Source organism: Xanthomonas euvesicatoria, from assembly GCF_013112235.1.
In the GTDB taxonomy this organism is placed as follows: Bacteria; Pseudomonadota; Gammaproteobacteria; order Xanthomonadales; family Xanthomonadaceae; genus Xanthomonas; species Xanthomonas euvesicatoria.
The window spans coordinates 800,237-857,907 of record NZ_JABFFS010000001.1; the positions used below are offsets into that span (position 1 = coordinate 800,237).

The following is a 57,671-nucleotide window of genomic DNA, read 5'->3' on the forward strand; positions in this document are numbered from 1 at the left end:
GCCGCTGCCGTGTTCGGGCGCGGCCAGCGTGGTGTGCGCCGACAGCACCAGATATTCCTGATTGAGTTCGGCGCGCGGAAACCCGCGCAAGCGAAACAAGGCACCGACCATCAGGCCGCAGGCATTGGTGGTGGCTGCATGGCTGGCGCGCTGCACGTTGTGCGCCTCGGTGCGTACCTGCATGTAGCGACGACCGTCGGCCTGCACGGTATGCGCGCCGGGGTAGTCGAAGGCAATCAGACCATCGACGGTGTGCAACTGTTCGCCGCCGGCATCGGCATCGGCGGCCAGCGATGCACGCGGCTGCAGCGGGTCGTAGTCGGTGCTGCCATGCTGGCTGGAATGCACGCCGCGCGCACTGCGCCAATGGCTCACCACCGAGCGCATCAGGCGCCGGTCATCGGTTCCCGGCGGCACATAGGGCAGGCTGTCCACGCCGTTTTTCGTTGCATGCGCACCCAGTGCATCGGCCAGCACCAACGTATGCGCACTGCGGGTATGGGTGAAGTAGTAGTAGATGCCTTCGCGTTCCAGCAGCCGGCTGATGAAGCTGAAATCGTCCTCGCGGTATTGCACGCAGTAGGTGCGCTTGGCGTACTGCGCGCTCAACTGCTGCTGCACATCGCCGTAGCCGATCTCGCCCAGCACGCTGGTGACGATCTCCGGCACGCTCATGTCCTGATAGATGCGGCAATCGCGGCGCTGGGTCAGCAGCCAGGGTTTGGGCACCACCTGCAGTTCAAGCACGGCGTAATCGAGCGCATCGACCACGGCGTAGCCGTTGTGCGCGCAACTGGCCACCATGCCGTGATACCAGCGCTGTTCGCCCTCGCCATCGGCCAGTTGCACCGCCACTGGCGTGCCAAGCAGATCACGCAGGTTGGGCTGCAGTTCGGTGCACAACGCATCGATGCGGTAGTCGAACAGCTGCCCCAACGCTTCGCTGGCCTGCATGCGATGCAGCAGCAGGCGCTCGCCAAGGTCGGAGTGCAGCGTGATGGTGCGCGGCATCGAAGCATCCACAGGTGATGGGGCAACGCACGTTGCGCTGACCGACGGCGCCGCGTTGCGCCCGCGCGTGCAACGGCAGGCGGCTAAAGGCACGGCAACTGTCACGCGCATGCTCACATGCGTGCGTGCAGCAAAGCCGACATTTCGTCTCATGCTGGCCCAGGCGTGCGCGCGGTCACGACCCAGCCATGCACCGGCTGGCCGCGTTCGCTGCGCAGCACGTCCAATTCCAACCCAATCGGCTGCAAACCGGCGCCTTGCAATGCGGCGCGCACGTGCGCATGGCTGTGCCGATAGCGCCCGCTGGCATCGAGTTCCACCCGGTCGTCCGGCTCGTCCAGCGCTTCGACCGTGAAACCCAGCACGCCCCCTGGCGTGAGCGCGCCGGCAGCGGCAGCGAGCACCGGCTGCAGCGCGCCGAAGTACACCAAGGTGTCGGCCGAGCCAATCACATCCCACTGCGCGTGCTGCGCGTGCAGGTACGCGGTGAGTTCGGCCACGTCGAGCCGATCATAGCCACCGCGTTGGCGTGCCTTGGCGACCATGCCAGGCGACAGGTCCACGCCCACCAGTTGACGTGCATACGGGCGCCACAGCGGCGCACACAGCCCGGTCCCGCAGCCGGCATCGAGCATGCGCAGGCCCGCATGCGGCGGCGCAAGGCAGGCCGCCAGTGCCTCGGTCAGCCGTTGCGGCGCGCGGTACTCCAGGTGATGCAGCAACTGTTCGTCGAAACTGTCGGCAAAGCCATCGAACAGTTCACGCACATAGGTATCGCCGGCACGCGGCGGCGGTTCGGCGCCGCCACAGGCCGCCAGCATATGCGTTGCCACCGGGTTGCCCGGCTCAAGCGCCAGCCAGTCGCGATACACCGTTTGCGCCTGCGCATGCTCGCCCAACAGGTAGAGCCCGGTACCCAGCGCCTCGCGGGCGTGCAGGTGGTCCGGTGCCAGCGTGCAGGCCTGCTGCAGGCACTGCACCGATTGCTGCAGATGCTCGGCGGCCTGCGCGTTGTTGCGCAGGAACAGGCCGAGCAGGTAATGCGCATGCGCGGACTGCGGATAGGTGTGCAACAGCGCCGCGTAGGTGACGAAGGCTTCTTCGCTGCGCCGCTGCGCTTCCAGCACCGCTGCCAGATTCGCCAGTGCATCGGCATGTGCAGGCGCCAGCGCCAGTGCGCGGCGATAGCAGTGTTCGGCATCGCGCAGGCGGCCGCATTCGCGGTGCACGTTGCCCAGGTTGTTGCAGGCATCCGGTTGCGCGGGCGCCAGCGTCAACGCCTGGGTGATGGAGGCCACCGCCGCGGCGCTGTTGCCGCGCTGATGCAACAGGATGCCCTGGTAATGCAGCGCGTCGGCATGCGCGGGCTGATCGTCCAGCAGCTGCGTGTACAGCTGCGCGGCATGTTCGAGTTGGCCACTGCGGTGCGCGGCGATCGCCTGCTGCAGTGGCTCGGTATGTGGCTGGGGCGCAGTTTGCATGAGCTTCTCCAAGGACACGGCAACCGGTGGTGCGGGTACGAATGTGAGCGCGCAGGGGCAGGGCGTCATGTCTGCAACGAGCCGCCAACACCCCGACCGTGGTGCCGATGCGCCCGGGCGGCCACCGCCTGGCATCGCCGCGGGCGCCGGCAGGCTCGAGTACCGGCGCATGCGCGCCATGGGCAGACAACTGGCGGCGGCCTGCCACCGGCCACCAGCCGCCACGCAGTACTCACCCGATCAGCACGGTGAAGCAGCCCAGGGTGATCACCCCGCCATGCGCGGTGCTGTCGCCCAGTCGCGCGGCCGGCTGGCCTGCGATCAACACGGTCGGTGCGCCGGCCACGATGCTGTCCGGCGGGCCGACGCATACGGCCATGTCGCCCAGCCGCGCCGCCGGCAGGCCGCCGATCAATACCGTTGGCGCGCCGGGGCTGACGATCGGCCCGCCCACATGCGGCACCACCCCGGTCACCATGGGGCAGACATGCAAATCGGTCAGGCGCGCGGCAGGTTGCATCGGCACGCTTCGGTCGTGGCCATGCACGGCACTATCCCGCCAGGCCGCAGCGGTCACCCGACAATTCGTCTCAGCGCTGCGCCACCGAGGTGGTGGTCTGTGCCTCGCTGGTATCCACCGGCGGCGTCGCCAACGCCAGGGTCTGGCGCGCCGCGCGCAGGGGCTGGTCTGCATTGCCGAAAATGCCGGTAAGAATCTGCAAGGCCTGCTGCGCGTGGTCGCGCGCCGCCACGGTCTGGCCCAGCCTGCGCTCGGCTTCGGACATGCCGCGCAGGATCTCGGCCGTTTGCGGATGCGCGCGCCCCAGCACACGCTCCGAGGCAGCAAGCGCGGCGCGCTGTTCGGCCAGCGATGCTTCCACCTGGCCGTCGTCCAGCAGCCAGAACGCATGGTTGCTGCGATAGGCGATGGTGGCCGGTGCATCGTTGCCGAAGGCCGCGCGTGCGCGCTCCAGCGTCCTGCGGTAGTACGGCCCGGCTTCGGCCAGCTTGCCCTGCTGGCGCAACGCGCCGGCCAGGTTGCCTTCGACCATCAAGGTGTCGGCGGCACTCTCGCCATACAACGCGCGTGCGACCTGCAGCAGCGGGACGAGTTCGGCTTCGGCACCGGCAAAGTCGCGCTGCATCAGCAGGAACACTGCCAGGCTGTTGCGCATCGACACCACCAATGGATGCTCGGGCCCGTGCATGGCCATGCGCTCGCGCAACAGGCTGCGCTGCAAGGCGATCGCCGGTACCAGCTGGCCGTTATCGGCCAGCATGGCGGCGTAGCTGTTGCCGGCGTCGATACGCTGGTCCGCGCTGCTGGAGGCATTGGCCAGCGCGGCGACATAGGCATGCCGGCTCTCTGCCAACGCATCGCGCATGCGGCCCTGTTCGCGCAGGGCCCACGCCAACCAGGCACGCAGCTCGTTGCCCATGGCCTGCTGTTGCGCATCGCCGCGTGCTGCCTGCGCAATGCCCTGGCGCAAGACGCGCTCGGCGTCGCCTGGTTTGCCGTCGCCAGTGAGCGCCTGGCCCAGCATGGACGTGGCCTTCAAGGCCGGCAGGCTGCCCGCACCGGCAGTCTGCTGCGCCAGGGTCTGTGCGATGCGCAGATGCTCCACGGCCTGCGCAAAATTGGCCAGCGCAATGAGCGTGCGGCCCAGCGTCAGTTCCACCTGGGTGCGCGCATCGGGCTGGTCGGCCAATTCGCGCGCCGCACGCTGCGAGGCCTGCTGCAGCACGCGCAGCATCAGGGTCTTGTCCAGGTCGCGCGCCACGCCAGGGTCCACGCTGGACAACACCGAACTCATGAAATCGCCGGTGACCTGCGCACGTTGCGCATCGCGCGCGGCCTGCTGCAGCGACCACAGCGTGGCCCCCAGCCCGGCGACCACGGCAATCGCAGCGAGGCCGGCGGCGGCGACGCCGCTGCGATGGCGCTGGGTGAACTTGCGCAGCCGCAGCCAGCGGCTCGCCTGCAGGGCGCGCGGCGGGTAGCCGTCCAGCCAGCGATGCAGATCGTCCAGCAATGCGGACACCGATGCGTAGCGCGCGCCCGGCTGCGGCTCCAGCGCGCGCAATACGATCGCATCCAGCCCGTCGCGCAGGTGCTCGTGTAGTTTCTGGTAGGTGGTCGCGCGCGCCGCGCAGATGCGTGCACGCGCATCGGCCGGCACTGTTGCCAGCCGCTGCGACGGCGGCTGCGGCACCCCGTCGCGCCCGGCCACCGGCGCCAGCCCGCAACTCAATTCGTAGAACATCGCTCCCAAGGCATAGATATCGCTGCGTGCATCCACATCCGGCGCGCCGCGTGCCTGCTCCGGGCTCATGTAACCCGGCGTGCCGCGATCGTGCGCGTAGGTCATCCCCGGGTTGGTCGCATCGATGGCGATGCCGAAGTCGATCACCCCTGGCATCGGCCGCCCGTCGATCTCGCTGACCAGTACGTTGCTGGGTTTGAGGTCGCGATGGATCACGCCCTTCTGATGCGCGTGCTGGACCGCCTCGCTGACACGCAGCATCAGCAACACGCGCGCATGCAGCGACAGGCGGTGTTGGTCGCACCACCAGGTGATCGGCTCGCCGCGCAGGTATTCCATCACCAGGTACGGCTGGCCGTGGGCATCGGTGCCCACGTCGTGGATCTGCGCGATCGCCGGGTGCACCATCTGCGCCAGCAGCCGGCACTCGAATTCGAACAGTGCACGGCCCTGCGCATCCAGCGCATCGGCGGCCACCAGCTTGATCGCCACCTCGCGCTCGTACGCGCCATCGGCACGGTGGCCCAGATACACCTGGCCCATGCCGCCGGCGCCGATCAGGCGATCGATCGCCCAGGCACCGAAGCGCGTGCCGGCCGGCAGTTCCGGTAACGGCGCACGCAATGCGGCGGCGGCCTGTTTCAACGGCGCCCGCACGCGCAAGGTGGCCTGCGATTCCACTGCCAGCATCGCCAGCAATTGGTCGCGCACGCTGGCGTCGTCGCCGGCCTGCGCGCGCGCAAATGCCTCGCGCTCGGCGGCAGGCAACTGGCAGGCCTGATGAAACAAGGCTTCCAGACGTTGCCACGCGGTGGCGGCCAGGCTCACAGCTGCGCCGCCAGCCACACCCTGGCAAAGCGCAGATCGCGCTCCAGCGTCGGCACCGACACCTCCAGCTGTTCGGCGGCCTCGGCCACGCTGAAGCCCACCAGCTCGGTCAATGCGAATGCACGGGCCTTGCGCTCGTCCACCTGGGCCAGCTTGTCGAAGGCATCGGCCACCAGCGTCAATGCCTCCGGCCGTGCGGCGCCGTCGGACAGGCTGAGGGTCAGCGTCACCGCCTGCCCCAACCGCTTGGCGCTGGCCTGCTGGCGCGCCAGGTCCACCAACAGGTGGCGCATCTGCAGCGCAGCCACCGAATAGAAGTGCGCCCGCGAACGAAAACCCTGCTGGCCCTGTTCCAGCCGCATCCACGCCTCGTGCACCAGCTCGGTCGCCTGCAAGCCAGCGCGCCCGTCGCGACGCAGCTCGCGCATGGCGGTGGCGCGCAGCACGTCATAGACCTGACGCGCCAAGGCGTCGCCCGCGCCGGGTTCGTCGCGCTGCCAGGCCTGCAACAACTCGGTGATCGGCAGCTCGGACATCCAAGCCCATCTCGCCTGCGTGGACACGCAGTATCCCGCATTGGCACCGACGCGGAACACGCCGCCGATAATCAATCGGCCCCCGATCACCGTGCCCCGACAGCGCGGAGCAGCCCAGTCAGGTAGCGAGGGTGCCGCCGGCAGCCGGGTCCGCCTCAGGTACGCCCAGCCTGTCCCCGGCAGGGCGCGGTCCCAGGACGCGGCGGTCTCGGGTCGCGGCGGCTGCATGGGCAGGCATGGGCCTGGTGCCGGTCGTGCGTGCCCGCCGCCACGTCATCGGCAGCCAACGCGTCACCGCCACGTCATACGACGCCGCTAGCCTGCGCCCCTGCAATCGGCCGGAGGTCGGGGTGTCGGCACATCCAAAGCGCGCCTGGGCACGTCTGTTCACCGAACATGGCCCGGTGCTGCGCGGCTTCTTCGTGCGCCGCGGGGCCAACGAGGACGCCGAAGACCTGGTCCAGGAAACCTATCTGCGCCTGCTGCGTGCGCATCAGCAGCCGGGCCAGGCCATCGCCAACCCGGAAGCGTATCTGTACACGGTGGCGGTCAATCTGGCGCGCGAGCAGGCGGTGCGGCGCAAGCAGGCGCCGCTGCGTATCGAGGACATGGAACAGTTCGCGCAACGGCTGGTGGCCGGTGACGATGTCGAAGACAGCGCCCAACGGCAACAGCGCCAGCAACGCCTGCAGACCGTGCTGGCCGGGCTGCCCGAACGCGTGCGCGCGGTGCTGGTGATGCAGTATCGCGATGGCCTCAGCTACAAACAGATCGCCGAACGCCTGGGTGTGTCTTCGCACATGGTCAAGAAATACGTGGTGCGTGGCCTGTCGGCCTGTCGACAGGCCTTGGCCGACGAGGGAGCGCAATGGTGGTGAGCGTCGCGTCGCTGGCGGCGCGCCGCCTGACCGAGGAAGCGGCGCACTGGCATGCGCTGCAACGCATGCAGCCGCTGGATGCCGACCAGCAGGCGCGTTTCATGGATTGGCTGACCGCCTCGCCGGCGCATGTGCGCGAATACCTGGCAGTGACGCAGGTGGCCGGTGCGCTCGGTGAGGCGTTGGATGCGATGGCGCTGGATGTCGACGCGCTGCTGCAGGCCGACCGCCGACACGACACCGGGATGGCGCGCAACGTGATCGCACTGCCGTTGCCGCCACGGCATCCCGTCGCTGCAAGGGGAACCGCTCGCTCGCAGTCGGCGGCACGCCGGCCGCACTGGCATGTCGGTCTGGCCGCCATGCTCGGTCTGCTGACGGTGCTCGGCAGCTGGGCCTGGCCGCACACCTCGACCTATGCGACGGCGCATGGCGAACAACGCCGCGTGCAACTGTCCGACCGCAGCGTGGTGTTCCTCAATGCGGACACGCGCATCCAGGCCACCATGACGCCGTGGTCGCGCCGCCTGCAGTTGCTGCAGGGCCAGGCCAGCTTCGCTGTCGCAGCGGACCGGCGCCCGCTGCAGGTCCGGGCACTGGACCTGCGCGTGGAAGACATCGGCACCGCGTTCGACATTGCGCTGCATGGGCAGCAGGCACGCATCGACGTGTCTGCCGGTCGCGTGCATGTCTGGCGTGCCGACCGCCCGGCGCAGCCGATGCTGGCCAATCTTGGCGCAGGACAAAGCGCGCGCATCGACGAGGCCGGCCAGCTCGCATTGAGCAATGAAGATGTCGCCACCATGCATGCATGGCAGCAGCAGCGCATCGTGTTTCGCGACGAGCCGTTGCGCAACGTGGCCGAAGACTTCAATCGCCTCAATCGCATCCAGCTGCACATCGACGATGCGCGCGCCGGCGCAATGCGCCTGACCGGCAATCTGCGTAGCGACGATCTCGCCGGCCTGCGCGCGTTTCTTGCACGGCAGCCCGGCCTGCGGCTCGAACAACACGCCGATGCGCTGCACATCGTCGGCGGTGCACCACCGGCGACTACCGACCGGTAGCGCACGCGGCCGACGCGACCGACACGCTGGCGCTAACGTGCGCGCAGAAATCGCACGGCAGGCACCACGGCATTGCCCGGCGTGTGCTTGCCATTGGCCGACACGCCGCGGTGTCGCACGGCCATGCCTGTTTGCATCGGGTATTGGCACCGACGCATCTGCGCAGCGAATGGCTGGCATCCGGATCGGCGTATTCGATCTAGGCGCACGCGTTACGCCGCATGGTGCCGCGTAACGCAACGATCGACGCGATCGGCGATCGGAGGGGCAACGTGCTTTTTCCCGCGCACCACCGGTCTGCGCGCAGCCACGGCACGCGCACGCCATCGCCCTTGCACGTGTCACAGAAAATTCATCGAAAAACGGTGCCCGACTCGGATCGTCGCACCTCGTAGAGGGGGTAGTCGCCGCAGCGATCCGCGTGGATCGGTGCGACGCCCCTCTCCCTCTGCCTGGAAGTGATGATGCGCTGCTGCCTGTTCCTGTCCGTTGCCCTCGCCCTGCATGCCGGCGCTGCCGGCGCCCAGACGCCACCCGTCGCAGTCGACGCCATTCCCGCACAACCGCTGGCGCGCGCGCTCAATACGCTGTCGCGCCAGACCGGCCTGCAGTTCGTCTATGCGGCCAGCGTTGGCGCCGAGCAACAGAGTCGCGGCACCAGCGCCGGCGCCGCGCCAGAGCAGGCCTTGCAGCAACTGCTGCAAGGCACCGGATTGCGCTATCGCTACCTGACGCCGACCACGGTGACCATCGAGCCGGCCGAGACGGTGAGCGATGCGCCCGCGGCAACGCCGCCTGCCGCAGCCACCACCGCCACCCCGGCCGCCGCCGGCGCACCGGTGCGCGAACTGGACAGCATCCAGGTGCTAGGCAGCTATGCCGGCAGTCTCAGTGCCGCGCTGCGCGAGAAGCGCTATGCCGACAGCGTGGTGGACGTGATCGCCGCCGAAGACATCGGCAAGCTGCCGGCGCAGAACGTGGCCGAAGCCTTGCAGCGCGTGCCAGGCGTGTCGATCGTGCGCGACCGCGGCGAAGGCGTGTACGTGCGCGTGCGCGGCCTGGGCCCCAACTTCCAGGTGACCACGCTCAACGGCCAGACCATGGCGGTCAACGAGAACGTGCGCACTTCCGGCCAGACCGGCCGCCAGTTTCGCTACGACACCTTGCCGGCGGAACTGGTCTCCGGCCTGGACGTGATCAAGAGCCCCACCGCCGATCTGGATGAAGGCGCCATCGGCGGCATCGTCAATGTGCGCACCTTCCGCCCGCTGGAATTGGGCAAGACCTTGCTCAACACCTCGCTGGAATCCAGCCAGGCGCAACGCACGCATGCCAACGACCCGCGCGTGTCCGGCCTGTTCAACTGGGTCAATACCGAGGGCACCTTCGGCATGCTGGTGTCCGGTGCGTATGCCCAGCGCAGCCTGCGCCAGGACCGCGTCAACGAAGTGAGCTGGGATTACTACCCCAATGGCGTGCCGGGTGCGCCGGGTGCGTCCTACCTGCCCACCGGCCTGCGCCCGACGCTGGAACTGGAACAGCGCGAGCGCACCGGCGTGGCCGCCTCGCTGCAATGGCGCCCCAGTGCTGCCTGGGAAACCAATCTGGACCTGCTGTATGCCAAGCAGACGGTGCACTACGACGAATACAGCCTGGGCGTGGGCTTCGACGGTGTGTCCAAGATGAGCAACCTGCAGGTGGACCACGGCGGCGTGACCGGCTTCGACTATCGCAATGGCCAGGTGCAGGTGTCGCGCGAAACCTCCGGCATCACCGACGACAACCGCAGCGCACGCCTGTCCAGCACCTGGAATGGCGATCTGTGGACACTCGGTGCGGTGGCATTCCATTCGCAGGCACACAGCTACGACTCCGACCCGATCCGCCGCACGCGCCTGCGCAGCGCCAGCAACCTGTCGATGCGCGTGGAGATGCCGCAGGCCGACGACGACAACGTACCGAACTGGAGCTTCACCAATGGCTTTGATCCGACCAACCCGGCCAGCGTCAGCGGGCGCCGGCTGGAATGGCGGCAGATCGATGCGCGCGACAAGGAAGACGCACTGCAGCTGGACGCCAAGCGCACGCTCGGCGATGGCTGGCTGCGCGACATCAAGTTCGGCGCCAAGTATCGCGAGCGCTCGCGCACTTACGACCGTGCCGACCTGCTGCTCAACCGCATCGCCGGCGTACGTTTTCCGGGCAGCTATTTCACCGCGCTGCCCGTGAGCGACATGCTGGTCGACGGCAAGGGCACACTGCCGCGGCAGTGGCTGGCGCCGATCGAGGCGCCGTTCTGGGGCGACTGGCCCACCGCCACCGACCTCAGCGGCACGCCCAATAGTGCCGACCTGCAGAATTCCTACAAGGTGCGCGAGAAGATCGGCTCGGCATATGCGATGACCGACTTCGGCGGCGCGCTGGCCGGGCGCGATCTGCGCGGCAACCTGGGCGTGCGCTTGGTGCGCACCGAGCAGACCACCGATGGCCATGCCGATCTCGACGGCGCCGCCCAGCCAGTGCATTTCGAGCGCAGCTATACCAACGCGTTGCCCTCGTTCAACGCCGCCTGGGACGTGCGCGAGGACATGGTGCTGCGGACCTCCGCGGCCAAGGTGATCACTCGCCCGGATCTCACCGACCTCTCGTCCAAGCTCACCTTCAACTCCAGTGGCGAAGTGCTGACCGCCAGCGGCGGCAACCCGGCGCTACGGCCGTTCGAGGCCTGGCAGTACGATCTGACCTTCGAGTGGTACATCGACGGCACCTCGGCACTGACCGGCGGTGTGTTCTACAAGGACATCTCCAGTTTCATCCAGACCCAGCTGTCCTACCTGGATTACCAGGGCCAGACCTACCTGCTCTCGTCCAAGACCAACGGCAGCCAGGCCAGCGTCAAGGGCGTGGAGCTGGCCTACCAGCAGGTGTTCACCGGCCTGCCGGCGCCGCTGGACGGCTTGGGCATGCAGCTCAACTACACCTTCACCGACAGCCAGGCGACCTACCGCGACGGCACGCGCCGCTTCACCGACAGCCTGGAAGGCGTGGCCAGGAACACCTACAACGCCGTGCTGTTCTACGAGAAGGGCCCGCTGATGGCGCGCGCCAGCTACAGCTGGAGCGACAACATCGTCAACGCGGTGGGCACGGCCAATGTCGCCACGCTCAACAGCGATGCCTTCGGCAGCCTGGATGCGAACGTGGCCTGGAAGGTCAACGACACCCTGTCGGTGTTCGTCAACGCCATCAATCTCACCGGCCAGGTGCAGCGGCAATACGTCGGCGATCACCTGTTCGGCGGCTACACCGATTACGGCCGGACCTGGTCGCTGGGTCTGCGCGCGCGGTTCTAAGCGCGCCTGCATGCTTCGCTGGCGGTCGTCGCCCTCGCGCGCGGCCGTCACTGTGCTGCGCCGTTCTTTTCGCCCCACCGTTTCATTCGCACTGGATTTTCCGATGCTTCTGCGTTTCTGCCGCCGCGCCACCGCCCTGCTCGGGTTCGCGCTCGTACCGCTCTGCCCTGCCCACGCCACCGACGCGGCGCCCGACACGCTGGAAAAGGTGGTGATCCTCAAACGCCATGGCGTGCGTGCGGCGATGTCCAGCCCCGAACAGCTGGGCCGCTATTCGCTGCATCCATGGCCACATTTTGCCGTGCCGGCTGGTCATCTCACCGCCAACGGCGCGCAGCTGGAGCGCCTGTTCGGCGACTACTACCGCGCCCGCTACACCGCGCTTGGTCTGTTGAACGGTGATGGCTGCAACCAGGCCTATTACTGGGCAAACCGCACCCAACGCACCATTGCCTCGGCGCAAGCGTTGGCCAGCACGCTGACGCCTGGTTGTGCCAACCCGGTGCACGGCGTGCCGGCTGGCAGCTCCGATGTGTTGTTCGATGGCACCGCGGCGCTGCGTCGACCCGAAGCGCATGCGCGCATGCAGGCGGCCATCGCCGGCCGCATCGGCGGCGATGCGCAGGCCTGGAACACCGCCCAGGCCGATGCGATCGACACGCTTGAACACCTGCTGCTGCAATGCGCGCAACGCCCCTGCCCCGCCCAGGCCGCGCCTGGCAAGCTGCGCCTGACCACGGTACCGGCCGGGCTGGACGATGCCGGCCCGTCGATTCCCGGTATCGATGGACCTGCCGCAGCCGCCTCAGGCATCACCGAAAGCCTGCTGATGGGCTGGGCCGATGGACAGGACTTCGCTGCACTCGGTTGGCAAGGCCTGGACGAAGCAACGCTGCTGCGCGTGTTCGCCCCGCACCAGGCCGAATTCGCGCTGCGGTTGCGCACGCCCACTGTGGCCCGCCTGGCCAGCACGCCATTGGCCGCACGCTTGCTGGCAACCCTGCAGCAAGGTAGCGATGCAGCCTCCTCTGCCGACGCCATCGGCGGCGCTGCGCGCCTGGTGGTGGTGTCCGGCCACGACGGCACCCTGACCCTGCTGGCCGGCATGCTCGATCTGCACTGGCAGTTGCCCGGTTACCAACCGAACCAGACCGTACCCGGTGGCGCGCTGGTGTTCGAGCGCTGGCGGCGTGCCGACGGTGAGCGCGTCCTCCGCCTGCGCTACACCGCGCAGAGCCTGACGCAGCTGCGCGAACGCGTGCCATTGACGCTGCAGGCACCGCCGCCGAGCGCGGCCATCTTCATTCCCGGCTGCAGCACCGCCACGCCGGCGTACGACTGCCCACTGCCGCAGTTCGCCCGCATCGTCCAGGCCGCACTCGACCCGCTCGCCATGGACCACTGATCCCCCTCCACGCGACGCGCTGGGCCCAACGCGTCGCGTCCATCCGCTGTTCCCCAACCGCACGAGGTCATCATGCTTCAGCATCTGCGTTCTCTGCTCAGCGTCGGAATCGGTGTGACCCTGGCCTGCGCCGGTGTCGCCCACGCCCAATCCAGCGTCGGCGTCCTCGACGTGCTCACCTACAACGTCGCTGGCCTGCCGGAGGGCATCTCCAGCAGCAACCCCGCCACCAATACGCCGCTGCTGGCACCGAAACTGGCGCCGTATGCGCTGGTCCACGTGCAGGAAGACTTCAACTACCACGCGGCGCTCTACGCCGGCGACAACCATCCTTACCGCACGCCCACCAGTGGCGGCGCCGCCATCGGCGATGGCCTCAACACGCTGAGCAACTATCCCTTCAACGACTTCACCCGGGTCACATGGGACAAGTGCAACGGCACCGACTGCCTCACGCCGAAGGGCTTCAGCTACATGCAGCTGCGGCTGGACAACGGCGTGCTGCTGGACGTCTACAACGCCCATCCAAATGCCGGTACCGAAACTGCCGACCTGGCCGCCCGCCGCGCCAACATCAGCCAGTTGTCGCAATTCATCGGCACCTGGTCGGCCGGCAACGCGGTGTTGGTGATGATGGACTCCAACACCCGCTACACCCGCAGCGAAGACAACATCCGCGAACTGATCGCCAGCAACAACCTGATCGATCCGTGGGTGGAACTGATCAAGGGCACCGCCCCGGCCGCCGGCGCCGCGCCGCTGCTATGCGGCACGCCGCCGACCAACACCTGCGAGGTGGTGGACAAGATCCTGTACCGCGCCGCGCCGCAGCTGACCCTGGCCGCCAATCGCTACCAGCTCGACCCAGGCAATTTCTACGACAGCGCCGGCAAGCCGCTGTCGGATCATTATCCGCTGTACACGCAGTTCGGCTGGGCGGTGGGCACCGACGTGCGCACCAGCGACAGCTTCGGCGGACCGCATGGCGTACCGTTCAACGACGTGGCAGGCGGCGCGCACCAGCGCCAGCTGCGCAGTGTCACCCTGCGCGGTGCCGAACGCCTGGATGCAGTGGCCGCCAGCCTGGACAACGGCGCCACGCTCGCCCACGGCGGCAGCGGCGGCACCGCCACCACCCTGGCCCTGCGCAGCGGCGAAACGCTGACCGCGGCCACCGTCACGCTCGGTCAGTACAACGGCCGCACCCGGCTGTTCTCGCTCAGCCTGACCACCAACCAGGGCCGCAGCATCGCCGCCGGCACCCCGACCAGCGAGCGCTATACCCTCACCGCCCCCACCGGCTGGCATATCGCCGGCTTCACCGGCCGCGCCGGCGATGCCATCGACAAGCTTGGGGTGATCTACCGGAAGAATTGAGCGAACGGTTCTACCACTGCAACGGAGCGGCGTCGGTCTGGCGCCGCTTTTCTTGTCTGCGGCAATCACGACGAGGCTTCGGCCGGCATCCTCGCAGCGCGCGATGGCGTACTTCTGCAACGCTCCGCAATTGCGTACCGCCTAAAATCCCGTACTCCATGCGTGCACGGGCTTTCAACTTCGTGCAGTTCCGGCGCCACATCCAAGATCAAACAGCACCGCAGATGCCGGCGCTTTCGGGACAGATCCGCGCTGACGCTCGGCAGTAGTTACGCGGCAAGGTAACGGGTTTCAGCCGGTTGCGAAGATCGAGAATGGTGGTTCTGTCTGCAGCGGGCTCCAGGTCATCTCGCTAGGCAAGACGCTCTAGTGCGATCAGCCGCAGCGTTGCGGCGATGGACGATCGGGAACGGCATGACTGCGTATTGGCAAGAATCCAACGATGAACTCGATTGTCCATCCTTCGCGGGCTGAAGTGGCGATACTGTTATGAGTACCAGCGCGCGCGGCTGCAAGCGCCCACTCTCTTGCACATCACGTTGATCAACCACGAGCGACGCTCCGTGCGACGCCGCGCGCAAGGGCTTCCCTGCGTGCAGCAAGGCAAGCCATCTCCCATTCAACGCTTGGCCGCCTCGCAGAGCTTGCGATTGAACCAAGTGGACTTGGCGATGGGCAGGTACGCATCCCAGTCGCTTGGCGGTAGCATCGTGCTGTCCTTGTCCATCTCCGCCTGGAACGAGGCCTCGTCGCGGCTGCGACCGGCCATGGTCTGATCAAGCGCCTTCAGGCACTCCTGCGGACGGTTCAGGCGCAGCAGGGTGAGCGCGCGGTCGTTGGCGAAGCGGTCGCGATCGAGCCAGTTGAAAAACTCGCCGCACTCGCCCGCGAACGCCTGCATGCCGGCGAGTGCTTCGGCATAGCGCTTGCCGCGATAGTCGCGCAGGTACGCCTCACGTCGTCGGCTGCTGGCCGCGGAGGTGCAGCCGGCAGGCAACTTCAGATAGTCGCCTTCGAAGCTGGCGCGCATGCCGCAGTAGTCGCGGCAGCTGTCTTGCGTCAGTGCGGCGATGCTGAAGCCACCGGCCACCGGCTTGAACGCGAGCTTGCAAGGCGTGTCGCTGGCATCGCGCACTTCCGCCTTGTCGCCTTGCAGCGTGCCCTCCAGCGAACAGGTGTGGCCGTTGGCGCCCACGGCGAGAATCTCGAAGTGGCGCGCCCCACCCTTGTCGCTGACCTGCAGGCTGCCCCAACCTTGTTTGGTGCCGTATTCGCCGGGCATCGGGCCGGCCGCCATCGCGCCGAACGCCGCCAGCCACACCAGCATCCCGCTCCATCCATATCGCCGTGCCATTGCTTCGTCCTGTGTTCGGTTAAGCGTCAAGTGTGCGGCATCGCGGCTACGCCAGGCCACTCAGGTGTAGGCCATCAAGCCCAGCAAATCCAGCGCGCCATGCGCCAGGATCGCCGGCCACAGCCGCCCGCGTCGGGCCACCCACCAGCCCAGGATCAACCCGAACATCAAGATATTGATGGCACCAATCGGACCCTGATACAGGTGATACGAGGCGCGGACCGCCACGCTGACATTCACCGCAACTGCAGGGCCATAGCGCGGCTCCAGCGCGCGGATCACGTAACCGCACACAAATACTTCCTCGAAGATCGGATTGATCAGCGAGATCGCCAGCACAGCCGCGATCGACAGCCGCCCGGCGACCATCGCATCGAATGGATTCGTGTTGCTCCCCGAGCTCCAGTTCAACAGCGTCAGTGGATAGGTGAGCAACAGACACACCGCCAGCAAGCCGAGTCCCGCCGCCAAGTCGCGTAGTTGCCACTGCAGCCCCAGCGACTGCGGCCTCCATCCGCGGAACCACAGCACTGGCAGCAGGATCGCCAGAACGAGCAGTTCGTAGAACACCATGCCCCACAGGCTAGCGTCGGAGAAGACCGGCTCTATGGCATCGCGCGCCACCGCCGAAAGGCTGGACCAGATCAGCAGACCGAAGGCGATCGTCACCACGATCAGCAACTCGCACCATTTGGAAAAAGCCCCTTCACGTCCTTGCATCGATCTTCCTTGCCGTGCCTTGATTGCAGATGCGCGACTTGAACACCCTTGCTAGCGACAGGCCTGCACGACCGCTCGCTCAAGAGCCTGCATGAAATCCGGATCGCCACGCATCGTAGTATCGGCGCGGGCGCTGTCGCGCACATGGGTGGCGCGCGTACACGCCTCCGGGCTCGGCTGGCGCTTGTAGCTGATCAGGCGTAAGCCCAGGTTTGACTCCTGGCCCGTGGCAGACGCCGTGTTCGGGCCTGCCTGCGTCGCCGCAACCGTTGCGGTCGGAGCCGGCCCGGCTTGCTTGTTCCAACGCTTCTGCTCGGCGCCGTCGGCGCACGGCGTGGACTGGTAAACGGTCCCCAGCTTTGCATCGCTGCACTTGTAGGCCGACTGCGCCGCTGCCGGTAACGACAATACGCACATCACCAGCGCAAGACTTATTTTCATTTACGCCTCCCCCCAAACGGCATAGCTTACCGATAGCGGAGAACGAAGCGTTGTCTCTTGGAGCACGCGTTCTCTTCTTCAGTGACGAAGACGGGTAAAGCGCGCCTGGCGGCTTGTTACAGACCGGCTTGGACCGGCTTGGACCGCCATGAACCCGGCACATTGCCGATGGCAGCGCCAAGCAGACGCACAGTGCTCGCTGACCGATGTCGCATGCAGCCCTTTTTTTTTGCGCCGGACACAACTCTGGCCGGCGATGGAAGTGCAAAGAACTGCAGTTTCCGCCGACGCGCAAGCACAGCGGCCATAGACGCATCTTTTTGCGGGCATTCAGCGGCTCGTCGGCATCTCAAGTCGCTGTTGTCGACCGATAGGTTAGCCTGGCCCGGTTACCCCGGCTTTGTGATACCAGTTACCTATTTTGCACTTTCGTTCGTTCCGGCACATTGCTGACAAATGGCTTTCAGAACGTCACAATGATTGGACAGTGATCTGATATGTCGTCGAGCGGGTTGATGCTTTTAGAAAAGTTGGCCACTGCGGGAGCAATATTAAGCACTTCAACATTGGTCGCAACATTGCTTCCGGAGATTGCATAATCGTACGTCTTGGAAACTCCAATCTTGGCGTTATGCGTGTCTCCATTAAAAGCAACATTGAAATAATTAAGATCGGAACCACTCTCTTGCATGGCGAGGATGAGACCTGCGGGCTCACAATTCAGATCTCCCATTAACACAAACGAGCCGTTGTGCAGCTGATGCAGTGCCTCGGCTACCCACCCAACTAAAAAGGCCGCCTTCCCGCTAGCGTTGGCATGGTAAACATACAAACTTATCCCGTTCAAAGCCCCCAGACACGCAACATGACGCTTGCTTTGCTTCGTGAATTCACCTCCGCCTTTTTTCCAAGGCGAAGTCCCGAAAACGTCCCTGAAGCTTGGAGGATTAAAGCGCATCAATACACTTTCATCGAGGTCATCATCGATAGCTGCATAGCCAAGCTGAGCCTTGGTCCCCTTTGCGGTCCGCTTAGCAGTGACTACTTGCTTGTTGATGGCCACACCTCCAAGCTCAAGGTCGCTTGTAACTTCACATAGGACAGCAAATTCTGCGTTGTGCAGATGGAAAGCCTCAGCGACAACTTGCTCCATTATTTTTTGCTTGCTGCCTGGCGTTCCAGTACCAAGCCGCTGGACATTCCAGAATAGGATCCTCATTGCAGGCACCCTGTCTTTAAAAAATTCGACTGATAGCAAAGCCACCGCCTTCTGCCACTGGTGTCAATCATCACAGTTCTCCAATCCGATTAGGCGTCACCAAATCCCGAAAATCTGGGGAAACAAAGAATTCGACAAAATCGCATCGATCATTCGTTCCGTTTCACTACCGCGGCAAACCGAATCATCACTAGTTCCATCAGCGCATCGTCATGCTTGAAAATAATCCTGTAACGCTCCTGGACCGGGAGACGGGGTCAGATTCACTTCTAAACCGAACCTGATCCGATTTTTTATTAAAGTGTTCCTAACGCTGTTCCTGAGCACGCTCGCGCTTGTTGCCGATGGCTTGGATCGTCGAGGAAGTGGCGGCGATGAAGAATGCAGCTTCGCAGTTCTGCAGTCTTCGTTTTTGCCTGCACCGGTCTAGCTCGGAATTCATATGCTCTGCGCTCCTTTTAGTTCTTATCGGGCATTACGGAAATCTTGGCCGCGCACCCGACAATTCCAAAAGTTCAGTTCTTCCTCGCCTCAATGACAGACTTGTAATAGATGTTTTCGCGCAGCTGGGTATAGGCCCGAATTTCTTCCCCGTCGTTTTTCCAGACCGTCCTGTTGATGTGGGGTGGCTTCATGTTGATGGTCCGCCCATTCGTGTAGTGTGCGTCTACGTAGGGTTCCTCCCCATTTTTCAAGCCCTTGTGCCGGCGAGCGTAGAGGAATTCCCCCAACCACGATTGAGTCGGGAGCAGCGTCCGCAGGCGTTCGGTAGCGATCTGCGGGCACCTGAATGTCTTAGCGTAGATGTTCTGTCGATAGTCCTCCGCACCGTCGAAGCAGTCCACCAGGAAATTCCACATATAGGCTCGCTGTGGCCCGCCTTGTGCGAGAAACGTCCGGGTGGAACGGTACTGGACTGACTTGGCGTAGTAAACGGCCGCCACCTCGCCGAATCGCTGGACCAGCAGAAGCCACTGTATCGCGTGCGTGAACTCGCCATGGGCGCGGGTGAAAAGGTCGCGAAACATGATCTTCGCCCCCACTACATCGTTGAAATCAGCAGGGCTAATCTGGCCATTGAGAATGACCACTTTCCTACTGAACCCGTAATAGGATGCATATTTTCCAAGCGCACAGGAGAAGGCGCCGAGACGGCGATAATTGACGCCATCGCGCTGTACCTCACGGAACTTTGCGTATTCCGTGCCCAGCTCAAAGGACAGGTCCTTGACCGCCGACGCAAGCGCTTCGTTGTCGGAAAGGAAACTGGCCATGCGCGCGAAGACGAGCATGTCCCTCATCCGCTGCGTCGCTTCGATCTGGACACCATCGACAACCTGGAAATTCTCATCCAGGAACAACACCATTTCCAATTCCGATGCATCACTGATCTTCATCGAAGTCCTCTCTTTGGATTCTGTCCGTGCGCGCCTGCGCCTGTCAGTGGAACAGGTACGAGAAGCCGTCTGGATTCGTGCTCATTCCTACGCCTCCGATGGATGCCTGGTGTGCAAGCCGCCCCAGGAATTCCCTCGACATCGCCGGCAACATCGAATTCGTCAAAATCGCATCGATCATCCGCCCACCCGATTCGCTTTCGGTGCACCGCGATACCACTAGCTCCACCACCGCATCGTCGTACTCGAACGGAATCCTGTAGCGCTCCTCGATGCGCTTCTTGATGCGGTTCAACTGCAGTCGCACGATCTGCCCGAGCATGGCGTTGCTCAGCGGGTAGTACGGAATGGCCACCAACCTGCCGAGCAATGCCGGCGGAAACACCTTCAACAACGGCTCGCGGATGGCCTTGGCCATTCCGTCCGGATCCGGCATCAGTTTCGGGTCCTTGCACAGGCTGGCGATCAGGTCGGTGCCCGCGTTGCTGGTGAGGATGATCAAGGTATTGCGGAAGTCGATGCGGCGGCCTTCGCCGTCTTCCATCCAGCCCTTGTCGAAGACCTGGAAGAACAGTTCGTGCACGTCCGGGTGGGCTTTTTCCACTTCGTCCAGCAACACGACCGAGTACGGCTTGCGTCGCACCGCTTCGGTGAGCACGCCGCCTTCGCCGTAGCCCACATAGCCCGGCGGTGCACCCTTGAGCGAGGAGACGGTATGCGCTTCCTGGTACTCGCTCATGTTGATGGTGATCAGATTTTGTTCGCCGCCGTACAAGGTTTCGGCCAGCGCGAGTGCGGTTTCGGTCTTGCCCACGCCGGAGGTGCCGGCCAGCAGGAACACGCCGATCGGTTTGTCCGGGTTGTCCAGACCGGCGCGGCTGGTCTGGATACGCTTGGCGATCATCTCCATGGCATGGTCTTGGCCGATCACGCGCTTGGCCAGCAGGTCGGGCAGGCGCAGCACGGTGTCGATCTCGTTGCGCGCCATGCGCCCGACCGGGATGCCGGTCCAGTCGGCGACCACGGCGGCAACCGCTTGGTAATCGACGGTGGGCAGGATCAGCGGCGATTCGCCTTGTAATGCTGCCAGTTCGGCCTGCACCAACTGCAGGCGCGCTAACAGCGTGTCGCGATCAACTTGCACCGGTGCGTCGAGCACGGCAGTGTCGCCAGACGCCGACTGCGCCACAGCGGCATCTGCGTCGGTGTCGGCCTCTGCTTCCAACGCACTGCCGGTGCCTTCCACCGATGAATTACCGCTACGCAGTTGTGCGCGCAACGACAACAGCTCGTCCACCAATGCCTTCTCGGCAACCCACCGCTGCTCCAGATCACGCAGGCGGCCGTGTTCGCTTTCCAGCAAGCCGGCACACGCAGCGGCGCGCTCATCCACCACGATGCCAATCGCACGCTCGCGTTCGATGATGGCGTGCTCGGTCTCCAGCGACTCGATGCGGCGGCGACTGTCGTCCACTTCCGCAGGCGTAGCGTGCAGGCTCACCGCCACGCGCGCGCAGGCGGTGTCGAGCAGGCTCACCGATTTGTCCGGCAGCTGCCGCGCCGGGATGTAGCGGTGACTGAGCTTGACCGCCGCTTCCAGCGCTTCGTCGAGGATCTGCACGCGGTGGTGCTGTTCCATCATCGAAGCGACGCCGCGCATCATGCGCACTGCCTTGGCTTCGTCCGGCTCGTCCACCTGCACGGCCTGGAAGCGCCGCGTCAGCGCGGGGTCTTTTTCGATGTACTTCTTGTACTCGGCAAACGTGGTCGCCCCCACGGTGCGCAAGGTGCCACGCGCCAGTGCGGGCTTGAGCAGGTTGGCCGCATCGCCGGTACCGGCCGCGCCACCGGCGCCGACCAGGGTGTGGGTTTCGTCGACAAACAAAATGATCGGCTTGGGGCTGGCCTGCACTTCGTCGATGACTGCGCGCAGGCGTTGCTCGAATTCGCCCTTCATGCTGGCGCCGGCCTGCAGCAGGCCCACATCCAGCGTGCGCAGCTGCACGTCCTTCAACGCGGGCGGCACATCGCCGCGCGCGATGCGTTGTGCGAAGCCTTCCACCACCGCGGTCTTACCGACACCGGCCTCGCCAACCAGGATCGGGTTGTTCTGGCGGCGGCGCATCAGGATATCGACGACCTGGCGGATCTCGTCGTCGCGGCCGATGATCGGGTCCAGCTTGCCCTCGCGTGCCTGTGCGGTGAGGTCGGTGGTGAATTTCTTCAGTGCTTCCTGCTTTCCCAGTGCGGCCGGCGCGATGGCGCCGCTAGCCTCCCCAGGTGCAGCGGTCTGACCGAGTGAGAAACCATCGCTGGGCAGCAAACCATCTTCCGGGGAGCCGGCCACGATCCGCGCAAAGTCTTCGCTGAGTACCGCGGGCTTGAGCTTGTCGAACTCCTTGGAGATCGCCAGTAATGCATTACGCAAACCGCGCACGCTCAGAATGCCAACCACCAGATAGCCGGTGCGCACCTGCGCTTCACCAAAACTCAGTGAGGCATACACCCAACCGCGCTCCACCGCTTCTTCGACATTGGCCGACAGGTCGGTGACGGCAGTGGAACCGCGCGGCAAGGCGTCCAGGGCCGACGTGACATCACGCGCCAGCGTGGAGGGGTTGAGCTGAAAGTGTTTGATGATGCGGTGCAGGTCCGAGTCCTGCAGCTGCAGCAACTGATGCAGCCAATGCACCAGCTCCACATACGGGTTGCCGCGCAGCTTGCAGAACACGGTGGCGCTTTCGATGCCGCGGTAGGCCAGCGGATTGAGCTTGCCGAACAGGGCACTGCGGGAGATCTCGGCCATGGTGCGTCCTTCGAAGTCGGTACGTTACGTGTGAGCGAAAGGTAGAGCGGTGTGCGTCAGCCCGATGGGCGCAGCAGCACCTCGTCGGCGTCGGCAATGCTCCAGGCGCGACGGCCGAGCCAGGTATCCAGGCCCAGCCGGCTATTGCGCGCAAGGTGCGGCGTGGGGACCTCGTCGGCCTTGAGCAACAGCTGCAGTTCCCAGCCGAATTCGTCGCCCAGATAGCTGCGCACCGCAGCGGTGAGTTGCCTGAGCGCCTGGCCGCCCGGAAGAAAGCGTTGAAACGCCAGGCGCGGCAGCGGCCCCAGGCAGATGCGCACGCGTTGCTGGGCGCCACGCACGTGTGCGCCCACCACGCTGTCCACGCCCAGCCGCGCGTTGCGCGGACCCAGACCAAGTTGCAGGTGCGCATCGGCCGGCAGGCGCATCCATTCGGTGATGAATTCCTGTACCTGCACCGGCCATTCGCACAACTGCTGCAGCAGGGCACGCAAGCCTTCCGGCGTGCGCGTGGCGGTGCCAAGACGGCCGGCGTAGTAACGACGTGCATCGTCCGGCAACGCGTCGCGGTCGCGCAGATGCGGGCTGGCGATGCCGACCAGTGCATCCAGCCAGGCACGGAACTGGTCGCTCGCCGGGCGCTCGGCCTGCACGCTGGGCTGTGCCTGCGCCCAGGCGCGGTAGAACAGGCTCAGCATGCGGTGGTGGAACACATCGGCAAATGCGGCAAAGGTGCCATCCTTGGCTTGCTGCGCACGCTCGATGGCGTATTCGGTCAGGTGCAAGGGCAATGGTGCATTGGGACCGAACAGGCCTAAAAACAGACCGTACAGCGCGGCAGGCTGATCGTGCGTTGCCGGTGTGTAGCGGTCCAGCGCATGGGGTGCGAATGCCAGTGATGGCGCATGCCGCAGCCGCAGCACATCGTCGCTGGCGCGCGTGGATTCACCCAGGCGTGGCTGCAGCGGATGGCAGCGCTCGATCGCGCGCAAGGCCGCGAACGGGCTGAAATCCTGTGGCCGGGTCTGCAGCGCCTGGGCCAGCGCCGCAGCCGCCGCGCTCACAGGCGCGGGCGCGTGCCGGGCTGGGCTGGCCATCGGGCCACCTCGTTGCGTTCGGTGGTGCGCAGCACGGTCTCGGTGAAGGAATTCACCGAGACATAGCGCGCGAAGAAGTGCCGCAGCACCGAAGCCAGCAGGAAGGCGCCGGTGCCTTCGAAGGCGGCGTCCTCGCAGGTCAGCGTGATCTCCAGGCCGCGACCGAAGGTGATCGGGCCAGGCACCGGGATACGCCGCACGATCGGTGTGCCGCTCACCTGCTTGACGCCTTCGATCTGCCGCTGCGCGGATGCGTCGAACGGGTCGCAGTACAAGGTGAGGATCTCGCGTAGCGCAGCGGCGCCGTCGGGGCCGTCTTCGAAGAGCGAGAGATAATTGAGCTGCAATTGGCTGAGCAGGCGCCACGCAGTCTGCCCATCCGACAACGCCGGGCGCGGCTTGGTCGGCCCGGCCACGCAGCGCACGCTCTGGACCGGCACGCCGCTGTCCATGGTGAAATCGGTGGTGCCCTTGCCTACCGGCATATGCAGCGGCAGATCGCGGTTGCTGCACCACAGTTGCAGCCCAAGCTGGCGCAGGCGCGTTCTGTGCGGCTGATCGTCGGCATCGACCAGGCTGACGAACACTTCGCTGCCCACATAACTCGACCGCGCGCCATCGCGGCGCTGGCGGGCCGATAGCATGCGCGGCTCGCGGCGCATGCTGTAGAACGCGCCATGCCGGGCATGCCAGGTGCGTGCGTCGCCACCATAGAACGGCGCGAAGCGTTGCTCCGGCTCCTGACGATCGCCGAAGCCTTCCACTTCGCCCAAATGATGGATCTCGAAATCCATCGGCCGGGTGCGGTCGGCCAGCACGTGGTATTCGTGCAGGCCGGCGTGCAGATGGATGCGATCGGCACGCCGTGGGAACAGATTGATTGCCGGGGTGCAGAACAATTTGAAATGCTCGGCGCCCACTGCCGCAGCCAGGCTCGGCAGGCTGCGTTGCAGCAACACCACCACCTCGAAGCTGCTGCCGTGCAACCGCCGCAATGGCGCGCGTAGCCCGGTGAGTTCTGCGAACAGAAAGCGCTCCGGACAGGCGAAGTATTCCTGCAGCAGGCGGTAGCCACTGAACGAACGGCCGTCGTAGGGAATCAATGCATCGTCGTCGGCAAAGCCGCGCATCTGCACGGTATCGGCGCCCAGCGTCATCTCCAGCGTGCCACCGCTGGCATTGCTGCCACGCACCACCACCGCAGTGGTGTCGGCATGCAGCTGTTCGTACAACCGCTTGGGCAAGCCGTCGGCGCCGGCCAGGAATAGCGGCAGCCGATCCAGCGCCAGCGCGTGCGTCTGCGCGCCACCCACCAGCTCAAAGCGCAGACGCACGCCGGCACGCACCACGCGCCCGGGCGGCAAGGCGATGCCGGCAGCCGCCACTGCGGCCGGCGATTCAAGATACTTGGCCTCGGCCAGCTGCAACGGCCACAAGCTCACTGCATGCGCGGTGCGAAATTCGCAGGCGGTGCGCTCGCCCGGGCCGACCAGGCTGCGCAGCGCGCTTTGCCGCGGCACCACCACGCCTGCTGCCAGCCCGCTGTCTTTCAGATCCGGCTGCAACTGCACCACCGCCATCGACGGCAACGGTGCCAGATAATGCGGGTAGACCATCTCCAGCAGGTGCTGGGTGAACACCGGGTATTGCGCGTCCAGCTTGAGTTGCACGCGCGCGGCCAGGAACGCGAAGCCTTCCAGCAACCGCTCGACATACGGGTCGGCACATTCGAACGCGTCCAGACCGAGCCGCCCGGCGATCTTGGGATACTCGCGCGCGAACTCGGCGCCCATGTCGCGCACGTGCTGCAATTCGCGGGTGTAGTACGGCAGCAGGCGCGGGTCCATGGCGTCAGCCGTGCCCTTCGACGACATCGAGCCGCCCGGTTTCCAGGTCCAGCGCGGTCTTCAGATACAGATTCAACGGCAGCGGTTGCGCCCACATCTCCGATTCGATGGTGAACAGCAGCGAGCGCCGGTCCATGCGTGCGGCATCGGCATGCACACTGACGCGCAGCGTCTCGGGTATCAGCCGCGGTTCGAAGGCCAGAATCGCCTCGCGGATGCGCTGTTGCAGCGCTGCCGCATCGATGCCGGCCACTGCAACACCGGCCAGGTCCGGGATGCCGTAATTCAGCACCGAGCTGCGCACCTGCGGGTGCGCTTCCAGCGGGCGGCTGGTTTCCAGATTTACGGCATTGAGCAACCACGACAGATCGCGGATCACGCATTCGCGCAGGCGCGTGGCCGAGATCACGCGTTGCTCGCGGCTCTCTTCGCGCTGGCTGGGCGCGGCATCGGTGAGCCGGTCCAGTAGCGAAGGCTGCAAGCGTTCGGTGGTGGTGAGTTCGGCCATGGCGCGTCAGCCCGCGTCGAACTGCACGTCACGCACATCGAGCAGCGCAATCTCGTGCGACTCCGTGCTCCACATGCGCTGGCCCAGGCCGATTTCGCCTTGCGCACCATGCGTCCATTCGGTGCGGCGCGCCAGTTGCAGCTCGCCGGCATCCAGGTGCTCGCTGCCGGGGTAACGCACCGGCAGGTAGCCGAAGGCCTGGCCGCCGTTGCGCCATAGCACGCTCACGGGCGCCCACACGGTGTCGCGCAGATCCAGCGGCGCTTGCATGCGTAACTGCTGGATGTGGCTGAGCGGTGCCCAGGCGTAGCCGCTGTCGAGCATGAGCTCGATGCAGGGTCCGAAACGGGTATCGGCATCTGCAAGCCACTGGAAGCGTTCGCCATCGAGCACGCCGGCACTGGCCGGTGCCAACTCGAACGCTTGCGTCCGCAACGCAGCTGCTTGTTCGCCATGCCCTTGCGCCGACAGTTGCAGCGCGTGTAGATGGATCGCCAGCCACTCGGCCGGTTCGCCAATCACATGCGGTAGCCGCGTGCCGGCAAACACCTCGGCGCGCGTCTGTTCGCCCTGCAGCACTGCAAGGTACGTCTGCACCAAGGGCAGCGTGGCGGCATCCAGTTCAGCGCAGGCGCGCAGCTGGTCTGCGGCGCGCGACCACTGGCCGAGGACGGCCAGCAACTGAAACAGGAACACGCGCTGCGCTGCATCGGCCGGTTGCCGGCGCACCTGCTGGATCAGTTGCTGCAACGCCTGCGCCGGCTCGCCTTGGGCAAGCAGGGTCTGTGCGGTGGCATCCATCGCGTGGTTCCTTGTCGAAGAAGGTGGCGGTGCCGTGCGCGGCACCGCCCGTCATTGCATTGCCGCCATCGGAGGCAGCCAACGTCACAGCGCCAACATCCGCTGGGCGGCTGGGGCGGCGCAGCGCGCGCGTCTACACGCGTGCTGCATGCCGCACTGCCTCGCCAAACTCTCCTGCGTGGCGAAGGCGTCGTGGTTGCCTGCGTTCGTGTTAGGCCTTGGCCACACCCTGGATGTCGTAGGTGAATTCCTTCGCGCCACCCTGGGCGGCACCCTTGTCGTCCTGCGGCTGGAAGCCGTACTTGAACTTGCCGAAGTGCAGCGTCACGTTTTCGGTCAGGCGGTCTTCGCCGCCGGAACCGCCGGTCGACAACGAGGTAATCAGCACGCCTTCGCTCAATTCCAGGGTGAGAAAGTCGCTCTGCTCGCCAGTGGCATTGGTGACGTACAGCCAGGCGTTTTCCACACGTGCCCCGGTGCATACCGCATCGAGCAATGCGTTGGAGCAACCATCCACGTACTTGGTGATGGAGATGTCCTGGATATGCGCCTTGCCACCACTGGCCGAGCCGCCACCGGTGTGCAGGTCGCCGGAATTGCTCGCGCCCCAAGACCAGGCCAGGATCGGAATTTCGCCCTTGTGCTTCTTGTGGTTGGACGCGCCTTCGATCTTGACCTTGCCGCTGCCGAACTTGATGTGCATGTCGAACGCCATGGAACTGCTCCTTCAATGAGAGTGACAACACGAGGTGGCGCGACGCGCATTCGCGTCGTGCCCGTGACGCGAATGCGTCGGATCAGGCCTTGGCGGCCGAGGGAAGGCGCGAGACCAACCGCAACGACACGGTCAGGCCCTCCAGCTGGTAATGCGGCTTGAGGAAGAACTTGGAGCTGTAATAGCCCGGCGCGCCTTCCACTTCTTCCACCACCACCTCGGCGGCAGCCAGCGGCTTGCGCGCCTTGGTTTCTTCGCTTGAGTTGGACGGGTCGCCGTCGATGTACTGGGTGACCCAACGCGTCAGCCAGCTCTGCATCTGTTCGCGATCGGAGAACGAACCGATCTTGTCGCGCACGATGCACTTGAGGTAATGCGCAAAGCGGCAGCACGCGAACATGTAGGGCAGGCGCGCGCCCAACGCTGCGTTGGCGGTGGCATCCGGGTCGTCGTATTCGTCGGGCTTGTTGAGCGACTGCGCGCTGATGAAGGCGGCCATGTCCGAGTTCTTGCGATGCACCAGCGGCATCAGACCCATCTTGTCCAATTCGGCAGAGCGGCGGTCGGTGATTGCCACTTCGGTCGGGCACTTCATGTCCACGCCACCGTCGTCGGTGGGGAAGGTGTGGGTGGGCAAGCCTTCCACTGCGCCGCCGGATTCGATACCGCGAATGCGCGAGCACCAGCCGTACTGCTTGAACGAGCGATTGATGTTCACTGCCATCGCATAGGCAGCGTTCTGCCAGGTGTACTTGGACGAGTCAGCGCCGGCAGTGTCTTCTTCGAAATCGAATTCATCCACCGGGCTGGTGGCCGCGCCGTAAGGCAGACGCGACAGCGTGCGCGGCATGGCCAGGCCGATGTACTTGGAATCTTCCGATTCGCGCAGCGAGCGCCATGCGGCGTAATCGGGCGTGGAGAAAATCTTCGCCAGGTCGCGCGGGTTGGAGAGCTCGCTCCAGTTGTCCATGCCCATCAACTTGGGCGCGGCCGCGGCAATGAACGGTGCATGCGCGGCAGCAGCCACCTGCGCCATGCCGTTGAGCAGTTCCACATCCGGCGGGCTTTGGTCGAAATAGTAATCGCCGACCAGGCAGCCATACGGTTCGCCACCGAGCTGGCCGTATTCCTGCTCGTAGACCTTCTTGAAGATGGGGCTCTGGTCCCAGGCGGTGCCCTTGTAGCGCTTGAGCACCTTGCCCAGTTCCTTCTTGCTGATGTTCAGCACGCGGATCTTGAGCTGCTGGTCGGTCTCGGTGTTGTTGACCAGGTAATGCAGGCCGCGCCAGGCGCCTTCGAGCTGCTGCAGATCGGCGTGATGCAGGATCTGGTTGAGCTGCTCGGTGAGGGCACGATCGATCTCGGCGATATAGGCCTTGATGGTCTGCGACACGTCTTCGCTGACCACATCGCTGCGGTTGAGCACCTGCTCGGCCAGCGTGCGCACGGCCGATTCCACTTCTTCCTTGGCGCGTTCGCTCTTGGGGCGGAACTCGCGATTGAGCAGCGCGGCAAAGTCGCCCTGTTCGGTTGTTTCGGTGCTACTGGTGGCCAGTGCGGCTTCGGTCGCGGACATGGCGTCAGGCTCCTTCCGGTTCGGAGGCAGGCTTGGCGGCCGACACCAGCGACTGCAGCAACGCCGGGTCGCGGATGGCGTTGGCAATCAGCTGCTCTGCACCGGCCTTGCCGTCCATGTAGGTGTCCAGGTTGGCCAGCTGCGTGCGCGCTTCCAGCAGCTTGGCCAGCGGCGCAACCTTGCGCGCGATGGCGGCCGGCGAAAAATCGTCCATGCTTTCGAAGGTGATATCCACCGCCAGCTCGCCTTCGCCGGTGAGCGTGTTGGGCACCTTGAATTGCGCGCGCGGCCGCATCGACTGCAGGCGGCTGTCGAAGTTGTCGACGTCGATCTCCAGTGCCTTGCGCTCATCCAGCGAGGGCAGCTCACCGGCATTGGCGCCGGACAGATCGGACATCACCCCCATCACGAACGGAATCTGCACCTTCTTCTGCGCGCCGTAGACCTCCACGTCGTATTCGATCTGCACCCGTGGCGCCCGATTGCGGGCAATGAACTTCTGACTGCTGGCCATGCCTGATCTCCGATTGAGCTTGCCCGTTGCGCCAGCGTGCGGTGCACGTGCGCTGCCATGTGGCTTGGATGTCGCCGGCCCGGCGGAATGCCTGCAGCCTGCGTGCAACGCCGCTGCCGCGGGCTAGCCCGCAACCGCCGTGCACCACGCGGACCGAAGCGGCAGGCCGTGCGATGACGCTTCCTCAGCGCTGCGGCGAGGATAGAAATGCGCCCGTGGGCTCACCCGACAAATCGTCTCAATCGCCGCGATCGTGCGCAGGCAGGTACGGATGCGTGATCCAGCGCCGACTTTGTGAAAGAGGCGTGATGGGTTGGCGCTGCTTTTCTCGGTTGACCAGGGGACAGGCCCCGGGGAGTGGGCCGCAGGCAGCATCCGCATGAGCAGCACCGGTTACTACAGCGCCATCGTTCCGCACGTATCCACGGCCGGGGAGGCACACACGCCGCTGATGATCGACCTGCTGGCGTATATCGAGCAGCACATCGGCGAAGCGGAGTTGGGCACCGAGTCGTTGCAGCACGCGTTCGCGTTATCGCGCGCATCGCTGTACCGCCTGTTCCAGTCGCGCGGCGGCGTGGCCAGCTATATCCGCGAGCAGCGGCTAAGCACCGCACACCGCTACCTGCAGGCCTATCCGGACTGCAGCCTGACCTGGTTGCTCTACGAGATGGGCTTTGCGTCCGAGCGTCAGTTTCAGCGCGCGTTTCAGCAGCGCTTCGGCATGCCGCCCATGCAGTGGCGTCGCCAGTGCCGCGCTGCGCCGCATCTTCCTGCACCACGGCGTGGTCACTACGTGCCGATGTGGCGCTTCATGCGCGAACTGAGCCAGCACGTACAACCCGAGTACGCATCCATGCGCAGCGGTGCAGCCACACCCACGCACGGCTCTCCGCTGGTGCATACCGAAGCACTGCGCCGGCTCGCCCGACCGGTCCGGCGCTTTGCGGCACAACTGGAGCCGATGGAGAGCGAAGTACCTTGAGTTGCGTAGGAGCGCGCCTGGGCACGAGGTGCATGACCTGGGCGCCACATCGCGCCCAGGTACGCGCCCAGGTGAGGCAAGGCACTGGCATCGGCATCAGCGAATGACCAGTACCGGAATCGCACTGTGGGTCAGCACTTCCACCGTCTGGCTGCCGAGCAGCATGCGCTGCATCCCGCGGCGGCCGTGCGAGGTCATGATGATCAGATCGCTGTTGCAGTCCTTGGCGGTCTGCACGATGCCCTCGGCCGCGAAACGATCCAGCACATGCCGCGGCGTGGCCTTGATGTTGGCAGCGGCGGCCAACTCCAGCGCCGGGCGCAGGATCTTTTCGGCGGCCGCTTCGCGCTCTTTGCGGTATTCGGGGCTGGCCTCGTAGCCCACGCTCCAGCCCATTGCGTCGTACATGCCCATCGCCCACGGCTCGGACACGGTGACGATATCCACTTTCGCACCGGTCGCCTTGGCCAGCTCCAGGCCTTGAAACAGGCCGCGATGCGACAGCTCGGACGCATCAATGGCGATCAGGATTCGTTTGTACATGATGACCTCCCGGATGGACCGGCAGCGGCGCCGGCGATTTGAGATTGACAGCACTCAACAACGCAGACCTTGATACAAATCAATCTTGCACGTCACGGACTGTAGCGCTTCAAGCCGCTCATCTGGCTGACGAGCAACCATCACCTCGGCGCCAGTAACGCGCTCAAAACTGCCCTGTTTGCGTATGAGCTGCATTGCGCAGCGGCCACGTCCGCCTAACAGCTTCGGTCGCGGCGCTTCTTGGTTGCCTTCAGTCGGTGGGCGCTTCATCGGCAGCACCCCGGGGTACGCGCACGCGCGCCGGATTGCCCACGGCGGTCGCGCCGGCCGGCACATCGCGCGTGACCACCGCACCGGCACCGATCACTGCGTCGTCGCCAATGCTGACGCCCGGCAGGATGATCGCCCCGCCACCGATCCACACATTGCGCCCGACGCGAATCGGCCGTCCGAACTCCAGCCCGCTGGCGCGTCCGGCCGCATCGCGCGGATGATCGGCAGCGTAGAACTGCACGGCGGGCCCCACCTGCGTGCCTTCGCCGATATGCACCTGACAGATATCCAGAATCACGCAATTGAAATTGAGGAACACGCCCGCGCCCAGATGGATGTTGTAGCCGTAATCGCAATGAAATGGCGGCCGGATCACCGCACCGGCACCCACCTCGGCGAGCCGCTCGACCAGCAATGCATGCCGCTGTGTGGATGGCTGCGCGCCAGTGGCGTTGTAGCGCTCCATCCACGCCGCAGCCGCCGCTTGATCGGCCTGCAGTTGCGCATCGGTGGCGTTGTAGAGCTCGCCTGCCAGCATCTTCTGTTTTTCGGTTTGCATGCCGCCGGGTACCTGTGCAATGAACTGCTGACAGGGTGGCATGGATGCAGCGCGCTACGCATCGAGCGATGCACCAATAGCCCCGATTGCCGGCTCAAAGTGGCTTACAGAACCTCACGATCTGCCTATTCGCCAAAGCGATTGGCGCGCTCACCACCGGAAACCGCCAATGGGAGTTCGAGCACCGGCCTCACCCGCGAGGTGACTGTGTCGCCATTCCACCGCTTGTCGCATCCGTTGCAATGCCGCGGCGCCAGCATCGATACTCCAGGCCGTGCCCTTCCGGTGCGACCACGTTCAAGGATGACGTCATGACACGATTTGTAGCAGCCTGCGTTGCGTTCTTGCTGTGGGCATGCCTCAGCACACCTGCACACGCAACCACCTCACTTTCTTTTGAAGAGAGTGGCTACTCCATCCTGTTCGAAATCGGGCACGACACCCGACCAGTGATCGCCAGTCTTCGTTTCAATGCACCTGGCGACAGCGCGGGCATCTGGTTGCAAGGCAATTTCCAGGTCACGACGTTCGATACCAAACGCAGAATCCTGCGCCTGATTTACACAGGCGACGACACGCGCGTGCCGCCCTTTACCCTGGTCGTGCTCGCCAACAAGTCGACACTGGCCGTGAACGGCAAGCAGATCAACTCAAGCTTCAGCTGGGAAATGTAGGCGCGCAACAGCGCAGCGGAGGCGACGCTTCATCCATCGATCATCTGTCACGGATGGTCATGCGATCTCGCTCGACGTATGAGGTGCAGCAGCGGCCGGCTCTGCTTGCTGCACGCACAATGCAACGGCACGACGCCCTCGCCTGCTGAACAACGCGCAATCGCTGACGAGTGCCGAGCCGCCTACACCACAGTCAGATTGGCGTAGGCCATCACCAGCCACTTGGCGCCGACCTCATCGAACTGCACCTGCACGCGCGCATGCGCGCCAGCGCCTTCGTAATCGACTACCACGCCGCCGCCGAACTTGGGGTGTTCGACATTGGCGCCGAGCTTGATCGGCGCGGTCTCCACGATGCCATGCACCGGGCCGCCGCGCGCCGCGCCCAGCGATGCAGTGCGCGAAACCTGCACCTTGGGGCGTACTTCGTTGAGCAGGTCGCGCGGAATCTCGCGCAGGAAGCGCGAGGGCACGTTGTAGTTGTCCTGGCCGTGGATGCGGCGTGATTCGGCGTAGCACAGCACCAGCTTCTGCCGCGCGCGGGTGATGCCCACGTACGCCAGGCGACGCTCCTCTTCCAGCCGCCCGCTCTCTTCCAACGAGCGCGCGCTGGGGAACAGGCCGTCTTCCAGACCGACCAGGAACACGATGGGGAACTCCAGGCCCTTGGCCGAATGCAGCGTCATCAGCTGCACGCCTTCCTCGCCAGCCTGGGCCTGGCCTTCGCCGGCCTCCAGCGAGGCATAGGCCAGGAAGGCGACCAGCTCGGTCATGCCCTGGCTGTCTTCGTCATCGGGGCGGGTGAAGCGCGAGGCGACCGACACCAGTTCGTCCAGGTTCTCGGTACGCGATTCCGAATCCAGCCCGCCACGGCTTTCCTTGGCCCAATGCTCGCGCAGACCCGAGCGCATCAGCACATGGTCGATGCGTTCGGCCAGTTCCATCTGTCCGGTTTCGGCATGCAGCTGGCCGATCAGGCTGAGGAAGCTGGCCAGGGCATTGCGTGCGCGTGCGGCCAGCGTGTTCTGCTGCGTGCACAACATGGCCGCTTCCCACAACGACAGCGCACTGGCACGCGCCAGCCGGCGCACCTCATCCAGCGTCCGGTCGCCAATGCCACGCGTGGGCGTGTTGACCGCGCGTTCGAAGGCCGCGTCGTCGCTGCGGTTGGTGAGCAGGCGCAAATAAGCCAACGCGTCCTTGATTTCGGCACGTTCGAAGAAGCGCATACCGCCATACACGCGGTACGGCAACTGCTCGGAAATCAGCGCTTCTTCCAGCGCGCGCGATTGCGCATTGCTGCGGTAGAGCACCGCCACTTCGCCATAACTGCCGCCGTCGCGCACCCACTGCCGTGCACGCTCGACCACATAACGCGCCTCGTCCACTTCGTTGTAGGCCGCATACAGATCGATCGGGTCGCCATCGCCGGAATCGGTCCACAGCTGCTTGCCGATGCGGTCCGGATTGTGCGCGATCACCGCATTGGCCGCGCCCAGGATATTGGCGCTGGAGCGGTAGTTCTGCTCCAGCCGCACGGTCTGCGCGCCGGGGAAATCTTTGAGAAAACGCTGGACATTCTCGACCTTGGCACCGCGCCAGCCGTAGATGGCCTGGTCGTCGTCACCCACCACGAATACATTGCCCGATTCGCCGGCCAGCACGCGCACGAAGGCGTACTGGATGGCGTTGGTGTCCTGGAACTCGTCGACCAGAATCTCGCGGAAGCGCGCACGGTAATGCGCCAGCAAGGCCGGGGTGTCGCGCAGCAATTCGTGCGCGCGCAGCAGCAACTCGGCGAAATCCAGCAGCCCGGAACGGTCGCAGCGTTCCTGATAAGCCGCATACACCTGCCGGCGCACTTCGGTCCAATCGTCGTTGGGCTCGGGCTGGATATGCTGCGGACGGCGGCCCTCATCCTTCTGCTCGTTGATCCACCAGCTCATCTGCTTGGGCGGATACTTGCTCTCGTCCAGCTCCAGCGCCTGCACCACGCGCTTGACCAACCGCAACTGGTCGTCGCTGTCCATGACCTGGAAGCCTTCCGGCAACCGCGCGTCCTGCCAATGCAGACGCAACAGGCGATGGGCCAGCCCGTGAAATGTACCGATCCACATCCCGCGGCTGCCATTGCGCAGCTGCAGGTCGGTGCGGTGACGCATTTCGCCGGCCGCCTTGTTGGTGAAGGTCACCGCGAAGATGCCGTGGTTGGGCACGCCCTGGACTTCGTTGAGCCAGGCGATGCGATGGATCAGCACGCGCGTCTTGCCGGAGCCGGCGCCGGCCAGCACGAGGTAATGCCCCGGCGGCGCAGAAACGGCCTCGCGCTGGGCGGGGTTTAAATGATCGAGCAAATGAGAGACATCCACCGGCGCATTTTACCGGTTGTGGCGTCGCTGCGGCTGAGATTGCGATGAAGCGGTTTGGGAAGAGGGCCTTCCTGGACATGTCAGCATCGAGCAGGGACTGCACTCGCCCCTCTCCCCTCGGGGAGAGAAGGCACGGCTTACGTGCCGAAGGCGCGCGTGCCTTTGAGCGGCCGCGCCGCTGGCGCGGGCTGGGCGCGGAGCGGGGATTGGGGTGAGGGTACGGGGCGAAGCCACTACGAGTGATGGGTAACACGAGGCTTCGCTCGCACCCTCATCCGGCGCTTCGCGCCACCTTCTCCCAGCGGGAGAAGGGAACAACGCCCATCACCGCCCCAGCAGCACCAGCACATCCCGCGCAATCGCCGCAGCCTGCTCGCGCAACTCCGGCACCGCCAGGCTTTCCCACAGCGTGCCGATGCGCAGGCTGCCGATCACCCGCAGCTGCGGCTGCGTACGTCCATCGGCATCGATCAGGCTGCCATCGGCAGTGGTGTCCACGCCGATCCCATGCGGCCCGGCCACGGCAATGCCCTGCCCCAGCAGTTGCTGCAGCAGCCGGTTGCGCATCGCCTGCACGCGCATTTCCACCCCAGTGGCATTGACCAGCGTCTGCACATCCAGCTGCAAGGCATGTCCGGCGTTGGCGGCGCTGGCGGCCCCGGCGCTCACGCGCACGCAAGCACCCACCTCGAAGGCCACGTCCAGCCGTGCGCGATGCACCTGCAGCTGCCCGCTTGCCTGCATGGCCTGCAGCTGCGCATGCACCGTTGCGGCGATGCGATGCCGATGCACGTCCCAGTAGCGCACCACATGCCGCAGAAAACGACGCTGATCGGCAACCGACAGCGTCTGCCATAACGCCTGGCTCAACGGCCGGATGCGCTCCATCACGCTCTGCCATGGCAGGCCCTGCGCGGCGGCGGCACGCGCGTGCTGGCGCAGTGTGCGCATGCGTGCGCGCAGCGGCATGGTCAGCAGCGGCTGTGGATCGAACAGCGCCACGCCGCCGTGCGCCTGCGGTAACGGCAGCAAGCCATGCCGCGACACCACGTGCACGCTTGCCCGATGCGCCTGCGCTGCCAGCGTCATCACGGTATCGGCCATGCTCAAGCCCGAACCGACGATGCACACGGCCGCGTCCGGTGGCAGCGCTGCCACCGCCTCGGTCTCCCAGGCTTCGACACGCTGCGCGTGCGACAGCCCGGTGGCACCCCGCAGCGGCAGCGGTCGCAGCGCATTGCCCACTGCCAAGACCACCACGCTCACCTGCAGCACCTGTCCATCGTCCAGCTGCAACAGTGCGCCACCGGCATTGAGCTGCAGCGCCTGCACGCGTGCGGGGTGGACGCGCAGCGTCGCCGGGCTGTGCGCACGCGCCGCCTGCAGGCGGTCGCGCAAATACGGCGCGTAGTGCCGACGCCCCACGAACTGCTGCGGCAACTGCGCATCGTCCAGTTCGGGGCAACAAGCGTTCGCGCGCAGGTAATCGACAAAGTCGTGGGGCAGTTCCGGCAGCGCACTCATGCGCGCAGCCGGCACATTGTGCAGGTGTTCGCCGCGCGCGGTGGAATACGCCACGCCTTCGCCAAGCGCCGCATGCGGCTCGATCATGACGATCTGCAACGGCGCTGCGGCCTGGCGCAGCAGCTGCAGCGCCACCAGCACACCGGACGCGCCACCACCGACGATGGCGATGACGGCATCGCCGGGATCACGCAGTGTATTCATGTCGACATTGTAGGCGATGCATGCGCAATACCAGCAGGCCGTCGCCGGCAGTGATTGTCTTCACGGCATCACCAGCGCGGTGTGTGTCAACGCCTCCCACACGCACTGCATGCCAGGCGCTTACGATTGGTTGATCAGCATCGGCACGCGCCCTTGGGGAATCTGCAACATGTCCATCACCCTGGTCAGGCTCATCCTCTACGTCCACGATGTGGCGGCAATCAAGGCGTTCTACCAGACCCACTTCGCGCTCCCGCTCACCGAGGAAATTGCCGACGAGTGGGTGGTGCTCGCAGCTGGCGGCATCGAGCTGGCGCTGCACCGGGTGGGCCAAGCCTACCGGCAGCGGCCATCGACGCATGCGCTGGCTCCTGTCGCGGATGCGACACACGCGACCACCAAACTGGTGTTTGCGATGACCAGCGATCTGGTCGCGCATCGTACGCAACTGCAGCACGCAGGCGTGCATGTGGGCGAGCTCAAACGTTACCCCGGCTTTGCGTACCAGATGTACGACGGCCGCGACCCGGAGGGCAACGTCTTTCAGGTCATGCGCCTGGATTGACCCAGGCGCCCTACATCAACGCGTCGGCCAGCCGCGCAATGCCCTCGCGACTGCGGCGCCAGGCCGGGCGGCGACGCCACTGTTCCAACGTCAATTGCCGCGCGTTGGCCAGATAATCCTGCTCGATCTCACGCAACCGCTGCACCACCCCGGTGTCGTAGCAGAGCATGCCGATCTCGGCGTTGAGCGCGAACGAGCGGATGTCCAGATTGATCGAGCCCACCAGCGCGATGTCTTCATCCATGCTCAGGTGCTTGGCGTGCAGAAAGTGCGGGCGATACAGCGAAATCTTCACCCCGCAACGCAGCAGTTCTTCGAAATAGGCTTCCTGCGCCCACGCGGCCAGGCGTTGGTTGTTGTGCTCGGACAGGATCAGTTGCACGTCCACGCCCGAGACGGCGGCGATGCGCAATGCGCTCAGCAAGGCTTCGTCGGGCACGAAGTACGGCGTGACCAGCACCACCTTGCGCCGCGCTAGATGGATTACCGCATTGATCGCATCGCGCGCATTTTCGAACGGGTACGCCGGCCCGCTGGGCAGCAACTGCGTCGCGATATTGGCCTCGCACACCGGTGCATCGGGCCACACGTCCAGCCGCTCTCCGGTTTCGGTGAACCAGTCGCTGGCGAAGACCGCTTCCAGATGATTGACCACCGGCCCGCGCACGCGTGCCACCAATTCGCGATTGGGCACGCCATGGATGAAGCCGGCTTCGGCCAGGTTCTGCGAACCGACAAATGCCACCCGGTTGTCGAGCACCGCAATCTTGCGATGGTTGCGCAGATCCATGCGGCCGCTGCGACGCCAGCGCAGGCCGCCCGGCAGTACCGCCAGCACCTGCACGCCGCCGTCCTGCAGGCGCTTGCGGTAACGGCGCAGGCCGCGCTTGGCGCCCACCGCATCCAGCAGCACGCGGCAACGCACGCCGCGCGCGCTGGCGCGTTCCAGCGCCGCCACCACCGCCTCGCCCACCGCATCGTCGAACATCAGGTAGTACAGCAGGTGCACACGTTTGTCGGCCGCGTCGATCGCCGCGATCAGGGCCTGCAACGACTGCGCGTAGTCGTCGAGCAATTCCACCGCGTTGCCCAGGGTGGGCATGAAATCGCCCTCGCGTTCGATCAGCGGCACCACTTCGGCACTGCTGGTGTCTGCCTGCGGCATCCAGCGCAATGCATGCAAGGGCAGTTGTTGTTCGCGAATCACCTGCGAAGCGGTGGCTTGCCGCTCCACCCGCAGCCGCGACAACCACGGGTGGCCGAACAACAGGTACAGCGGCAGGCCGACCACTGGCACAAAGCCGATCAACAGCAGCCAGCTGCGCGCCGCACCCGGCGTGGTGCGGGCGGGAATCCATAGCAGCGCGGCCAGGCGGATCGCCCAGTCCAGCGCCAGCAGCCAGGTACCTGTGACCCAATCGGGCAGCATCAGTGGTCCGTTTTCATCAGGAATCCGATTCTGACTTGGCCGCGCGCAAACGCAACGGCGGTGCATAGACAGGGGGGCAATAACGAAACGGCCCGCCCTGCGCATCGGCCGGCTGCACGCGTTCGGCGCAGACCTGCCGCAACGTCTGCACGAAGGCCGACTGCATCCGGGTGGGATACCAGTCGCTGCGCGTGGTCATGCCGATCTGCCGGCGCAGCAGCGGCCCGGCGCTGCCGATTTCCTCGAGCAGGCCGGCGCGGCGCTCGAACAGGAACTGGTCGCGCGACATCAAGGTCAACCAGTCGCCTTCCAGCAGCAGGCCACGCACGGTCAATTCGGCGCCGCATTCGATACGCACCGGCGGCGGCTCCAGCTGGTGGTCGCCGAACAGCTGCTCCCAGCGCGCGCGCACCGGCGTGCCGGCGGCAGCGATCACCCAGGGGTAATCGCGCAGTTGCGCAAACGCGTAGCCCTGCCCGGCCAAGGGGTGGCCGCTACGCGCCACGATCACCGGTTCGTCGTCGAACAACGGCTCCTGCAGCACATCGCGCACCGGCAACGGGTCGCGCAGCGCACCGATCAACAGATCCAGGCCGCCCTCGCGCAGACGCGCCAGCAATTGCTCGTACGGGCCCTCGACCACCTGGACGCCGGCCCCCGGATGCGCGCGCGCAAACCGCGCCAGCACCTGCGGCAACAGGATGGCGCGCGCCAGCGGCATCACCCCCAGGGTGAGGCGCCCGGCGTGCTGGGAACGCAACGCGGCCACCTCGTCCAGCCCGGCGCGCAACTCGGCCAGCGCCAGCCGCACCTGCCGCAGCAGCCGCAGCGCCACCGGCGTGGGCTGCATGGTCTTGCCGCGGCGTACCGTCAGCGGCACTTCGATCACATCGGCCAGCGCTTGCACCGCGCGATAGATCGCCGGCTGCGAAACGCCGGCGCGCACCGCCGCCAACGCGTAACTGCCTGCCACATCCACCGCCACCAAGGCCTGCAGCTGGCCCAGCGACACCCGCCGCTCCAGGCCCGGGCGCGCCGGCAGGCGCAGCGCACGCCGCGCGACCCCGATCCCCCGAGCCAGATGCGCCAGCACCCGCTCGATACGCGGCACCAGCAACCCGGCAGCCTCGGTGGCCGACATGCCCCCTGGGTGCCGGTCGAACAGGCGCACGCCCAGGTGCTGCTCCAATCGCGCCACCGCCTGGGTCAGCGCCGGCTGTGACAGATTCACCCGCGGCGCCGCCGCGCTGATGCTTCCGGCCTGGTGCACCACCACCAGCGCGTACAGGTGACGCAGATTCGGTTCCGGGATCGGCTGCATGCTCTAACTATAAGCAAAACCAATATGCATACCTCAAATGAATCTTGAGCCAGCTGGCTTCGGCCAGCCAGACTCGGCGCACTCTTAACGAGGATGGATGGATGAGCCAGGTCGTTACCCGGATCGAGCGGACGCCGTTGGCCATCGTCGACGCGCTGGCGCAGGCCGGCGTGGCCACCGCGCACGAAGCGCAGGGCCGCAGCGGCCTGCTGCACCATCGGCTACGTCCCATCTACGCCGGCTGCCGCATCGCCGGCACCGCGGTCACCGTGTCGATTCCGCCCGGCGACAACTGGATGATGCATGTGGCCATCGAGCAACTGCATGCAGGCGATGTACTGGTGGTCGCGCCCACCAGCGACTGTTGCGACGGCTACTTCGGCGACCTGCTGGCCACCTCGGCGCAGGCGCGCGGATGTCGCGGCCTGATCATCGACGCCGGCGTGCGCGATGTGCGCGATCTCACTGCCATGCAGTTCCCCGCCTGGAGCCGCGCCATCTGCGCGCAGGGCACCATCAAGGAGACGCTCGGCTCGGTCAACGTGCCGCTGGTGTGCGCCGGGCAACTGATCCGGCCCGGCGATGTGGTGGTGGCCGACGACGATGGGGTCTGCGTGGTGCCGCGTGCCACCGCTGCCGAGGTGCTGACCGAGGCACAGGCGCGCCAGGCACGCGAGCTGCGCAAGCGCGAACGCCTGGCAAACGGCGAACTGGGCCTGGACATCTATGCGATGCGCGAACGTCTGGCCGCCAAAGGCCTGCGTTATGTCTGAGCGCGTGCGCGCGATGTGGATGCGCGGCGGCACCTCCAAGGGTGGATTCTTTCTGGCCGACGATCTGCCCGCCGACACCGCCGCGCGCGACGCGTTTTTACTGCGCGCCTACGGCTCGCCGGATGCGCGCCAGATCGACGGCATGGGCGGCGCCGACCCGCTGACGTCCAAGGTCGCCGTGGTGTCGCGCTCGACGCGTGCCGATGCCGACGTGGACTATCTGTTCCTGCAGGTCGCGGTGGAACACGCGCAGGTCAGCGATGCGCAGAACTGCGGCAACCTGCTGGCCGGCGTTGCCCCGTTCGCGCTGGAACGCGGCTTGCTGCCCGCACGCAACGGCCAGACCCAGGTGCGCATCTTCATGCGCAACACCGGTACCCTGGCCACCGCCACCGTGCAGACGCCCGGTGGCACGGTGCGGTACGACGGCGATGCCCGCATCGACGGCGTCCCCGGCACGGCCGCGCCGATCGCGCTGGCATTCGCCGATATCGCCGGCTCTTCGTGCGGCGCGCTGCTGCCGAGCGGGCATGCGGTGGACACGCTCGACGGCCTGCAGGTCACGCTGATCGACAACGGCATGCCCTGCGTGGTGCTACGCGCCAGCGATGTCGGCATCAGCGGTTACGAAGACCGCGCCACGCTCGACGCCGATGCTGCGCTCAGGGCGCGCCTGGAAACGCTGCGTCTGCAGGCAGGCCCGTTGATGCATCTGGGCGATGTAGGCACTGCCACAGTGCCGAAAATGATGCTGGTCGCCGCGCCGCGCGCCGGTGGTGCCATCAGCGTGCGCTCGTTCATCCCGCACCGCTGCCATGCCTCCATAGGCGTGCTGGGTGCGGTGACCGTCGCTACCGCCTGCCTGCTGCCCGGCTCGCCCGCCTACGCGCTGGCGCAGGTGCCTGGCGGGCGCAGCCAGCGGCTTGACGTCGAACATCCCAGCGGTGCGAGCAGTTGCCTGATCGAGCTCGATGCGCAGGGCAGCGTGGTCGGTGCCGCGGTGGTCCGCACGGCGCGCAAATTGTTCGATGGTGAGCTGTATGGCTGAACGTGCCGTTGCATCGCCGAGCTGCCGCGGCCGCCATCGCAGCGGCACGTGTGCGTATGGACCGCCTGAGCAGGCCATTGACACGCAGCGCGTCGTGATCCGTGCCGATCTGCGCATTGGGACCGCCACATCCGTCGGGACCTGCAGCGTCCGTGCCCCCGGCCGCCCCACCTTGCGCGCAGGCAATCGCTGGCGCACCGCTTCCGCTGCAACGCACCCACCATCGCCATGATCATCGACTGCCACGGCCACTACACCACCGCGCCTGCCGCGCACGATGCGTTCCGCAAGGCGCAGATCGCGCATTACAACGATGCGCAAGCGCCTGTGCCGGTGTATCCGCACATCAGCGACGATGCGCTGCGCGAAAGTGTGGAGATGCACCAACTGCGCCTGCTGCGCGAGCGTGGTGCCGACATGACGATCTTTTCGCCACGCGCCAGCACCATGGCGCATCACATCGGCGACGAAGCCGTGAGCCAGGCGTGGACGCGCCACTGCAACGACCTGATCGCCCGCGTGGTACAGCTGTATCCGCAGACCTTTATCGGCGTATGCCAGCTGCCGCAATCACCGGGCGTGCCGATCGCGCACGCGATCGCCGAACTGGAACGCTGCGTCAACGAGCTGGGTTTCGTCGGCTGCAACCTCAATCCCGACCCATCGGGCGGGCACTGGAACGGTGTGCCGCTGACCGACCGCGCCTGGTATCCGTTCTTCGAAAAAATGGTCGAACTCGACGTCCCGGCGATGGTGCATGTCTCCGGCAGTTGCAATGCCAATTTCCATGCCACCGGCGCGCATTACCTCAATGCCGACACCACGGCCTTCATGCAGTTTCTCGAAGGCGATTTGTTCACCGATTTTCCGCAGCTGCGCTTCATCATTCCGCACGGCGGCGGTGCGGTGCCGTATCACTGGGGCCGTTTCCGCGGCCTGGCCGACATGCTGGGCAAGCCTGCGCTGTCCACGCATGTGATGGGCAATGTGTTCTTCGACACCTGCGTGTATCACCAACCCGGCATCGACCTGTTGTTCAAGGTGATCGACATCGACAACATCCTTTTTGGCTCGGAAATGGTCGGCGCAGTGCGCGGCATCGATCCGCAGACCGGCCACTATTTCGACGACACCAAACGCTACATCGATGCGCTGGCGATTTCCGATGCCGACAAGCACAAGGTGTTCGAGGGCAATGCGCGGCGGGTGTATCCACGGCTGGACGCACAATTGCGTGCGCGTGGGCTGTAGCCGTGTCCCCTTCTCCCGTCGGGACATTGTCCTCCTTTATGGGGGAGAAGGTGCCCGTAGGGCGGATGAGGGTACGGGCGAAGCCTCGTGCAGTCAGAATAATTGCGAGGCTTCGCCCCGTACCCTCACCCCAACCCCTCTCCCGAGGGGAGAGGGGCTTTATCACGCACCTTTGTTTCTCTTGGGCTTGGCTGGCAACCCGATAGTGGAAATCACACTGCCATCGGCACCTGCACGCATCAACACCATTCCCCAACCCCACAAACGCAAACACCCGCCTTGCGGCGGGTGTTTGCTTGAAAGCGGATCCAGCGATCAGTCGATCACTTGATCTTGCCTTCCTTGTACATCACGTGCTTACGCACGACCGGGTCGTACTTCATCATTTCCATCTTCCCCGGCGTGTTTTTCTTGTTCTTGTCCGTGGTGTAGAAGTGGCCGGTAGCGGCCGAGGAAATCATACGAATCTTGTCACGCTTGCCTTTTGCCATGACTGCTTACTCCTCAGACCTTTTCGCCGCGCGCACGCAGCTCTTTCAGAACGGCATCGATGCCGTTCTTGTCGATGGTGCGCAATGCATGCGCGGAAACACGGAGCTTCACCCAGCGGTTTTCGCTGGCAACCCAGAAGCGACGCTCGTGCAGGTTGGGCAGGAAGCGACGACGGGTTCTGTTGTTTGCGTGGGAGACGTTGTTACCCGTCTGCACACGCTTGCCGGACACTTGGCATACGCGGGACATTACGCACCTCGATAAATGAATTGCCACCCATAGCCTGGGGAGCGGCGGCCCCGACAGCGCAGGGCTGTCACGCAACGTTGGGAATCAAGAACTTACGCTGGAACAGGCCGGCAACCCCATTGCGCTGGGTACCGCCATCCGGAGCGATCCGGGCACAGCGAGCCGCGCATTATGCACGGCTTTCCTATGTGCCGCAAGCACTTACGCTACCTGCCCGGACGCGGTCGGCGGTGCACCCGGCAACGGTGCCAACGCGCGATCACCCGCCTCCGGCTTGCGCTGGCGCAGCGACCCGGCGCAGTTCCGCCCAGGCACCACGCGCCACCTGCCAGGCCGAGCGCAGAAACAAGAGCAACAAGACCCCTGCGATCAGCAGGTCCGGCCAACCACTGCCGAACGCCCACACCGCTGCGCTGGCCGCCAGCACCGCCACGCCCTCGTAGACATCGTTGCGCGAGCAGGCCCAGGCCGATGCCAGGTTGATGTCGCCGCTACGGTAGGGCCACAACAGGCGCAGGCAGACCAGATTGGCGGCGAAGTTCAGCCCCGCCACCACCCCCATGCTCTGGAACAGCGGCAGCTGTGGGTGGGCCAGTTTCCAGCCGATCTCGGCTGCCACCGCCAGCGCCGCCAGCAGGATCATGCCGGCCTTGAGCAGGGCCACCCGCGCCTTGGCGGTCAGGCTGGCGCCAACCACAGCCAGGCTGAGTGCATAGGTGAGTGCATCGCCCAGATTGTCCAGGCTGCCGGACAGCAGCGAGGCCGCGCCGCTGTGCAGCGCGCCGGCCAACATCAGCGCAAAGCTGCCGATATTGATCGTCAGCACCCACCACAGGACGCGCCGTTGGCGCGCCTGCATGGCGGCCACATCCAGGGTCTTGCCGCAGCCGCAGCAGGCATCGCTCATGGCGTGCCCCCGTGCGGCTGCGTGGGAAGCGATGCGACGCGTGGCGCCCGCTCCCGATGCAGCCAGCGATACAGCACCGGCAATACCAGCAGGGTGAGCAGGGTGGAGGAGACGATGCCGCCGATCACCACCGTGGCCAGCGGGCGCTGCACTTCGGCACCGGCACCGACGTTGAAGGCCATCGGCACAAAGCCCAGCGCGGCCACCAACGCGGTCATCAGCACCGGTCGCAGCCGCGCCAGCGCGCCTTCGCGCAATGCCTGCTCCAGCGGCATGCCGTCAGCGCGCAGGCTGCGCACGAAGGCGATCATCACCAGACCGTTGAGCACCGCCACCCCGGACAACGCGATAAAGCCCACACCGGCGGAAATCGACAAGGCCAGCCCGCGCAGCGCCAACGCCACCACGCCGCCGGTCAGCGCCAGCGGCACGCCGCTGAACACCACCACCGCATCGCGCAACGAACCGAACGACCAGTACAGCAGCGCGAAGATCAGCACCAAGGTGCCCGGCACCACCCAGGCCAGGCGCTGGCTGGCGGAGATCAACTGCTCGAAGGTGCCGCCGTAGCCGATCCAGTACCCGGTCGGCAGTTTGACCTGCGCCTTGACGCGCTGCTGCACCTCGGCCACGAAGCTCCCCAGATCGCGATCGCGCACGTTGGCCGTGATCACGATGCGGCGCTTGCCGTCTTCGCGGTTGATCTGGTTGGGCCCCAGCACGGTGTCGACCTTGGCGACCTCGCGCAGCGGCACGGTGGTCGGCTCGCCACTGCGCCAGCCTGCCGCGCGGCTGGACTCGTCTGCATCGGCACGTTCGCCATCGCCACGCAGCGGGATCGGCAGATCGGCCAGCGCCGTCGGGTCCTGGCGCAGGGCTTCGGGCAGGCGCACCACGATGTCGAAGCGCCGGTCGCCTTCGAACAATTGCCCGGCCTCCTGCCCGCCTACGGCCGCCGCCACGGTGTCCTGCACCACGCCGGGATTGAGCCCGTAGCCGGCCAACGCGGCGCGATCGGGTACCACCGCCAGCATCGGCAAACCGGTGGCCTGTTCCAGGCTCACATCGGCCGCACCGGGCACCGCGCCGGCGATTTCCTGCACGCGCTGCCCGAGCTGGACCAACGTGTCCAGATCGTCGCCATAGACCTTGATCGCCACATCCGCACGCACACCGGAGATCAGCTCGTTCATGCGCATCTGGATCGGCTGGGTGAACTCGTAATTGTTGCCGGGCAGCTGCTTCACCGCCTCCTCGATCTCGGCCAGCAGCTGCGCCTTGGGCTTGCGCGGATCCGGCCACTGCGCACGCGGATGCATGATCAGGAAGGTATCGGCGACCGATGGCGGCATCGGGTCGGTGGCCACTTCGGCGGTGCCGAGTTTGCCGAACACATGCGCCACCTCCGGAAACTGCTTGATGCGTTTTTCCAGCGTGGATTGCATGGTGATGGCCTGCTCCAGGCTGGTGCCGGGAATGCGCAGGGCATGCAGCGCAATATCGCCTTCGTCCAGGTTGGGAATGAACTCGCTGCCCAGGCGCGTAGCCAGCACCGCGCACAGCGCCACCGTTGCAAACGCTGCAATGCCGACCCACCGGCCGTGGCGCAGCGCACGTTCGAGCAATGGCGCGTAGACGCCGCGCGCCCAGCGCATTGCGCGGTTGTCGTGCTCGGCCACCTTGCCGCCGAGCAGCAACGCGATCGCTGCCGGCACGAAGGTCAGCGACAGCAGCATCGCGCCGGTCAGCGCCAGCACCACGGTGATCGCCATCGGGTGGAACATCTTGCCTTCGATGCCGGTGAGCGCGAACACCGGCAGATACACCGCGGTGATGATGCCCAGGCCGAACAGACTGGGGCGGATCACCTCGGCAGTGGCTTCGGCAGTGAGCGCGAAGCGCTCATCGCGTTCGAGCACGCGCCCCAGCCGGCGTTGCGCTTCGCCGAAGCGGCGCAGGCAGTTCTCTACGATGATCACCGCACCATCGACGATCAGGCCGAAATCCAGCGCACCCAGGCTCATCAAATTGCCGGACACGCCACCACGCACCATGCCGGTGAGCGTGAACAGCATCGCCAGCGGAATCACTGCGGCCGTGATCAGCGCTGCGCGCACGTTGCCCAGCAACAGGAACAACACCACGATCACCAGCAATGCGCCTTCGATCAGGTTCTTGGCGACGGTGACGATGGTGCGGTCCACCAGTGCGGTGCGGTCGTACACCGGCACTGCCTGCACGCCGGCCGGCAGGCTGGCGTTGGCCACTTTCAAGCGCTCGGCAGCGGCCTGCGACACGGTGCGGCTATTGGCGCCGACCAGCATGAACACCGTGCCGAGCACCACCTCGGTGCCGTCCTGGGTGGCCGCACCGGTGCGCAACTCACGCCCCTCGCCCACCTGCGCCACATCGCGCACGCGGATCGGCACGCCGGCGCGCCGATCCAGCACGATCGCGCCGATCTGCGCGATGTCGTCCACCTGCCCCGGCACCCGCACCAGAAACTGCTGGCCGTTGCGTTCGATATAGCCGGCGCCGATGTTGCGGTTGTTGGACTCGACCGCCTGGGCAACGTCGTCCAGGGTAAATCCCAGCGCGACCAGGCGCGCCGGATCGGGCGTGATATGGATCTGCCGCGCATACCCGCCGATGGTGTTGACCTCGGTCACGCCCGGCACATTGCGCAGCTGCGGGCGCACCACCCAATCCTGCAAGGTGCGCAGATCGGTCGCCGTCCATGCACTGCCATCGGGCTTGCGCGCATGCGGCTTGGCCTCCACGGTATACATGAAGATCTCGCCCAGGCCAGTGGCAATCGGCCCTAGTTGCGGCTCCAGCTCGGCAGGCAATTGCGACTTGACCTGCTGCAGACGCTCGGCCACCTGTTGCCGCGCGAAATACAGATCGGTGCCGTCGGCAAAGACCGCCGTGACTTGCGACAAGCCATAGCGCGACAGCGAGCGGGTGGATTCCAGACCCGGCAAGCCCGCCAGCACTGTCTCCAACGGAAACGTCACCCGCTGCTCGGATTCCAGCGGCGAATAGCCCGGCGCTGCGGTATTGACCTGCACCTGCACGTTGGTGATGTCCGGTGTTGCATCGATCGGCAAGCGCGAAAAACTCCACGCCCCGATCGCAATCAGCACACCGGTCAACGCCAGCATCAACCACCGCTGCGCGATCGCAAAGCGAATGATGTTGGTCAGCATGACACGCTCCTCCGTGCAGACATGGCACCGCAAGCCGCCGAGCGTCGCACTGGTCGTACCACCGACAGACAGCGCCGTTGCCACACAGGAACGCGCCGCACCACATCAAACAGACACTCACCCACGCGCCAGCACTGTCGTGGTGTTAGTTCTCGTTGTTGCTGTTGCTGTTGTTGCTGCTGTTGCTGTTGTTGTTGTTTGCTTTCGGGGCCCCATACCGCAGCGGCAAGGCCGGCAGATACAACCCGCAGGGCGGCGCGCATGGATGCGCGACGTTTTTGTAAGGGACAGGGACGTCCCTTACAAAAATTTCTGCCGGCCTTGCGAACCCGCAGCGCCGCAGGCGCGGAGGGCGCGAGGACGGGGTGTGCTTTCTTTTGGTTACTTTTCTTTGCACAAGCAAAGAAAAGTGACTCGCGCCCGAAGGGGCGCGAAAGCCTTTGCCCTAGCCCGAAGGGCCGCGAAAGCCCCCGCCCTAGCCCAAGAGGGCGCGAAGGCCTTGGACGTGGCACATCCCCCTGCACCCAACAAACGCCCCCACTCGACAACGCACTGCCACACAAACCAACGCGATCAATGATCATGCGAAGCCCCCGACTTTTCGATATCGGCCTTCACCAGATAACTCTGCTCCACCACCACCGCATCGCCTACCGCCAAGCCCGATAACACTTGCACCTGCTGCGCATCGCGCGCCCCCAGCTTCACCGGCCGCACTTCGTAGACATCGCCCACCCGTACAAACACCACGTCCCAGTCGCGGAACCGCTGCAACGCCCCCACCGGCACCACCATCGCTGCCGGTTGCTGCGCCACCGTGACCCGCGCCTTCACCGCAGAGCCAGGCCGCCATAAACCATCGCTATTGCGCAGCACCGCGCGCGCCACCGTGCTCTGGCTCGCCGTCGCCGTGCCGGGCAATACACGCTCCAGGTTCGTTTGCGCCACGACGCCATCGCTGATGCGCGTGACCGTCACCGGTACGCCGGCGGTGATATGCCCGGCGTCGGCGCCGAAGATGTGCAGATCCACCCACAAGGTGGACAGGTCGGCGATCTCGAACAAGGCCTGGCCTTCGCTGGCATTGCTGCCCAGGCTGGCATTACGCGCCAGCACGGTGCCGCTGATCGGTGCGCTCACCGAATAGGTGGTCAGGCTCAGATTGCTCTCCACCGTGGCCAGCACCTGACCGGCGCGTACCTGGTCGCCCACGTTGACGCGCAGGCTGCGTACCGGGCCGGGAAAACGCGCGGTCGCCTGTGCTTGCGCGCCTTCTGCCGGCGTCAGTAGCCCCTGCACTTCGTGCTGGTCGGCAATGCTGCCGGCGCCCACCGGCGCAACACGAATGCCGGCGTCCTGCGCGACTTTCGCCGCGATGGTGGTGCGGCCTTCATAGCTGGGATAGGCCCAGCGATGGGTCTTGCCCTGCACGGTGGCGCGCACCTCCACATCGAACGAATGCGGCTCGCCGACCGTGCTGTCGGCCAGCAGACTGCCGTCGTCGCGCGGCCGCAAGCGATGCACTTCATTGATACCGCCGAGCCGGGTCAGATGCACCTCCACCTTGCCGGCGGTGGCCGGCAATGGTTTGCCATCGCGGTACAGCCAGGCCTGGTACGTAGGCGGCGTGCCGTCTTCGGCGATGGCCAGCTCCACGCTGTCGCCGTCCTGGCTGAGCAACCGCCCGCCGTGCGTGCCGGTCTGGGCTTCATCAGCGTGCGCATCGGCGCCCGCCTCGCCTTCGGCGGCGTGCCCTGTGTGGTCTTCGTGCGCTGCGTCGCTGTTGCGGCTGCAGCCGCTGAGCACCAGCGCCAGCAGCAGCGGCGCAATCATGAAACGTGTCATCGAAGGTGGTCCTGGTTGGCGCCGACGCACTGCGTCGGGCGAACGAATGGAAGTGGGTTGCGAAGAAGGTGCGCCTGGGGTGGGCAGCGTTTGGCGAGCGCTGGGTGCCGACATCGCTGCAGATGCGGCGATTCCGACAACGCCCTCACGCGCGGCATCAAAACGCAGTACCGAAACAGCAGTCATGGCGTCACCTGCGCGGCAGGCTCGCGCACGAACGGCTGCCCGGTCAGGCGCTGGATTTCGATCAGCGCGGTCTGTGCTTCCAGTGCGGCGGCCAGTTGCTGCTGGCGTGCATCGCTGCGTTGCGCCTGCAGCTGCGCCCAGTCCAGATAACTGGTGGCGCCGGCGCGATAGGCGCGCTCGGCGGCGGCATCGGCGCGTGCGAGCGCCGGCAGTACATCCTCGCGCATGCGCGTCACTTCCAGCTGTGTCGCGCGGTAGCGGCCATGCGCATCGGCCAGCGTGGCGTAGAGCACCAACGCCTGCGATTGACGTTCGATGTCCAGCAACGCCAGTTCCGCTTCGGCGGCGCGAATCTCCGGCTGCGCGCGTGTAGCGCTACCCAACGCCAGCGAGACGCTGCCGAGCAACGCAGTGGCCTCGTTGCCTTCGAGCCGACGTACGCCCACCTGCCAGTCGAGATCCGGGCGCGCCTGGCTGCGTGCCAAGTGCACCCGTGCTTCGCGCACGCGTTGCTCGCCGTTCAAGCGTGCCAGTTCCGGCGTGGCGTCGAGCAGTTGCGCCAATACCTCGAACTCGGGAATCGCCGGCAGTTGCAACGGGTCGCCGGTGATGGCGCCGAAGTCCGGCGTGCGATCGCCCCACAACACCGCCAGCTGGCGGCGTGCGGCTAGCAGCTCCTGCTGCGCGCGATCGCGCTCCAGTTCTGCGCGCGCCTGCAGGGCTTGGGCGGTCAGCAGCACCGATTCGGGCGATGCGCCGGCCTGCAGCCGTTGGCGCGCAGCACTGACGGTGCGCTGGCGCTGGGCCAGCGCTTCGAGTGCCGCCGCGTGCCGCTGCGCGGCCATGCCGATGGCCAGGTAACGCCGTGCCACCTCGGCCAAGACGTCCAGCCGGGCCAGGGCGCGTTGCGGTGCCAGCGCATCGATGCGGGCCTGTGCCAGGGTGCGGCGGGCGTCGAGCTTGCCGCCGCGTTCCAGCACGCCGGCCAGGGTGACGGTGAGTTCGGCCTGGTCCAGCGCGCGGGTGGGGCCGGTGCCGAACACGTTTTCCAGTTCGGCACCGATCCGCAACGGCGGACGCAGTGCGTCGCGCTCGGCTTCGGCGCTGAGGACCGCGCGTTGGCCATCGGCCAGGCGCAGATCGGGGTGCTGGCGGGCGACGCGTGCAATGGCGTCGTCCAGGGTCAGCACGGGTTTGGGCGGCAGGTCCTGCGCCTTGGCGCACGGCACCACCGCGAAGACGGCAAGCGCCGTCAGTCGCAACCACATGAGGGTGTCTCCGGAATCGGGATCGATGGACAGGCCGGCAGCTGCCGGCGATGCATCAGGCCGCGATCGGAGGACGCAATCCGGTCTCGCTCAGATGCGAGCGGTAGGCGGTGGTCAGCACGGGCGGCTGCCCGTGCGTGCGCGCAGGCAACGGGCCCCAGGCCAACGCCGGCAGCATGGCCGGGCTGTGCCCGTGGCAGTAGCCGCTGTGCATCAAGGCATGCAGCAAACCGGCACCGTCGCGTTCGCCGGCATCGCCTTCGTCGGCACCGTCATGGCCATGCGGTGCGGTGTCGTCCAGATGCGCCTGATCGTGCGCCAGCGCATGCACATCGCCCAGTGCGCAGGCGACCGGTGCAACCAGCACGCCCATGACCAGCACCAGCAACGCCATCAGGCGGAGCAACGGGTCCGACAGGCGGGCGCGAGGAAGCAGCATGGGCGCAGCGTATAGGGGCCGGGGTGGTTACACAATTGCACGGGGTGTTGCGTTGTTTGATGCTCGGTGGCTTTCAAAGCTCGGTGGTTCGAGCGCGCGATGCCCTCGCCGCTCGCGGGACACACCGTCAACCCGTCCATGGGGGCTCGATGGCGGCATCCATGCCGCCAACGGTCCCGCAAGCGGCGAGGACACCGCACCAGACAGTTGGCTGGTGATTCTTACTGAAGAGCGAGAGCCGCGTCCGGTGGTCTGCTGGTTGCTTGTTGAAAACGCTGCACACCGACCAACGCGACTGGTCCTTGCCCGCCTACCGTCGTGGGACCCTGGCGGCATGGAATGCCGCCACGGAGCCTACATGGACGTACTTGCGACGTGTCCCGCGATGGTGGGCGGGCAAGGGTCCTGCAGCAAACGCGAAGACCTTGAGGGCGCGATGCCCTCACCGCACTAGAAGGTTGGCCGGCGGTCGGCAATGCGACCCAGCATCACGGCGCCGCGCGACCGGCCGATTTGGCGTCTATCGGGCGTGCCTTGCTCTCGGCGATAAAGGCGCGCACCTGCTGCTCCAGCACCGGCAAGGTGACCGAGCCCTGGCGCAGCACCACATCGTGGAAGGCCTTGATGTCGAAGCGGTCACCCAGCGCCTTTTCTGCCTCGGCGCGCAGCTTGACGATGGTGATCTCGCCCAGCTTGTAGCTCAGCGCCTGGCCTGGCCAGGAGATGTAGCGGTCTACTTCGGTGGTGACTTCGTGCTCGCTGAGCGCGGTGCGGTCGCGCAGATAGGCCAGTGCCTGCGCGCGGCTCCAGCCGTCGTGATGCACGCCGGTGTCGATCACCAATCGGCAGGCGCGCCACATCTCGTAGGTAAGCCGGCCGAATTCTTCGTACGGGGTTTCGTAGATGCCCATCTCCTGGCCGAGCTTTTCGGTGTACAGCGCCCAGCCCTCGCCGTAAGCAGAGATGTAGTTCTCGCGCCGGAACGCCGGTTGCTCGCCCTGCTCCAGCGCCAGCGACCCCTGCAGCGAATGACCCGGCGAGGACTCGTGCAACGTCAGCGCCGGCAGGTTGTACAGCGGCCGCGATGGCAGGTTGTAGGTGTTGACCCAATAGGTGGTGGCGCCGCCGCGGCCGGCGGTCCAGAACGGGGCGATATCGTCGGGCACCGGCTTGATGGTGAAGCGCCCGCGCGGCAGCGTGCCGATGAACTTGCCCACCTGCCCGTCCACGCGCTTGGAAATCCATGCGGCGCGATCGAGCAACTCCTGCGGGGTCTTGGCGTAGAACTGCGGGTCGGTGCGCAGGAAGGCCAGGAACTGCGCGAAGCTGCCCTTGAAACCCACCTGCTGGATGATGGCGTTCATCTGGGTCTGGATGCGCGCCACTTCGTCCAGGCCGATCTGGTGGATCTGCTCGGGCGTCAGTTCCAGCGTGGTGTATTCGCGGATCTGCTGACGGTAGAACGCCTTGCCGTCGGGCAGTGCTTCGGCCGCCAGCGTGGTGCGCGCCCTGGGCATGTAGTCGTTGCGGAAGAACGTCAGCAGCTTGCTGTAGGCCGGAAGGACGGCGGTGCGCAACGCGGCCTTGGCCTGTTCGCGCAGTTGCGCCTGCTCGGCCGCCGGGATCTGCGCAGGCAGCTGCTTGAACGGCGCGTAGAAAGTGGATTCGGTGGGATCTTTGACATCGGCCACGGTGGCGATGGAGACATCGCGCCCGTCCAGCACCGCACGCGGCACGCTGAATCCGCGTGCCAGGCCGGCGCGCATGTTGACCGTCTGCTGGTCGAAATAGCGCGGTACATCGTTCAGGCGCGCGATGTAGGCGCGGTACTCGGCCGCGGTCTTCATCGGCCGCTGCGCCATGAAGCCCAGATTCGACCAGAACGAGCTATCCGAATTGAACGGCATTTCGTACAGGCGCAGGCGCACTTCGGCGGCCAGGTTTTCCACCTGCGGGCGGTAGATGGCGAAGTTGATCTGGTTGGCCGGCGAGAGCTGCTTCGGGTCGATGCCGTCGAGCTGCTTGAGTACGCCGTCCCATACCGCCAGACGCGCCTGCTGCGCGGCCGCGCTGACATCGGGCAGATGCGTGTTGTCGCCGGTGGTGTCGCTGTCTTCGTCGGCCTGGCCGGTCTCGGCCTGGCGCCAGGCCCACTCTTTCTCGTAGATCGCGCGAAAGCGTGCATCGGCCGGTGCCTCGGCGGTGAGCGTGGCCGGGGCCGGTGGCGTGGCGGCCTGCGCCGAGGGGGCGGCGAAGCCTGCGCCCAGCAGGGCGAGCGAGAGTGCGGCGGCGAGCGGAGAGGTCACGTGCGGAAAGCCTGATCTGGAGCGAACGCCCGATCATGGCAGCACCCGGGCGTGCTGCCATGGGCCGGAAGTCCCAACACGGGCTGGTGCAGGGGCATGGCTGGAGTGTCGGTGCTGCCCTGTTATTGACGGGCGTGTCAGGGGGACTGCCCCCATCCGCCCTTCGGGCACCTTCCCCCGCAGGCGGGGGAAGGGACTTTTAGGTTTGTCAGGGAAGGACGAGACGCTCTTGGTGAGTGCGGTATCGCCCCCGCCTGTGGGAGAGGGTCGGGGTGAGGGCCGCTTGAGACCGGCCGACGCGGCTTCGGCTCAGCCCTTGCGCACCACCACCAGGTGCCGCTCGCCCTCCAGGCCGGGGACCTGCAGCGGGTGCACCTCGCCAACGGTCCAGCCGGCCGGCAATGCGGCGATTTCCTCGTGCGGGTACACACCCTTCATCGCCAACAGGCTGCCGCCCGGGCGCAACAGGTGGCCGCCGACGGCGATGATGCCGGCCAGCGTGTCCAGCGCGCGCGCGGTGAGGTGGTCGTAGGCGGCCGGCTCGTCCAGCGCTTCGGCACGGGATTCGGCCACTCGGGCGTTGCCCAACTCCAGATGGCGCAAGGCCTCGCGCATGAAGCGCGCCTTCTTGCCATTGCTTTCCACCAGCGTCACCTGCAGCTGCGGGCGGGTGATCGCCAGCGGGATGCCGGGCAGGCCGGGGCCGGTGCCCAGGTCGGCCAGGGTACCGCTGGCGATGTAGGGCTGCATGGCCAGCGAATCGAGCAGATGGCGGGTGACCATCTCGCGCGGGTCGCGCACGGCGGTCAGGTTGTAGGTCTTGTTCCAGCGCACCAGCAGGGCCAGGTAGCGCAGCAGCGGTGCGGCGAAGGCCGCATCCAGGGATTGGGCCTGCAGGCCGCGTTCGAGCGCGGCAGAGACATCGGGGGCGAGTGCGGCATCGTTCATGGCGCGATTATCGCAGCTGGGCTGGCGGGCATGCGCGCACCGATCTTTGCATCGCGGCTGGGAATGGCGTGGTTGCCTCGGCAGGCCGTTGCCCTGCCGCGTGCTGCCCGGCCGCGCCGTGGCTGGCTGTGCTGAACCACCGGCAGTGACGCTGCAACACGTGACACAAAACGGACATGCCGTGGCCACAGCATGGTCGTGTCTGCTTGCCTGCCGTTTTGACCATGCCTGTGATCGACCCGTCTGCCGCCTCACCCCTGCCTGATTGCGCTGCCACGCCGGCGCCACCGGATCCGAGCCGGCGGCGCATCCTCATTGCCGGCGCCAGCCTGGCCGCGGCGGGGCTGCTCAGCCCGTTCGCACGCGCCAGCGGCAGTGCCGATCCCTTCACGCTGGGCGTTGCGGCCGGCGACCCGTTGGCCGATGGCTTCGTACTCTGGACACGGCTGGCACCCCGCCCGCTGGACCCGGACGGACGCGGCGGCTTGCGCGCAGCGGTGCCGGTGCGCTGGCAGGTGGCCAGCGACCCGCAGATGCGCACCATCGTGCGCCAGGGCGAGACCATCGCCAGCCCCGTCTGGGGCCACGCGGTGCACGTGGAGCTCACCGGTTTGGCGGCCGATCGTCCCTACTGGTATTGCTTTCAGGCCCTGGGTGCACGCAGCCCGATCGGCAGTGCGCGCACCCTGCCGGCGGCGCATCGGACGCCGGACGCAGCGCGGTTCGGGTTTGTCTCCTGCTCGCACTGGGAACTGGGGTATTTCAGTGCCTACCGCCACCTCGCCGCGGAACAGCCGGACCTGGTGTTCTTCCTCGGCGATTACATCTACGAGTACAGCAACCACGGCGAGGCGGCGCACAAGATCGTGCGCCCGCACGGCAGCGGCGAATGCCTGGATCTGGCCGGCTACCGCAACCGCTACGCGCTCTACCGCACCGACCCGGACCTGCAGGCGCTGCACGCCGGCAGCGCCTGCGTGGCGACCTGGGACGACCACGAGGTACAGAACGATTACGCCAATCGCTGGTCGCAGGACCCCTCGATTCCGGTCGACACCTTTCTGGCCCGGCGCGCTGCCGCCTACCGCGCCTTCTACGAACATTTCCCGCTGCGAGCGCGGCATCGCCCGCACGGCGCGGACATGCGCATCTACCGCTCGTTCGATTACGGCCAGCTGGCGCGTTTCTATGTGCTCGATGGCCGCCAGTACCGCAGCGAGCAGCCCTGCCCGCAAGCCAATGGCTGGCGCGGCGGCCATGTGGTGGCCGACAGTTGCCGCCAGCGCACCGACCCGCAGCGCACCATGCTCGGCTGGGAGCAGGAGCGCTGGCTGCATGGCGGCTTCGCGCAGTCGCCAGCACGCTGGAACGTCATTGCGCAGGATCTGCTGGTGGCACCGATGCGACAGGCTGGGCGCGACGGCGTGGTCGGGCACTGGACCGATGGCTGGGACGGCTACCCGGCCACGCGCGAGCGCATGCTCGATGCGATTGCGAACACGCGCCTGCGCAACCCGGTGTTCTGGGGCGGCGACATCCACTCGTATTGGGTCACCGACCTGAAGGCCGATCCGGGCGACGACGCGTCGGCAACGCTGGCCACCGAATTCGTCGGCACTTCGATCACTTCCGACGGCCAGAGCAACGACGAACTGCACGCGACCATGGCAGCCAACCCGCATGTGCACTACGTGGACGGGCAAACGCGCGGCTATGTGTCGGTGACGCTTACGCCGGGCCAGATGGAAACCCGGCTGCAGGGCATCTCCGATCGGCGCGACCGCAACGCCACGGTGTCGACAACCAAGCGCTTCGTGGTGGAGGACGGCAGACCCGGCGCAGTGGAGGCCTGAGCCGGGGCGGCAGCCGCGGACGCACTGCCCCGAGGCTGGTGCGCGCAGCATCCTGCTCGCGGCGCACTGTGCGGCCCATCGCGTTAACGCGCCCGGGGGTGGTCACGGACACGTGACGGTAAGACGGCGGCGCTACACCTGCACGCAGCCGTAGCCGCCTGAAGGACACGCATGACCGTCTCCGATCCCGCCCGTCGCCGCATCCTGCAAGGCTTGGGTGCCGGTGTGTTGCTGCCGGCCACTGCCGCTTGGTCTGCGCGCAGCCTGGCCGCGCCGTCGGGACGACCCACCATCACCGACGGGGTGCAGAGCGGCGATGTGCTGGACGACCGCGCGATGCTGTGGAGCCGTGCCGACCGCCCGGCGCGGTTGCGGGTGGAATGGGACACCCGCCCAAGCCTGCGTCAGGCGCGGCGCGTGGACGGCACGATCGCATCGGCGGCGCACGACTTCACCGCACGTGCGGACCTGAGCGGCCTGCCACGCGACCAGGACATCTTCTATCGCGTGCGTTTCGAAGATGCCGACAGCGGTGTGTTGAGCGCGCCCGTCCACGGCCATCTGCGCAGCGCACCGCAGGCGCGTGGCGATGTGCGCTTTGTCTGGAGCGGCGACACGGTTGGCCAGGGCTTCGGCATCAACCCGGACATCGGCGGCATGCGCATCTACTCGGCGATGCGCGAGCGCAATCCGGATTTCTTCCTGCACAGCGGCGACACCATCTATGCCGACAGCCCGATCCCGGCCGAGCTGACGGTGGAAGACGGCAAGCGCTGGCGCAATCTCACCACCGCGGCCAAAAGCAAGGTGGCCGAAACGCTGGACGAATTTCGCGGCAACTATCGCTACAACCTGCTCGATGCGCACGTACGCCGCTTCAATGCCGAGGTGCCGCAACTGTGGCAATGGGACGACCACGAAACCACCAACAATTGGTCGCCCGGCAAGCAACTGGATGCGCGCTATCAGGTGCGCGACATCGACGTGCTGGCCAGGCGCGCCCGCCAGGCGTTCCTGGAATATGCGCCGATGCGCGGTGTGCGTGCCGACGGCAGCGGGCGTATCTACCGCAAGATTGCCTACGGCCCGTTGCTGGATGTGTTCGTGCTGGACATGCGCAGCTACCGCGGCGCCAACAGCGACAACCTGCAACCGCGGCCCGGTCCCGATGCCGCGTTTCTCGGGCCGGAGCAACTGGCGTGGTTGCAGCGCGAACTGGCCGGCTCGCGCGCGCAATGGAAGGTGATTGCCGCCGA

The 57,671-nt window shown here is 66.0% G+C and carries 46 protein-coding genes and 1 pseudogene (2 of these 47 running past the window's edge); 13 read left to right on the top strand and 34 right to left on the bottom strand.

The window, feature by feature from the left end:
• From HLH45_RS03445 to ecfK, 5 genes are all read right to left on the bottom strand, one after another.
• Nucleotides 1-1,011 carry the 5' portion of a type VI secretion system Vgr family protein gene (locus HLH45_RS03445; RefSeq protein WP_008573304.1) on the bottom strand. Its footprint begins 957 nt before the window's first position, so only the first 1,011 of its 1,968 coding nucleotides appear in the window; it begins with the start codon at nt 1,009-1,011; its stop codon lies beyond the left edge, outside the window.
• Between the two features lie 149 nt (nt 1,012-1,160).
• Entirely contained in the window at nt 1,161-2,492 is a 1,332-nt protein-coding gene (locus HLH45_RS03450) for a tetratricopeptide repeat protein (protein ID WP_033478723.1), read from the bottom strand.
• A gap of 232 nt (nt 2,493-2,724) precedes the next feature.
• Nucleotides 2,725-3,039: a PAAR domain-containing contractile injection system baseplate protein gene (locus tag HLH45_RS03455; protein ID WP_014091406.1), complete on the bottom strand. Its 315-nt coding sequence runs from the start codon at nt 3,037-3,039 to the stop codon at nt 2,725-2,727.
• A 43-nt stretch (nt 3,040-3,082) separates the two neighbouring features.
• On the bottom strand, nt 3,083-5,602 hold the full coding sequence (locus HLH45_RS03460) for a serine/threonine-protein kinase (protein ID WP_008573299.1): 2,520 nt from the start codon (nt 5,600-5,602) through the stop codon (nt 3,083-3,085).
• Nucleotides 5,581-6,120 carry an ECF-type sigma factor EcfK gene (gene ecfK / locus HLH45_RS03465; protein WP_014091408.1) on the bottom strand — a complete coding sequence of 180 codons (540 nt, stop codon included), beginning with the start codon at nt 6,118-6,120 and terminating at the stop codon, nt 5,581-5,583. Before ecfK ends, HLH45_RS03460 begins: the two co-directional genes overlap by 22 nt.
• Nucleotides 6,121-6,470: 350 nt before the next feature.
• On the opposite strand from ecfK, the gene HLH45_RS03470 reads away from it, so the two are divergent.
• The 5 genes from HLH45_RS03470 (at nt 6,471) to HLH45_RS03490 (ending at nt 14,200) form a co-directional block, all read left to right on the top strand.
• Complete coding sequence (locus tag HLH45_RS03470) at nt 6,471-6,998, top strand: RNA polymerase sigma factor (protein WP_014091409.1); 528 nt, start codon at nt 6,471-6,473, stop codon at nt 6,996-6,998.
• Nucleotides 6,989-8,065: a FecR family protein gene (locus HLH45_RS03475; protein WP_008573293.1), complete on the top strand. Its 1,077-nt coding sequence runs from the start codon at nt 6,989-6,991 to the stop codon at nt 8,063-8,065. Before HLH45_RS03470 ends, HLH45_RS03475 begins: the two co-directional genes overlap by 10 nt.
• 461 nt (nt 8,066-8,526) lie before the next feature.
• The gene (locus HLH45_RS03480; RefSeq protein WP_008573291.1) at nt 8,527-11,418 is read left to right on the top strand and encodes a TonB-dependent receptor; all 2,892 of its coding nucleotides are present in this window, start codon (nt 8,527-8,529) and stop codon (nt 11,416-11,418) included.
• A gap of 103 nt (nt 11,419-11,521) precedes the next feature.
• On the top strand, nt 11,522-12,823 hold the full coding sequence (locus tag HLH45_RS03485) for a histidine-type phosphatase (protein WP_008573289.1): 1,302 nt from the start codon (nt 11,522-11,524) through the stop codon (nt 12,821-12,823).
• 72 nt (nt 12,824-12,895) lie between these two features.
• Nucleotides 12,896-14,200, top strand: coding sequence for a jacalin-like lectin (locus HLH45_RS03490; protein WP_008573286.1), 1,305 nt, complete (start codon nt 12,896-12,898; stop codon nt 14,198-14,200).
• Nucleotides 14,201-14,819: 619 nt separating this feature from the next.
• Here the strand turns inward: HLH45_RS03490 and HLH45_RS03495 are convergent.
• From HLH45_RS03495 to tssB, 13 genes are all read right to left on the bottom strand, one after another.
• Nucleotides 14,820-15,554: a hypothetical protein gene (locus tag HLH45_RS03495; protein ID WP_077708919.1), complete on the bottom strand. Its 735-nt coding sequence runs from the start codon at nt 15,552-15,554 to the stop codon at nt 14,820-14,822.
• Between the two features lie 60 nt (nt 15,555-15,614).
• Nucleotides 15,615-16,274, bottom strand: coding sequence for a CPBP family intramembrane glutamic endopeptidase (locus HLH45_RS03500; RefSeq protein WP_008573281.1), 660 nt, complete (start codon nt 16,272-16,274; stop codon nt 15,615-15,617).
• Nucleotides 16,275-16,325: 51 nt separating this feature from the next.
• A complete protein-coding gene (locus HLH45_RS03505; protein ID WP_008573278.1) occupies nt 16,326-16,715 on the bottom strand; it encodes a DUF4124 domain-containing protein in 390 nt (129 codons plus the stop codon).
• Between the two features lie 463 nt (nt 16,716-17,178).
• Complete coding sequence (locus HLH45_RS03510) at nt 17,179-17,934, bottom strand: endonuclease/exonuclease/phosphatase family protein (RefSeq protein ID WP_033478722.1); 756 nt, start codon at nt 17,932-17,934, stop codon at nt 17,179-17,181.
• Nucleotides 17,935-18,449: 515 nt separating this feature from the next.
• Nucleotides 18,450-19,331 carry a LirA/MavJ family T4SS effector gene (locus HLH45_RS03520; RefSeq protein ID WP_008573276.1) on the bottom strand — a complete coding sequence of 294 codons (882 nt, stop codon included), beginning with the start codon at nt 19,329-19,331 and terminating at the stop codon, nt 18,450-18,452.
• 43 nt (nt 19,332-19,374) lie between these two features.
• Nucleotides 19,375-22,137 (bottom strand): type VI secretion system ATPase TssH, encoded by a 2,763-nt coding sequence (gene tssH, locus HLH45_RS03525; protein WP_046933264.1) that lies wholly within the window; start codon nt 22,135-22,137, stop codon nt 19,375-19,377.
• Nucleotides 22,138-22,193: 56 nt separating this feature from the next.
• Complete coding sequence (tssG, locus tag HLH45_RS03530; protein ID WP_008572548.1) at nt 22,194-23,234, bottom strand: type VI secretion system baseplate subunit TssG; 1,041 nt, start codon at nt 23,232-23,234, stop codon at nt 22,194-22,196.
• Nucleotides 23,198-25,081, bottom strand: coding sequence for a type VI secretion system baseplate subunit TssF (tssF, locus tag HLH45_RS03535; protein ID WP_033478656.1), 1,884 nt, complete (start codon nt 25,079-25,081; stop codon nt 23,198-23,200). Before tssF ends, tssG begins: the two co-directional genes overlap by 37 nt.
• 4 nt (nt 25,082-25,085) lie before the next feature.
• Nucleotides 25,086-25,589 carry a type VI secretion system baseplate subunit TssE gene (gene tssE, locus HLH45_RS03540; RefSeq protein ID WP_008572544.1) on the bottom strand — a complete coding sequence of 168 codons (504 nt, stop codon included), beginning with the start codon at nt 25,587-25,589 and terminating at the stop codon, nt 25,086-25,088.
• Between the two features lie 6 nt (nt 25,590-25,595).
• The gene (locus tag HLH45_RS03545; protein ID WP_008572543.1) at nt 25,596-26,390 is read right to left on the bottom strand and encodes a type VI secretion system accessory protein TagJ; all 795 of its coding nucleotides are present in this window, start codon (nt 26,388-26,390) and stop codon (nt 25,596-25,598) included.
• 211 nt (nt 26,391-26,601) lie between these two features.
• Entirely contained in the window at nt 26,602-27,105 is a 504-nt protein-coding gene (locus HLH45_RS03550; RefSeq protein WP_008572542.1) for an Hcp family type VI secretion system effector, read from the bottom strand.
• Between the two features lie 82 nt (nt 27,106-27,187).
• Nucleotides 27,188-28,681 carry a type VI secretion system contractile sheath large subunit gene (tssC, locus tag HLH45_RS03555; RefSeq protein WP_008572541.1) on the bottom strand — a complete coding sequence of 498 codons (1,494 nt, stop codon included), beginning with the start codon at nt 28,679-28,681 and terminating at the stop codon, nt 27,188-27,190.
• 4 nt (nt 28,682-28,685) lie between these two features.
• A complete protein-coding gene (tssB, locus tag HLH45_RS03560) occupies nt 28,686-29,195 on the bottom strand; it encodes a type VI secretion system contractile sheath small subunit (protein ID WP_008572540.1) in 510 nt (169 codons plus the stop codon).
• A gap of 313 nt (nt 29,196-29,508) precedes the next feature.
• Here tssB and tagK point away from each other — a divergent pair, with 313 nt between their 5' ends.
• Nucleotides 29,509-30,180, top strand: a complete 672-nt coding sequence (tagK, locus tag HLH45_RS03565; protein ID WP_008572538.1) for a transcriptional regulator TagK — start codon at nt 29,509-29,511, stop codon at nt 30,178-30,180.
• A gap of 96 nt (nt 30,181-30,276) precedes the next feature.
• On the opposite strand, the gene HLH45_RS03570 is transcribed toward tagK, so the two are convergent.
• A complete protein-coding gene (locus HLH45_RS03570; protein WP_008572535.1) occupies nt 30,277-30,723 on the bottom strand; it encodes a universal stress protein in 447 nt (148 codons plus the stop codon).
• Between the two features lie 250 nt (nt 30,724-30,973).
• Nucleotides 30,974-31,555, bottom strand: a complete 582-nt coding sequence (locus HLH45_RS03575; protein WP_008572534.1) for a sugar O-acetyltransferase — start codon at nt 31,553-31,555, stop codon at nt 30,974-30,976.
• Between the two features lie 449 nt (nt 31,556-32,004).
• Here HLH45_RS03575 and HLH45_RS03580 point away from each other — a divergent pair, with 449 nt between their 5' ends.
• The gene (locus tag HLH45_RS03580; RefSeq protein WP_033478655.1) at nt 32,005-32,229 is read left to right on the top strand and encodes a hypothetical protein; all 225 of its coding nucleotides are present in this window, start codon (nt 32,005-32,007) and stop codon (nt 32,227-32,229) included.
• A gap of 182 nt (nt 32,230-32,411) precedes the next feature.
• On the opposite strand, the gene uvrD is transcribed toward HLH45_RS03580, so the two are convergent.
• The gene (uvrD, locus tag HLH45_RS03585; RefSeq protein ID WP_031424853.1) at nt 32,412-34,598 is read right to left on the bottom strand and encodes a DNA helicase II; all 2,187 of its coding nucleotides are present in this window, start codon (nt 34,596-34,598) and stop codon (nt 32,412-32,414) included.
• Nucleotides 34,599-34,922: 324 nt separating this feature from the next.
• Nucleotides 34,923-36,326 carry an FAD/NAD(P)-binding protein gene (locus tag HLH45_RS03590; RefSeq protein ID WP_008572530.1) on the bottom strand — a complete coding sequence of 468 codons (1,404 nt, stop codon included), beginning with the start codon at nt 36,324-36,326 and terminating at the stop codon, nt 34,923-34,925.
• Nucleotides 36,327-36,495: 169 nt separating this feature from the next.
• On the opposite strand from HLH45_RS03590, the gene HLH45_RS03595 reads away from it, so the two are divergent.
• Complete coding sequence (locus HLH45_RS03595; protein ID WP_033478657.1) at nt 36,496-36,891, top strand: VOC family protein; 396 nt, start codon at nt 36,496-36,498, stop codon at nt 36,889-36,891.
• Nucleotides 36,892-36,901: 10 nt separating this feature from the next.
• Here HLH45_RS03595 and cls read toward each other — a convergent pair whose 3' ends face one another.
• Nucleotides 36,902-38,320 carry a cardiolipin synthase gene (cls, locus tag HLH45_RS03600; RefSeq protein WP_008572527.1) on the bottom strand — a complete coding sequence of 473 codons (1,419 nt, stop codon included), beginning with the start codon at nt 38,318-38,320 and terminating at the stop codon, nt 36,902-36,904.
• 16 nt (nt 38,321-38,336) lie between these two features.
• Complete coding sequence (locus tag HLH45_RS03605) at nt 38,337-39,641, bottom strand: LysR family transcriptional regulator (RefSeq protein WP_008572525.1); 1,305 nt, start codon at nt 39,639-39,641, stop codon at nt 38,337-38,339.
• A gap of 101 nt (nt 39,642-39,742) precedes the next feature.
• Between HLH45_RS03605 and HLH45_RS03610 the strand changes: the two genes are divergently transcribed.
• From HLH45_RS03610 to HLH45_RS03620, 3 genes are all read left to right on the top strand, one after another.
• Nucleotides 39,743-40,414 carry a 4-carboxy-4-hydroxy-2-oxoadipate aldolase/oxaloacetate decarboxylase gene (locus HLH45_RS03610; RefSeq protein ID WP_008572523.1) on the top strand — a complete coding sequence of 224 codons (672 nt, stop codon included), beginning with the start codon at nt 39,743-39,745 and terminating at the stop codon, nt 40,412-40,414.
• Nucleotides 40,407-41,462: a 4-oxalomesaconate tautomerase gene (locus tag HLH45_RS03615; protein ID WP_008572521.1), complete on the top strand. Its 1,056-nt coding sequence runs from the start codon at nt 40,407-40,409 to the stop codon at nt 41,460-41,462. Before HLH45_RS03610 ends, HLH45_RS03615 begins: the two co-directional genes overlap by 8 nt.
• A 228-nt stretch (nt 41,463-41,690) precedes the next feature.
• Nucleotides 41,691-42,713: an amidohydrolase family protein gene (locus HLH45_RS03620; RefSeq protein WP_008572519.1), complete on the top strand. Its 1,023-nt coding sequence runs from the start codon at nt 41,691-41,693 to the stop codon at nt 42,711-42,713.
• Nucleotides 42,714-43,036: 323 nt separating this feature from the next.
• Here the strand turns inward: HLH45_RS03620 and rpmG are convergent, their stop codons facing one another.
• The 10 genes and pseudogenes from rpmG to rsmG all read right to left on the bottom strand — a co-directional run bounded on the left by rpmG (nt 43,037) and on the right by rsmG (nt 54,562).
• Nucleotides 43,037-43,204 (bottom strand): 50S ribosomal protein L33, encoded by a 168-nt coding sequence (rpmG, locus tag HLH45_RS03625; protein WP_002809462.1) that lies wholly within the window; start codon nt 43,202-43,204, stop codon nt 43,037-43,039.
• A 13-nt stretch (nt 43,205-43,217) separates the two neighbouring features.
• Nucleotides 43,218-43,454, bottom strand: a complete 237-nt coding sequence (rpmB, locus tag HLH45_RS03630) for a 50S ribosomal protein L28 (protein WP_002809459.1) — start codon at nt 43,452-43,454, stop codon at nt 43,218-43,220.
• A 259-nt stretch (nt 43,455-43,713) separates the two neighbouring features.
• Nucleotides 43,714-44,361, bottom strand: coding sequence for a cation diffusion facilitator family transporter (locus HLH45_RS03635; protein ID WP_008572494.1), 648 nt, complete (start codon nt 44,359-44,361; stop codon nt 43,714-43,716).
• The gene (locus HLH45_RS03640; RefSeq protein ID WP_074053310.1) at nt 44,358-47,570 is read right to left on the bottom strand and encodes an efflux RND transporter permease subunit; all 3,213 of its coding nucleotides are present in this window, start codon (nt 47,568-47,570) and stop codon (nt 44,358-44,360) included. Before HLH45_RS03640 ends, HLH45_RS03635 begins: the two co-directional genes overlap by 4 nt.
• 573 nt (nt 47,571-48,143) lie before the next feature.
• Nucleotides 48,144-49,415 carry an efflux RND transporter periplasmic adaptor subunit gene (locus HLH45_RS03645; RefSeq protein ID WP_008577207.1) on the bottom strand — a complete coding sequence of 424 codons (1,272 nt, stop codon included), beginning with the start codon at nt 49,413-49,415 and terminating at the stop codon, nt 48,144-48,146.
• A 182-nt stretch (nt 49,416-49,597) separates the two neighbouring features.
• Nucleotides 49,598-50,869: a TolC family protein gene (locus HLH45_RS03650; RefSeq protein ID WP_008577210.1), complete on the bottom strand. Its 1,272-nt coding sequence runs from the start codon at nt 50,867-50,869 to the stop codon at nt 49,598-49,600.
• A gap of 55 nt (nt 50,870-50,924) precedes the next feature.
• A complete protein-coding gene (locus HLH45_RS03655; RefSeq protein ID WP_008577212.1) occupies nt 50,925-51,308 on the bottom strand; it encodes a DUF2946 family protein in 384 nt (127 codons plus the stop codon).
• An 87-nt stretch (nt 51,309-51,395) separates the two neighbouring features.
• Nucleotides 51,396-51,649: pseudogene (locus tag HLH45_RS22050) on the bottom strand (hypothetical protein); the annotation flags it as partial.
• A 147-nt stretch (nt 51,650-51,796) separates the two neighbouring features.
• On the bottom strand, nt 51,797-53,614 hold the full coding sequence (locus tag HLH45_RS03660) for a DUF885 domain-containing protein (protein WP_008575963.1): 1,818 nt from the start codon (nt 53,612-53,614) through the stop codon (nt 51,797-51,799).
• Between the two features lie 309 nt (nt 53,615-53,923).
• The gene (rsmG, locus tag HLH45_RS03665; RefSeq protein ID WP_008575964.1) at nt 53,924-54,562 is read right to left on the bottom strand and encodes a 16S rRNA (guanine(527)-N(7))-methyltransferase RsmG; all 639 of its coding nucleotides are present in this window, start codon (nt 54,560-54,562) and stop codon (nt 53,924-53,926) included.
• A 224-nt stretch (nt 54,563-54,786) separates the two neighbouring features.
• On the opposite strand from rsmG, the gene HLH45_RS03670 reads away from it, so the two are divergent.
• Both HLH45_RS03670 and HLH45_RS03675 read left to right on the top strand, forming a co-directional pair.
• Nucleotides 54,787-56,415 (top strand): alkaline phosphatase D family protein, encoded by a 1,629-nt coding sequence (locus tag HLH45_RS03670; RefSeq protein WP_008575966.1) that lies wholly within the window; start codon nt 54,787-54,789, stop codon nt 56,413-56,415.
• Nucleotides 56,416-56,586: 171 nt separating this feature from the next.
• Nucleotides 56,587-57,671, top strand: the 5' portion of a protein-coding gene (locus HLH45_RS03675; RefSeq protein ID WP_008575967.1) for an alkaline phosphatase D family protein. The gene runs 487 nt beyond the window's last position; 1,085 of the gene's 1,572 nt are visible here — the first part of the coding sequence; its start codon is at nt 56,587-56,589; its stop codon lies beyond the right edge, outside the window.

What these genes read in the sequence shown, in the direction of transcription:
- HLH45_RS03450 (WP_033478723.1), bottom strand. Translation starts at nt 2,492, where the DNA reads ATGCAAACTGCGCCCCAGCCACATACCGAGCCACTGCAGCAGGCGATC.
- HLH45_RS03550 (WP_008572542.1), bottom strand. Translation starts at nt 27,105, where the DNA reads ATGGCGTTCGACATGCACATCAAGTTCGGCAGCGGCAAGGTCAAGATC.
- HLH45_RS03645 (WP_008577207.1), bottom strand. Translation starts at nt 49,415, where the DNA reads ATGACACGTTTCATGATTGCGCCGCTGCTGCTGGCGCTGGTGCTCAGC.
- tssB (WP_008572540.1), bottom strand. Translation starts at nt 29,195, where the DNA reads ATGGCCAGCAGTCAGAAGTTCATTGCCCGCAATCGGGCGCCACGGGTG.
- tssE (WP_008572544.1), bottom strand. Translation starts at nt 25,589, where the DNA reads ATGGCCGAACTCACCACCACCGAACGCTTGCAGCCTTCGCTACTGGAC.
- HLH45_RS03485 (WP_008573289.1), top strand. Translation starts at nt 11,522, where the DNA reads ATGCTTCTGCGTTTCTGCCGCCGCGCCACCGCCCTGCTCGGGTTCGCG.
- tssC (WP_008572541.1), bottom strand. Translation starts at nt 28,681, where the DNA reads ATGTCCGCGACCGAAGCCGCACTGGCCACCAGTAGCACCGAAACAACC.
- cls (WP_008572527.1), bottom strand. Translation starts at nt 38,320, where the DNA reads ATGCTGCCCGATTGGGTCACAGGTACCTGGCTGCTGGCGCTGGACTGG.
- HLH45_RS03495 (WP_077708919.1), bottom strand. Translation starts at nt 15,554, where the DNA reads ATGGCACGGCGATATGGATGGAGCGGGATGCTGGTGTGGCTGGCGGCG.
- HLH45_RS03615 (WP_008572521.1), top strand. Translation starts at nt 40,407, where the DNA reads ATGTCTGAGCGCGTGCGCGCGATGTGGATGCGCGGCGGCACCTCCAAG.
- HLH45_RS03510 (WP_033478722.1), bottom strand. Translation starts at nt 17,934, where the DNA reads ATGAGGATCCTATTCTGGAATGTCCAGCGGCTTGGTACTGGAACGCCA.
- HLH45_RS03655 (WP_008577212.1), bottom strand. Translation starts at nt 51,308, where the DNA reads ATGCTGCTTCCTCGCGCCCGCCTGTCGGACCCGTTGCTCCGCCTGATG.
- HLH45_RS03620 (WP_008572519.1), top strand. Translation starts at nt 41,691, where the DNA reads ATGATCATCGACTGCCACGGCCACTACACCACCGCGCCTGCCGCGCAC.
- HLH45_RS03605 (WP_008572525.1), bottom strand. Translation starts at nt 39,641, where the DNA reads ATGCAGCCGATCCCGGAACCGAATCTGCGTCACCTGTACGCGCTGGTG.
- rsmG (WP_008575964.1), bottom strand. Translation starts at nt 54,562, where the DNA reads ATGAACGATGCCGCACTCGCCCCCGATGTCTCTGCCGCGCTCGAACGC.
- HLH45_RS03635 (WP_008572494.1), bottom strand. Translation starts at nt 44,361, where the DNA reads ATGAGCGATGCCTGCTGCGGCTGCGGCAAGACCCTGGATGTGGCCGCC.
- HLH45_RS03490 (WP_008573286.1), top strand. Translation starts at nt 12,896, where the DNA reads ATGCTTCAGCATCTGCGTTCTCTGCTCAGCGTCGGAATCGGTGTGACC.
- HLH45_RS03480 (WP_008573291.1), top strand. Translation starts at nt 8,527, where the DNA reads ATGATGCGCTGCTGCCTGTTCCTGTCCGTTGCCCTCGCCCTGCATGCC.
- HLH45_RS03590 (WP_008572530.1), bottom strand. Translation starts at nt 36,326, where the DNA reads ATGAATACACTGCGTGATCCCGGCGATGCCGTCATCGCCATCGTCGGT.
- tssF (WP_033478656.1), bottom strand. Translation starts at nt 25,081, where the DNA reads ATGGACCCGCGCCTGCTGCCGTACTACACCCGCGAATTGCAGCACGTG.
- HLH45_RS03595 (WP_033478657.1), top strand. Translation starts at nt 36,496, where the DNA reads ATGTCCATCACCCTGGTCAGGCTCATCCTCTACGTCCACGATGTGGCG.
- HLH45_RS03505 (WP_008573278.1), bottom strand. Translation starts at nt 16,715, where the DNA reads ATGAAAATAAGTCTTGCGCTGGTGATGTGCGTATTGTCGTTACCGGCA.
- HLH45_RS03545 (WP_008572543.1), bottom strand. Translation starts at nt 26,390, where the DNA reads ATGGATGCCACCGCACAGACCCTGCTTGCCCAAGGCGAGCCGGCGCAG.
- HLH45_RS03610 (WP_008572523.1), top strand. Translation starts at nt 39,743, where the DNA reads ATGAGCCAGGTCGTTACCCGGATCGAGCGGACGCCGTTGGCCATCGTC.
- HLH45_RS03640 (WP_074053310.1), bottom strand. Translation starts at nt 47,570, where the DNA reads ATGCTGACCAACATCATTCGCTTTGCGATCGCGCAGCGGTGGTTGATG.
- HLH45_RS03475 (WP_008573293.1), top strand. Translation starts at nt 6,989, where the DNA reads ATGGTGGTGAGCGTCGCGTCGCTGGCGGCGCGCCGCCTGACCGAGGAA.
- HLH45_RS03650 (WP_008577210.1), bottom strand. Translation starts at nt 50,869, where the DNA reads ATGTGGTTGCGACTGACGGCGCTTGCCGTCTTCGCGGTGGTGCCGTGC.
- HLH45_RS03520 (WP_008573276.1), bottom strand. Translation starts at nt 19,331, where the DNA reads ATGAAGATCAGTGATGCATCGGAATTGGAAATGGTGTTGTTCCTGGAT.
- HLH45_RS03575 (WP_008572534.1), bottom strand. Translation starts at nt 31,555, where the DNA reads ATGCAAACCGAAAAACAGAAGATGCTGGCAGGCGAGCTCTACAACGCC.
- rpmB (WP_002809459.1), bottom strand. Translation starts at nt 43,454, where the DNA reads ATGTCCCGCGTATGCCAAGTGTCCGGCAAGCGTGTGCAGACGGGTAAC.
- ecfK (WP_014091408.1), bottom strand. Translation starts at nt 6,120, where the DNA reads ATGTCCGAGCTGCCGATCACCGAGTTGTTGCAGGCCTGGCAGCGCGAC.
- HLH45_RS03500 (WP_008573281.1), bottom strand. Translation starts at nt 16,274, where the DNA reads ATGCAAGGACGTGAAGGGGCTTTTTCCAAATGGTGCGAGTTGCTGATC.
- tssG (WP_008572548.1), bottom strand. Translation starts at nt 23,234, where the DNA reads ATGGCCAGCCCAGCCCGGCACGCGCCCGCGCCTGTGAGCGCGGCGGCT.
- tssH (WP_046933264.1), bottom strand. Translation starts at nt 22,137, where the DNA reads ATGGCCGAGATCTCCCGCAGTGCCCTGTTCGGCAAGCTCAATCCGCTG.
- HLH45_RS03670 (WP_008575966.1), top strand. Translation starts at nt 54,787, where the DNA reads ATGCCTGTGATCGACCCGTCTGCCGCCTCACCCCTGCCTGATTGCGCT.
- rpmG (WP_002809462.1), bottom strand. Translation starts at nt 43,204, where the DNA reads ATGGCAAAAGGCAAGCGTGACAAGATTCGTATGATTTCCTCGGCCGCT.
- HLH45_RS03570 (WP_008572535.1), bottom strand. Translation starts at nt 30,723, where the DNA reads ATGTACAAACGAATCCTGATCGCCATTGATGCGTCCGAGCTGTCGCAT.